The sequence below is a fragment of the Plantibacter flavus genome, from assembly GCF_900177615.1.
Classification (GTDB): Bacteria; Actinomycetota; Actinomycetes; order Actinomycetales; family Microbacteriaceae; genus Plantibacter; species Plantibacter flavus.
This window is the reverse complement of the sequence record NZ_FXAP01000001.1, coordinates 464,454-520,542: the sequence shown is the minus strand read 5'-3', so window position 1 is coordinate 520,542 and position 56,089 is coordinate 464,454. Positions and strand designations below refer to the sequence as shown.

Genomic DNA, 56,089 nt, shown 5'->3' with positions numbered 1-56,089 from the left:
GCGCGTACGCCGGGCTCGCAGCCCTATTGGGCTTGGTCCCCCGCGCCAGACGCTGGTGGTGACGGTCGATCGCCGCCATCCAGAGTGCGCGTTCTGTCTCCTGACCCGCACCCTGCCGACAGAACGCGCACTCTCGGCGTGGAAGCGTGACACTATGCGGCAGCAGGCTTCAACGGTGTGATCGCCGCGATTTGCTGCGAAAGCCGATCCTCGGCGAGGTCGAGCTCGTAGCGCATCTGCAGGTTGAGCCAGAACTGCGCCGAGGTGCCGAAGTACTTCGCAAGCCGGAGCGCGGTGTCTGCCGTGATGGACCGCTTGCCGTGGACGATCTCATTGATGCGACGTGGCGCGACTCCGATGGACACCGCCAGCTTGTTCTGCGTGATGCCGAACCCCTCGATGAAGTCCTCCATCAGGACTTCACCGGGGTGGATCGGTGCGAGCTTGCCGCTCGAGTCAGTGATAGTCAAAGATCTCCACCTCCTCGGGCCCCGTGGCCGTCCACACGAAACAGATTCTCCACTGGTCGTTGATCCTGATGCTGTGCTGCCCGGCACGATCGCCCTTGAGCGGCTCGAGTCGGTTGCCCGGTGGGACCCGAAGATCGTCGAGCATCTCCGCGGCACCCACCTGGCGAAGCTTCCGGAGCGCAACCCGATGGATCCGAGGATCGATCGACCGCACTCGTTCCCGACGCCACAATCGCTCGGTATCTCTGTTGCCGAACAACCTGATCGTCGTAGCAGGGTATAACGCGTCTCGTTAATAACGTGAGTCGTTACATACTCCTTGCGATGAACCGGTTCACGGTAGGTCCGTCCCTACCCGAAGCCCCGGACCTCCGGACCTCCGGACCTCCGGACCTCCGGACCTCCGGGAGAATCGAGGCATGGACATGCGCTACGTCGACCATGAACCAGGAATGTGGTTCCTCGTCGAGCAGGAGGGTTCGCTCTACCTCGACGCGAGGTACAGCTACAGCGCTCTCATCGACGATTCCGCGCTCATCCGGCTGAACGACTCCGAGCTCACCGCATACCTCGCGGGCGACCACGATGTCCTGTCCGACCTCGCCAGACGCGTCCACCACAGTGCGCCCTACCGGAGTGAATCGCCGTTCTTCAGCAGGGATCTGTACCGCACCGCAGACGGCGCACAGTATCGCGAAGCTGTCTCAGCCGCGATCGCCGATCACACGTGGATCGCGGAAGAGCGGCGGAAGCGGTAACCATCACCGAGAGTGCTCATTCCGTCGACTGAGACGCCGGGAGACGACGGAATGTGCGCTCTCGCCGCACTAGACGTTGAATCTAAACTCCACGACGTCGCCGTCCTGCATGACGTAGTCCTTGCCCTCCATGCGGGCCTTGCCCTTGGAGCGGGCCTCGGCGACGGAGCCGGTCTCGACGAGGTCGTCGAACGAGATGACCTCGGCCTTGATGAAGCCCTTCTCGAAGTCCGTGTGGATGACGCCGGCCGCCTGGGGCGCCTTGGCACCCTGCGGGATCGTCCACGCGCGCGACTCCTTCGGACCCGCCGTGAGGTAGGTCTGCAGGCCGAGCGTCGCGAAGCCGATGCGCGCGAGCTGGTCGAGGCCGGACTCGGTCTGGCCGGTCGACTCGAGCATCTCGCGGGCGTCGTCCTCATCGAGGTCGACGAGCTCCGACTCGAGCTTGGCATCGAGGAAGACGGCCTTCGCCGGCGCCACAAGGGCGGCCAGCTCGTCGAGCTTCGCCTGGTCCTGGAGGACGTCCTCGTCGACGTTGAACACGTAGATGAACGGCTTGGCAGTGAGGAGACCGAGCTCCTTGATGGGCGCGAGGTCGATCTTCGTCGCCGAGAGCGGGGTGCCGGCGTTCAGCGCGTCCTGCGCCTCCTTCGCCGCCGTGAGGACGGAGGGGTCGAGCTTCTTGCCCTTGACCTCCTTCTCGAACCGGGTGATCGCCTTCTCGAGCGTCTCGAGGTCGGCGAGGATGAGCTCGGTGTTGATGGTCTCCATGTCAGAGGCCGGGTTCACGTCGCCGTCGACGTGCACGACGTCGGGGTCGGCGAAGCCGCGGACGACCTGCGCGATGGCGTCGGCCTCGCGGATGTTCGCGAGGAACTTGTTGCCGAGCCCCTCCCCCTCGCTCGCGCCCTTGACGATGCCGGCGATGTCGACGAAGGACACCGCGGCGGGCAGGATGCGCTCGCTGCCGAAGATCTCCGCGAGCTTGCCGAGCCGGGCGTCGGGCAGTTCGACCACGCCGACGTTCGGCTCGATCGTCGCGAACGGATAGTTCGCTGCGAGCACGTTGTTGCGCGTGAGCGCGTTGAACAGGGTGGACTTGCCGACGTTGGGCAGGCCGACGATGCCGAGAGTAAGAGCCACGAGGGTCTATCGTACTTGGCCGCGCGTCCCCGTGGGTCGCGCCTCCGCTCCGGGCTCGGATCGGCACCGTCGATCGAGCGGCATGCGGCGTGCCACCCGAGCGGTGTCGGACGCTGGTGCGAGGGTGAGGACGTGCCACTGGATTTCACCGCCATCGACTTCGAGACCGCGAACTCGTCATCCGCCTCCGCCTGCAGCGTGGGCCTCGTCAGGGTCCGCGACGGGATCGTCGTCGACCGCGCGGGCTGGCTCATCCAGCCCCCTGCCGGACACGACGCGTTCCTCGAGTGGAACACCCGCATCCACGGGATCGTCGCGACCGACGTCCTCGGGGCGCCGGGCTGGGCGGACCAGCTCGACACGCTGCTCGACTTCGCCCAGGGTGACGCCCTCGTCGCCCACAACGCCGGCTTCGACATGGGCGTCATCCGCGGTGGCTGCGCCGCCACCGGCCTCGACTGCCCCGACCTCAGCTACCTGTGCAGCCTCAACGTCGCCCGCAAGACGTATCAGCTCGACTCCTACCGGCTCCCCGTGGCGGCTCTCGCCGCCGGGTTCGACGACTTCCAGCACCACGACGCCACCGGCGACGCCGAGGCCTCCGCGCACATCATCATCCACGCCGCCGCCCGCCACGGCGCATCCTCGATCGCCGAACTCGCGCAGCTCACGAGCGTGAAGATCGGCCGGATCGGGACGGCCGTCGCCGCCTGAGCCCGCGGTCACCGCGCGGCCTCCGACCGATGTCGGCGGCCCCCGACACACTGAGGGCATGGACAGCGCACTCGCCCTCGGGATCGGCCTCCTCATCGGACTCGTCATCGGCGCAGCCGTGGCGATCCTCCTGCTGCAGCGGCGCACCGGCGCGGGTTCGGTCGACCCGGCGCTGCTCGAGGCCAGGCACACCGCCCAACTCGCCGACCTCCGCGGCCAGCAGGCGCAACTCCTCGCCGACGCTTCTGCACGGGAGGCGGAACTCCGTGCCGCGCTGCGCGCCGAACTCGCCGCACTCGACGCCACGGCCGACGGTCTCGGACGTGAGCTGAACGCCCAGCGCGAGCAGTATCGCGAGCTCGCCGAGCGCCACCGCGCCGACGCCGAACGACGATCCCGCCAGGAACACGAGGAGAGCCAGGTCCTGCAGGCCCTCGCGCCCGTGCAGCACAGCCTCGAGCACATGCAGGCGAAGGTCGCGGAACTCGAGCAGCAGCGCAGCCGCCAGCACGGCGAGCTCGCCCAACAGCTGAAGACGGCTTCGGAGTCCGAGGAACGCCTGCGGTCGACCACTGAGTCGCTCGCCTCGGCGCTCCGGAACAACGCCACCCGCGGCGTCTGGGGCGAGACTCAACTCCGGAACGTCGTGGAGGCAGCCGGTCTCACGCAGCGCGTCGACTTCGACCTGCAGTCGAGCATCACGTCCGACAATGTCATCGGCCGACCCGACATGGTCGTGCGACTCCCCGGCGGCAAGTCGATCGCGGTCGACGCGAAGGTGCCGTTCGCCCAGTACCTCGAAGCCAGCACCATCCCGGTGACTGCGACGGGCGAGGAGGCCGCACGACGCACCGCCCTCCTCGCGCAGCACGTGAAGGCCGTGCGGTCGCACGTCGACGCCCTCGCCGCGAAGGGCTACTGGCGCGGCCTCGAGTCGAGCCCGGAGTTCGTCATCTGCTTCATCCCGAGCGAGTCGCTCCTCGCCGCAGCACTCGAGGCCGACGCGAGCCTGCTCGACTACGCCTTCGGCAAACGGGTCGCCCTCGCCTCCCCCGTCAACCTGTGGGCGGTCCTCAAGACGGTCGCGTTCACCTGGCAGCAGGACGTCCTCACCGAGGACGCGAAGCGGCTCTTCGACCTCGGTAAGGAGCTCTACCAGCGGCTCTCGACGCTGTCGGACCACGCCGACCGCCTGCGCCGGTCCATCGAGAGCACGGTCACCAACTACAACCAGTTCGCCTCCTCGTTCGAGACCCGCGTGCTCGTCACGGCGCGCAAGCTCGACGCCCTCGACGAGGCGACGGTCATCGGCCAGGTGAGCCAGAGCGACGCCTCACCGAAGCGCCTCACCGCACCGGAGGCGCAGCCCTCACCGGAGCCGTCCGATGGCGAGCCGAGCGAGCTCGAGACGCGACTCGCCCACCGGCTCCAGGACTGACCGGCACGAACACCGCACGACGAAGCGCCCGGCACCACCGTGAGGTGGAACCGGGCGCTTCGCTCTGCTGGAGGAGCGGCTACAGCCACTTCGCAGCGAGGTGGTCTGCCTCGACACGGCGGATGGTGCCGGACCGCGACCGCAGCACGAGGCTCTCGGTGCGGATGATCGGACCCTTGCGCTGCACGCCGTCGACGAGTTCACCGTGGGTGACGCCCGTCGCGACGAAGTACGTGTTGTCGCCACGGACGAGGTCGTTCGCGCCGAGGACGCGGTCGAGGTCGTGACCGGCCGCGAGCGCACGCTCGCGCTCGGCGTCGTCCTTCGGCATGAGCTTGCCCTGGATGAGGCCTCCGAGCGCCTTCACCGCGCACGCGGTGATGATGCCCTCAGGCGTACCGCCGATGCCGACGCACATGTCGATCCGCGAGTCGTAGCGCGCGGCGTTGATGCCACCCGCGACGTCGCCGTCGAGCAGCAGCCGCGTCCCGGCACCGGCCGCGCGGATCTCCTCGATGAGCTGCGCGTGGCGCGGTCGGTCGAGGACGGCGACGCGGATGTCCTCGGGCTGCTTGCCCTTGGCCTTCGCGAGCTCGCGGATGTTGTCGCCGATGGACTGGCTGATGTCGACGACACCGATGCCGTCGGCGCCGGTGACGATCTTGTCCATGTAGAACACCGCGGACGGGTCGAACATGCTGCCGCGGTCGGACACGGCGATGACGGAGAGGGCGTTCTGGCGGCCGGCGGCGGTGAGGCTCGTGCCGTCGATCGGGTCGACGGCGATGTCGCAGGACGGACCGCGGCCGTTGCCGACGTGCTCGCCGTTGAACAGCATGGGCGCTTCGTCCTTCTCGCCCTCGCCGATGACGACCACGCCGTCGAAGTTGACGGTGCCGAGGAAGGCGCGCATGGCGTCGACCGCCGCACCGTCGGCGGCGTTCTTGTCGCCTCGCCCGATGAACGGCGCCGCCCGGATCGCGGCGGCCTCCGTCGCTCTCACGAGCTCCATGGCGAGGTTGCGGTCGGGCTGCAGATAGTGGGAGCCGGTTTCAGGCTGGGTCACTGGATCCTCCATGGATCGCTCGCCTCGTGGGACACGACGCTTCGGTGGATGAGGGTTTCAGCCTATCGAACCGGGCTGGGAAGGCCGGTGGGTGCGTCTCGATCGAGGCACTTCCGTGACCTCGTCAGCGGGCTCCCGGGACCGACGACGACGGACTCGACGATGGCTGAACCGTCGTCCTCCAGACGCACCCCGGCGAGTTCGGCTCCGGCGGCGAGCGCGGTCGACGTGACGGCGCTGAGCAGCAGCCAGGCGTCATCGCGGCAGAGTTCGTCGAGCGGGACCTCGCGGTCGAGATCCGTCCCGGCATCGACGAGCCGCGCACGTTCCTCCGGCGACTGCGGTGCGAAGCGCGCCGTCATCCAGCCGCCGAGGGCCCGGACCGCGGCAGCCGTGAGGATGCCCTCGGGGGCTCCGCCCACGCCGAGGAGCAGATCGAGGTCGCCGTCGGCGGCCGCGGCCCGCAGGGACAGGGCGACGTCGCCGTCCATGAAGCTCACGAGCTCGGCACCGGCGGCGGTCACGGCCTGGGCGGTCGCCGCGTTCCGAGGACGGTCCTGGACCGCGACCCGCAGCTGTTCGACCGGCCGCCCAAGCCGGGCAGCGAGCCGGTCGAGGGTCACCGCGATCGGGTCGGCCAGCGACAACTCGCGTCCCCCACCGGCGGCGACGAGCTTCTCGAGGTAGTACGCCGGGCCGATGTCGAACATCGCACCGCGCGGGGCGATGGCGATCACGGCGACGGAGTCCGGCTTGCCCGTGGCCGCGAGCTTCGTGCCGTCGACGGGGTCGACGGCGAGGTCGATCGCCGGCCCGGCACCCGTGCCGAAACGCTCCCCGACGAACAGCATGGGCGCCTGATCCTTCTCGCCCTCCCCCACGACGACGCGCCCGTCGACCGGGAGCGATTCGAGCGCCCTGCGGAGCGCATCGACGGCGACCCCGTCGATGCGCATGCCGTCACCGCCTCCGACAAGACCCGCGACGGCGGCAGCGGCGGCCCTCGTGGCGTCGAGGAAGCCGTCGAGGAGGTCGGAGTCCGGAGCGCGCTCGATCATGTCCCCATCGTGCCGTATGCCTCGGAGCCCGAGTCACTAGACTTCAAGGCGAATCGTCCCCACGCAAGGAGAAGACATGCCCGTCGCCACCCCGGAACAGTACGCAGCGATGCTCGACAAGGCGAAGTCGAACGGGTTCGCGTACCCGGCGTTCAACGTCTCGAGCAGCCAGACCATCAACTCCGTCCTCCAGGGCCTCACCGAGGCCGGTTCCGACGGCATCATCCAGGTCACGACGGGCGGCGCCGACTACTTCGCCGGCCACACCGTGAAGAACCGTGCCGCCGGCGCGATCGCCTTCGCGAAGTTCGCGACCGAGGTCGCCAAGAACTACCCCGTCACCGTCGCGCTCCACACCGACCACTGCCCGAAGGACGCGCTCGACGGCTTCGTCATGCCGCTCATCGCCGCCTCCGAAGAAGAGGTCAAGGCCGGCCGCAACCCGATCTTCCAGTCCCACATGTGGGACGGCTCGGCGGTCCCGCTCACGGAGAACCTCGAGATCGCGACCGAGATGCTCAAGCGCACCAAGGCCATCAACGCCATCCTCGAGGTCGAGATCGGCGTCGTCGGCGGCGAAGAGGACGGCGTCAGCCACGATATCAACGAGCACCTGTACACCACGCTCGACGACGCCATCGCGACCGTCGAGGCGCTCGGCCTCGGCGAGCAGGGGCGCTACATGGCCGCCCTCACCTTCGGCAACGTGCACGGCGTCTACAAGCCCGGCAACGTCAAGCTCCAGCCCGAGCTGCTGAAGACCATCCAGGACGGCCTCACCGCCAAGTACGGCCACGGCCCCAAGCCCCTCGACCTCGTCTTCCACGGCGGGTCGGGTTCCACCGACGCCGAGATCGCCGAGGCCGTCGCGAACGGTGTCGTCAAGATGAACATCGACACCGACACGCAGTACGCGTTCACCCGCTCGATCGCCGGCTACATGCTGTCGAACTACGAGGGCGTGCTGAAGCTCGACGGCGAGGTCGGCAACAAGAAGGTCTACGACCCGCGCGCGTGGGGCAAGGTCGCCGAGTCGGCGATGGCCGCTCGCGTCCTGGAGTCGACGAAGCAGCTCGGCTCGTACGGCACCAGCACCTCTTAGTCACCTGCACCAACAGAACGGGCCCGGCATCGCTGCCGGGCCCGTTCTTCGTGTGTGGACGATTACGGCTGCTGCGAGCGGACGTACTCCATGAACGCCGGGTCGGCACCCATGGCCACGGCGAGACAGATCACCACGACCAGGTTCGCCGCGACACCGGCGACGAGCGGGATCCAGAAGGTCAGCCGACCCGCGCGGAGCGACCGGCTCGACAGGATGATGGCGCCCACCCACAGGGCGATCTGGAGACCGAGCGCGAGGATGCCCATGGCGCTCGCGAGACCGTCCGAGGAGTAACCCGAGACACCCATCTGCACGAGTGCGGGGCGGATCAGGCCGGGGAGGTCGAGCAGGCCCGGCATGGTCACGATCAGGCCGACGAGGCCGAGTCCGAGCAGGATCGACGTCGCGATCCGGTCTCCGGCGACGGGTCGTCTGGCGGCCACGGTCGGAGCGCCCGGCTGCACCACCCCAGGCTCGTTCGCCTGCTCACGCGTCTGCTCGCGCAGGGTCGGCTCCTGCTGCTGCCGCGGTTGCCGTTCGACGGGGACGACCGGCGCGATGCCGAGCTCCTCCGCCCGCTGCTCGTCGATGGGCTCGGCGATCCGGGCACGCTGCTCCTCGGGGGACGCGTACTCACCGAACTGCGGACGGGGGCGGGATTCGCTCATGGTCGACGCCCTCCCAGGGCGCGCGGATCGGTCGTGCCGGCAAGGTCCTTGCGCAGCTCCTTCGGCAGGGAGAACATGAGGTCCTCCTCGGCCGTCTTGACTTCCTGCACCGCGCCGTAGCCGGCTCCGGAGAGTTCTTCGAGGACCTCGTCGACGAGGACCTCCGGCACGGAGGCGCCGCTGGTGACACCGACGGTCACGACGCCGTCGAGCCAGGCCTGCTGGATCTCGTGCGCGTAGTCGACGCGGTACGCGGCCTTCGCGCCGTACTCGAGGGCGACCTCCACGAGGCGCACCGAGTTGGAGGAGTTCGCCGACCCGACCACGATCACGAGGTCAGCGTCCTGGGCGACCTTCTTGATGGCCACCTGACGGTTCTGGGTCGCGTAGCAGATGTCGTCGCTCGGCGGGTCCTGGAGCTTCGGGAACCGCTCGCGCAGGCGGCGGACCGTCTCCATGGTCTCGTCCACTGACAGCGTGGTCTGCGAGAGCCACACGACCTTGTCGGGGTCGGCGACGACGAGGTCGTCGACGGCTTCCGGGCTCGTGACGAGCGTGACGTGGTCGGGCGCTTCACCGGCCGTCCCCTCGACCTCCTCGTGCCCCTCGTGTCCGATGAGCAGGATCTCGTAGTCGTCACGGGCGAAGCGCACGGCCTCGCGGTGGACCTTGGTGACGAGCGGGCAGGTGGCGTCGATCGCGAGCAGCCCGCGGTCGGCGGCGGCATCGACCACAGCTGGCGAGACACCATGCGCGCTGAAGACGATGTGCGCGCCGGACGGCACCTCGTCGACCTCTTCCACGAACACCGCGCCCTGCGCCTCGAGCTGATCGACGACGTGCACGTTGTGGACGATCTGCTTCCGGACGTACACCGGCGCACCATAGTGCTCGAGGGCCTTCTCGACGGCGACGACCGCACGGTCCACGCCGGCACAGTATCCACGAGGGGCGGCGAGCAGGACGCGCTTCTCACCGGCGACGGGGAGGTCTGCGAGGCGTCCGGCGATGCGTCGGAGCCTCGGCATGCCGAGGCCGATGGCTGGGGCGTCGCGGAGATCGGTCACGTGTGGATTCTACGCGGCAGCGCTCGGGAGTCGGCCGTGAACGGCCGGGTGGTCCGCGACCCCGCACCGTCGGTGCTCGCGGCTAGGCTTGAGGGATGAGCGATGCACCGGCCACCATGGAAGCCCCCTGGCCGGTCGCGCTCCTCGGCACGAAGCTCCGCGACTACATCGACCGCCTCGGCACGGTCTGGGTCGAGGGCGAGATCACGCAGTGGGGCGCCTCGGGCGGCAACGTCTACGGCAAGCTCAAAGACCTCGAGATCGATGCGACGGTCGGGTTCACCATCTGGTCGTCGGTCCGCGCGAAGATCCCCGCCGATCTCAAGCAGGGCGACCACGTGGTCGCGTTGGTCAAGCCGAACTACTGGCTCAAGGGCGGCACGCTCACCATGCAGGTCATGGCGATGAAGCACGTCGGCATCGGCGACCTCCTCGAGCGACTCGAACGACTCCGTCGGCAGCTCGCCGAGGAGGGGCTCTTCGACGCGTCGCGCAAGCGGCCGCTCCCGTTCCTCCCGCAGTGCATCGGGCTGGTCACCGGCAAGGACTCCGACGCCGAGAAGGACGTCCTGCGCAACGCGGAGCTGCGCTGGCCGTCGGTCCGGTTCCGCGTCGTCCACGCCGCCGTCCAGGGCGACCGCACCCCCGGCGACGTCGTGAGCGCTCTGCAGACGCTCGACGCCGACCCCGAGGTCGACGTCATCATCGTCGCTCGTGGCGGTGGCGATTTCCAGAACCTCCTCGGGTTCAGCGACGAACGCGTGGTCCGAGCCGCGGCCGCCTGCACCACGCCCCTCGTGAGCGCCATCGGCCACGAGGCGGACCGCCCGCTGCTCGACGACGTCGCCGACCTCCGCGCCTCCACACCGACCGACGCCGCCAAGCGGGTCGTCCCCGACGTCGCGGAGGAGTTCGCTCGCGTGCAGCAGACCCGCGTCCGGTTGTCCTCCCGGGTGACCTCGTTGCTCGGTCACGAGATCGACCGACTCGCGACCCTCCGCACCCGTCCCGCGCTCGCCGACCCGTCCTGGATCGTCGACTCGCGGGCGGACGAGCTGACCCGCACGGTCGCCAGGGGTGCCGAGCTCATCGACCGCGCCGTCGAGCGCTCCCAGCGCGAGGTGACGGAACTCCGCGCGCACCTCCGCGCCCTGTCGCCGCAGCGCACGCTCGACCGCGGCTACGCCATCGTCCAGCGAGCGGACCCGGAGGCCGGCGTCCCGGGTGGCGCGGTCATCCGTGCGGAGGCCGACGCCCCCGCCGGGACGGAGCTCCTGGTCACCCTCGCCTCCGGCGCGATCGGCGCCTCCAGTACCGGCCCGGCCACGGCTGCCGCCCGGACCGACGACGAATAGGATAGAAGCATGCCAACCCCCTCCGATGTCCAGGAGCTCAGCTATGAGCAGGCACGCGACGAGCTCGTGCGTGTCGTGTCCGAGCTGGAGCAGGGCTCGGCGTCGCTCGAGGACTCCCTCCGACTCTGGGAGCGCGGCGAACAGCTCGCCCAGCGCTGCGAGGAATGGCTGATCGGCGCGAAGGCGCGGCTGGACGCGGCTCGCGCCGCCCAGCTCGGATCCGGTACTCCGGACGCATCGCGGTGAAGGACACCAAGCCGCCGCGCGTCGTGGCCGAGCTCGGCCGCCCCGAGACGCCGCAGGAGACCGCCGACCGCAAGGCGGAGAACTCCCGCCTGTACCGCTCGCGCAAGACCGTCAACAACCTCGTCCTGTCGCTCCTGGCCACGGTCGGCCTCGTGGTCGTGATCGTGCTCGCCGTGCCACGAGGAGAGGCCCCGGAACGCCCGACCGTCGACTACGCGCAGCTCGCCGGTCAGGCGCAGCCCGACCTCCCCGTCCCGCTCCTCACTCCTGAGCTCGGCGACGACTGGGGCAGCAACTACGCCGACGTCCGCACCACAGCCTCACCGGTCGCGGGCACGCCCGACATCCGCTCCTGGAACGTCGGACTCATCTCCCCCGACGACGAGTTCGTCGGCCTCGTCCAAGGCGTGGACGCCAACGACACCTGGCTCCTCGCCGAGCTCGACGAAGCCCGCCCCACCGGAACCGTCACGATCGACGGTGTCGAGTGGGTCGAATACGCGAACGGCAGCGGCTCCGACGACGGCAACGTCGCGTACGCCCTGTCGACCGTCGCCGGGCGGAGCACGATCGCCGTGTTCGGCACGGCGAAGCCCGAGTACGTCCTCGATGTCGCACGTTCCGTGCGCACCGGGGTCACCGCCAACCTCGACGCCCCGTCGGGCGCCCCTGCAGAAACGGACTCCGAATGACCCAGAAGCGCCCCGGTGCCGTCTGGCGCGAGATGCAGCGCGGTAACGCGCGGTTCGTCGCCGGTCAGCCCGCCCACCCCCGCCAGGACGTCGAACGCCGCGCCACGCTCGCGCACTCCCAGGCCCCGGAGGCGGTCATCTTCGGCTGCTCCGACTCCCGCCTCGCGGCCGAGATCATCTTCGACAAGGGACTCGGCGACCTCTTCGTCGTCCGCAACGCCGGCCAGATCGTCTCCGACTCGGTGCTCGGCACCCTGGAGTACGCCGTCGGCGTCCTGCAGGTCCCGCTCATCCTCGTGCTCGCGCACGACGAGTGCGGCGCCGTCCGCGCGGCCATCGACTCGCAGATCGAGGACGCCACCCCGCTCCCCGCGTACATCGACCAGCTGATCCAGCAGATCGTCCCCGCCGTGACTGCGGTCGCCGGCCCTGCACCGATCGACGCCGCATCCGTCGACACCTCCGAGGTCGGGCGACGCCACCTCCGTCGCACCGTCATGGAGGTCGTCTCGCGCTCCGAGCTCATCAGCGACGCCGTGGCGGCAGGGACGGTCGCCATCATCGGCGCGAACTACAAGCTCCTCGAGGGCACCGCCGTCGCCGACATCGTGATCGGCGACGTCACCGTCCCCGAATGACCTCCACCCCGCTCACCGACCGGTCGAGCGCAGCACCACCGCAATCGCACGAAGGAGAACGAACAGCGTGGTAGACAACTCAGCAACCGAGTACCGCATCGAACACGACACCATGGGCGAGGTGCGGGTCCCCGCGAACGCGCTCTACGGTGCGCAGACGCAGCGGGCCGTCGAGAACTTCCCGATCTCGGGCAGCGGGCTCGAGTCGGCGCAGATCGCCTCGCTGGCCCGGATCAAGAAGTCCGCGGCACTCGCCAACGCCAAGCTCGGCGTCCTCGACCAGGGTGTCGCCGACGCGATCGCCGCAGCGGCCGACGAGGTCATCACCGGCGCTCACGACGCGCAGTTCCCGGTCGACACCTACCAGACCGGCAGCGGCACCTCGTCGAACATGAACATGAACGAGGTCCTGGCGACGCTCGCGAGCGCGCGCCTCGGCAGCCCGGTGCACCCCAACGACCACGTCAACGCCTCGCAGTCCTCCAACGACGTCTTCCCGACCTCGGTGCACATCGCGGTCACGAGCGCCCTCATCGACGACCTCATCCCGGCCCTCGACCACCTGGCCGTGTCGCTCGAGCGCAAGGCCGAGCTGTGGAAGACCGCGGTGAAGCCCGGCCGGACGCACCTCATGGACGCCACGCCGGTCACCCTCGGCCAGGAGTTCGGCGGCTACGCCCGGCAGATGCGTCTCGGTATCGAGCGTGTGCGCACGGCGCTCCCCCGCGTCGCAGAGGTCCCGCTCGGCGGAACCGCGACGGGCACCGGCATCAACACGCCGAAGGGCTTCCCCCAGCTCGTCATCGAGCTGCTGGCGCAGGAGACCGAGCTGCCCATCACCGAGGCCCAGGACCACTTCGAGGCCCAGGGCGCACGCGACGGACTCGTCGACGCCTCGGGAGCCCTCCGGGTCATCGCGGTGAGCCTCACGAAGATCTGCAACGACCTCCGCTGGATGGGCTCGGGCCCGAACACCGGTCTCGGCGAGCTGCACATCCCCGACCTCCAGCCGGGATCCTCGATCATGCCCGGCAAGGTGAACCCCGTGATCCCGGAGGCCGTCCTGATGGTCGGCGCCCGGGTCATCGGCAACGACGCGACCATCGCCTGGGCCGGCGCCTCGGGCTCCTTCGAGCTCAACGTCGCGATCCCGGTCATGGGCACGGCGCTCCTCGAGAGCATCCGTCTCCTGTCGAACGCGACCCGGGTCCTCGCCGACAAGACCGTCGACGGTCTCGAGGCCAACCTCGACCGCGCTGCGGCACTCGCCGGCTCCTCGCCCTCGATCGTCACCCCGCTGAACAAGATCATCGGCTACGAGTCGGCGGCGAAGATCGCCAAGCACTCCGTCGCCAAGGGTCTGACCGTCCGCGAGGCCGTCGTCGACCTCGGGTTCGTCGAACGCGGCGAGATCACGGAGGAGCAGCTCGACACGGCGCTCGACGTCCTCTCGATGACGCACCCTGGCTGAGTCGACCCGCTCGTCGAACGACAGAACGGCCCCGGAACCCTCGCGGTTCCGGGGCCGTCTCCATCCGTGTGGTCACGCCGAGGCGGCGATCGCGCTCCAGCAGCCGAAGAGCAGGAACGGGCCGAACGGGATGCGCGTGCGCCAACCGGCGGAGCCACCACGTGAGCGTGCGAGGAACACGACGACCACACCCGCGAGGCCGGCCGAGGAGACCGACACCATCGCGAAGAGCAGTACCGCTGACATCCCGAAGCAGCCGACCGCGAGGCCGAGCAGCGCGCCGAGCTTCACATCCCCCATGCCCAATCCGCCGAAGACGGCGCACACGTACAGGACGGCACCGACCGCGAACCCCATCAGCAGTGGTTGGAGCGGGGCCACCCCGCGCATTGCGGCATCGACCGCTGTGAGCGGCACCGCGATGGCGAGCGCCGGCAGCACGAGACGGTTCGGGAGCCGCCGCTCCGTGACGTCGATGCGCACGAGCGGCGGCGTGATGCAGGCGAGCCACACGAGCACGATGGCGACCGGACGCGGCTCGGGGCCGAGCCTGGCCACGGTGACGGCCACGAGCAGCAGCGTCGAGCCGACCATCGCCGCGGTGGTGACACGCGGGCGGGGTCGCGTGCCGGAGGAGGTCGGTCGCGAGGGCATCCCGTCAGGATAGGAGGATCCTCGTGCAGGCCTTCGGCGTTCTCCACAGGCGGCCGGGGTCGGCGGGGCGGGCCTCGCGAGCCGGCCCCACCGACGGCCGCTAGGCCAGCTCGTTCCCTTCGAGCATCTCGGTCACGAGAGCCGCGATGGCCGAGCGCTCCGAGCGCGTCAGGGTGACGTGCGCGAACAGCGGGTGCCCCTTGAGCGTCTCGATCACCGAGGCGACGCCGTCGTGTCGGCCGACGCGCAGGTTGTCGCGCTGGGCGACGTCGTGCGTGAGGACGACCCGCGAGTTCTGCCCGATCCGGCTGAGGACCGTGAGGAGGACGTTGCGTTCGAGCGACTGCGCCTCGTCGACGATCACGAAGGCGTCGTGGAGCGACCGGCCGCGGATGTGCGTCAGCGGGAGCACCTCGAGGATGCCCCGCTCCACCACCTCGTCGAGCACGTTCTGTGAGACGACCGCGCCGAGCGTGTCGAAGATCGCCTGTCCCCAGGGGTTCATCTTCTCGCCCTGGTCGCCGGGCAGGTACCCGAGCTCCTGGCCGCCGACCGCGTACAGCGGGCGGAACACCATGATCTTCTTGTGCGCCTGTCGCTCGAGGACGGCCTCCAGACCCGCGCAGAGGGCGAGCGCGGACTTCCCCGTCCCTGCTCGACCTCCCAGCGAGAGGATCCCGATCTCGGGGTCGAGCAGGAGGTCGATCGCGAGCCGCTGCTCGGCCGAGCGTCCGTGCAGACCGAAGACGTCGCGGTCGCCGCGGACGAGCTTGTAGCTGCGCTTGCCCGTGACCCGCCCGAGTGCGGATCCCCGGTCGGAGTGGATCACGAGGCCCGTGTTGATCGGCAGGTCCTCGATGATCGGAGTCGTCCCCTCCTCGCGCTCCCACAGCGTGCTCATGTCCTCGGAGCCGAGGGTGATCTCGGACATGCCCGTCCAGCCGGAGTCGACCGCGAGTTCCGCCCGGTACTCCTCCGCCTGCAGACCGATGGAGGCCGCCTTGACCCGCAGCGGCAGGTCCTTGGACACGACCGTGACCGTCAGGCCGTCGTTCGCCAGGTTCAGCGCGACAGCGAGGATGCGCGAGTCGTTGTCGCCGAGCTGGAGACCGGACGGCAGCGAAGCCATGCTCGAATGGTTGAGTTCGACCCGCAGGGATCCGCCGTCACCGACGGGGATCGGGAAGTCGAGGCGTTCGTGCTCGATGCGGAGCTCGTCGAGGATGCGGAGTGCCTGACGTGCGAAGTAGCCGATCTCGGGGTCGTTGCGCTTGCCCTCGAGCTCGCTGATGACGACGACCGGGATGACGACGGCGTGCTCGGCGAACCGGAAGAGCGCCTTGGGGTCCGACAGCAGCACGGAGGTGTCGAGCACGTAGGTGATCTCGGCCTGCGCCTGATCTCCCCCGCTCGCCGTGTGGTCGGCGGGTCGCCGGCTCGGTCTCGTCGACGCGTCCCGCGTCTCGGTCCCGCCTGACGTGTTCTGGATTTCTCGCGAGGCCACAACCACTCCCACCCCGAGCATCTGATGCTCGGATCACTGTGCGAAACGGCCGCCTGCAGGGTTTCGAGCCGAACTTGTGTGGCCGTCTCGACCGGGCTCCATGCCCGATGAGATGAACGTACGTCCGGCCGCCGACATCGACGCGACGACACGCCCCGTGTCCTGTTACGGGGAGGTGAACAGATGGGGGCCGTCTCCTGGCCCGCCGGTGGTCGGACGGCGGCTCAGTAGCTCGCGGCCGTCGCGAACGAGAGTAGCGCACCGCGCAGCTGGTCCAGCGTCTGCCGGCTGGTACCGGCGTGCACGCTGAGCCGCACGGCCCCGGCGCGCATCGTCGCGGTGACGCCGTGGTTCTCGAGCGAGGTCCACAGCGTGTCGAGGACGGACTCCTCCGGCTCCAGGACGACGATGCCCGCGCGTTCGTGCTCGTCTCGCGAGGAGACCACCGCGACGCCGAACTCGTCCGCGAGCTCGATCACCTCGGCCGTGAGCTCGGCGATCGCGGCGTGGACCGTCGCGGTCCCGACGGCGACCGTATCCTCCAGGGACGCCGCGAACCGCGCCGCCGCCAGCGGGTCGGGCCTGGTGATCGAGTACGCGCGCGACGATCGGCTCGGTGCCGGGGTCGCGCTGAACGGCCAGGCCTCGTCGGTGCCGGTCACGCCGGAGAAGACCGGCTCGAGTCGCTCGACGGCGCGGTCGCTCAGGGCGAGGAATCCGGTGCCCCAGCCGGCCCGCATCCACTTCTGCCCGCCCGAGGCGACCACGTCGGCGACGGCGTAGGGGGCGTCGACCACACCGAAGCCCTGGATGGCGTCGACGATCAGGAGGCGGTCGCCGATCACCTCGCGGACGGCTTCGAGGTCGCAGACGTAGCCGGTGCGGTAGTCGACGAGGCTCACGGCCACGGCGGTGACGGTGTCGTCGAGCTGCTCGCGCACGCTCTCCGCCGTCACGTGTCCGCGTCGTGTCTCGAGCCATCTCGGCGTGAGCAGGTGCCGGTGCTCGGCGGCCCGCTCCGCGGCGAGCGGCAGCGTGGGGTATTCCAGACGGGAGAGCAGGACGGTGCCGCTCAGGCCGAACATCGCGTGCATCAAGCCCTGCGAGGTATTGGGCTGGGCGACGACCTGGTCGGCTCGGAACCCGGTGAGCGTCCCGACGGCGGTCCGCATCCGTTCGTCCTGCCCGTCGACCGCGCCGAGCGTGCCGGGTGTCGCGCTCGCGAGCACGTCGTTCCAGCGGGCGGCCTCGAGGACGGCGGATGCGGCCAACGGACCGACACTGCCGTAGTTGAGGTAGCCGGCGACCTCACCGAACCCCGCTCGGAAGGTCTCCAACCCGGACGCCGTCTCCGGCTCGTCCGGCTCCGAGGCGGGCGTGGACCGGCTCATCCGCCGAACCGCCGCTGCCGCCTGGAGAAGTCGCGGAGGGCGCGGAGGAAGTCGACCTCGCGGAGGTCGGGCCCGAGCGCTTCGACGAAGTAGAACTCGCTGTGGGCGCTCTGCCAGAGCATGAAGTCGCTCATCCGCTGTTCGCCGCTGGTGCGGATGACGAGGTCGGGGTCGGGCTGGCCTCCGGTGTAGAGGTGCTCGCCGATGAGGTCGGGGGTGAGCAGCGCCGCGAGGTCTTCCAGGCTCCGACCCTCGAGGTGGTGCTTGGCGACGATCGCGCGCATCGCGTCCACGATCTCGGTGCGACCGCCGTAGCCGACCGCGAGGTTGATGTGCATGCCGGAACGGTCGGCCGTGCGCTCCTCCGCGCTCGTCAAGGCCGTGCGCAACGACTCCGGGAGTCCATCGCTCGAACCGACGTGCTTCACGCGCCAGTCACGGTAGTGCGAGAGCCCCTCGGCGAGGTCGGCGATGATGTCGACGAGGTCGTCCAGCTCGTCCGGTGCGCGGTTCACCAGGTTGTCGCTCGACAGCAGGTACAGGGTGACGACGCCGATACCGAGGTCGTCGCACCAGGTCAGGAACTCGCGCATCTTCGCCGCACCGGCGCGGTGCCCGTGCGCCGCGGTGTCGTACCCGAGCTGCTTGGCCCACCGCCGGTTGCCGTCGATGATCATCGCGACATGGTGCGGCAGCGTCTGCGGAGTGAGCGCCTTCCGGAGGCGCCGTGCGTAGACGCCGTACAGGAAGCCGTCCACCGGTGCGGAATGCCTCGTCATCACCCTGCAACGCTAGTGCAGTTTCCTGCATCGCTCCCAGTACGCGTTCCGTGCCACCCCGTATCCTGGACCCATGACGAGTGGAGATCCCGAGCTGCCGAAGCTGCCGTTGCTCGAGGTCGCCGCCGACGATGCCGCCGCACCGGAGGAGGTCAAGCCGACCTGGCGCGGATGGCTGCACGCCGGGATCTTCCCCATCTCGATCGTCGCCGGGATCGTCCTCGTCGTGCTCGCACAGGGTGCGGCCGCGAAGTGGAGTTCGACGGTGTTCGTGCTGACGTCGATGCTGCTCTTCGGGAACTCGGCGTTGTACCACCGGTTCTCGTGGCGCCCCTCGGTCAAGCTCCTCCTCAAGCGGATCGACCACGCCAACATCTTCCTGTTGATCGCCGGCACCTACACGCCGCTCGCCGTGCTCGCGCTCCCACCGGCGCAGGGCAACCTCCTGCTCGTGCTCGTCTGGGGCGGCGCGCTCCTCGGCATCGGTTTCCGCGTGTTCTGGATCAACGCCCCGCGGTGGCTCTACGTCCCGCTCTACCTGGCGCTCGGGTGGGGTGCGGTCGCCTACCTCGGCGACATCGCCCGCGGCAACTTCGCCACGATGGTGCTCATCGCCGCCGGTGGCCTGTTCTACACGGTCGGCGCGGTCATGTACGCGATGAAGCGGCCGAACCCCTGGCCGGGACGGTTCGGGTTCCACGAACTCTTCCACCTGTGCACGGTGCTCGCGTTCCTCTGCCACTGGACCGGGATCCTGCTGATCGCGATCGACCCGGTCTACAACCGCTGACGACCGGCGGCTTGCCGCGCGACGCGTCGCGGTGCTGGTGTCAGCGGGCCGACTGGTCCGACGGCGGACGAGAGTCGTCCTCGACGCCTGCGGGGCCCGCCTCACCGGTGTCGCTCCCCGCACGGTCCGCAGCTGCCCGCTCGGCGACCTCGGCCTGGAGCCGCTCGTCGATCTCCGCGCGGTAGTTGACCCGGCGCACACGACGCACCATGTCGATGACGAGGAACACGACGACGCCGGCGATGGCGAAGGTGATCACGAAGCCCCACGGTCCCGGCGTCACCTGGTTCTCATCGAACGCCGGCGAGGGCGACGGCGACGGCGTGACCGCCAACAGGACCTCGGTGAACAGGTGGTGCATCATGCGCTTCCTTCGCTGGTGTCGATGCCGTCGAACAGCTCCGACTCTGGGGTGGTCGACGCGACGTGCGACGTGACCAGTTGGTAGTCCTCGAACGGCCATGCGGCACGGAGGACGTCGTTGGGCCAGAAGAAGAACGGTGAGTCTGGCGGCACCTGGCTGCCGTGCGCCCGGAGCGCGGCGTCGCGCGCCTCGAAGAAGTCGCCGACGCGCACGTGCGTCGTCGCGAGATCCGGCCGGCCGGCCATCCACTCGCGCATCTCGGCCAGTCGCTCGACCGCCGGGTCGTCGGGGTGGTGCTCCAGCAGGTAGGCGTACACGGCCTCGAGCCGGGCGGGGCTGAACGAGCGGTCGTAGTACAGCTTGTCGACGCGCCAGGGGTCGCCCGCTTCTGGATAGCGCTTGGGATCGGCTGCCGCTTCGAACGCGGCGACGCTCACCTCGTGGCACCGGATGTGGTCGGGGTGCGGGTAGCCCCCGTTCTCGTCGTAGGTGATGATGACCTGCGGTCGGAAGGAGCGGACGATGCGCACGAGCACACCGGTCGAGACTTCGAGGGGGATGTCGGCGAAGCTCGCGGGTGGGACCGTGCCGTCATCGCGGGCCATCCCGCTGTCCTGGTAGCCGAGCCACCGGTGCTCGATGTCGAGGATCTCCTGCGCCGCGGCCATCTCGAGGCGACGGTAGCCGGGGAGGTCGCGCTCGATCATCGCGACGTCGGCGAGTCCGGGGTTCTGGAGGTCGCCGCGTTCACCACCCGTGCAGCTGACGACCATGACCTCGGCGCCGAGGCTCCGGTAGTGCGCGAGGGTCGCCGCCCCCTTGCTCGACTCGTCGTCGGGGTGCGCGTGCACGGCGAGCAGTCTCATGGTCATGGTGCTCCGCCTTCCGGCTGGTCTGCGCGAGCCGACCGCTTCGCGACTCGTGACGTGACGACGCGGTCGGGACTCCGCATCCAGGAAGAGGCAATACGCTTGAGGTGTCGACCTCGAGGCGTCTCGCACTCCTGGTCCAGCTTAACCGTTCGAACCGGAGCCCGTGACGTGACCTCTCCCCTGCAGGATGCCGGCCCTCAGGACGCCATCGCGGCGCGATACGGACGCACCCCTGGCAACCGTGCCCGCGACCGCCGCCTGATCTGGCTGGCCGCCGCAGCGTTCGCCGTCGTCTTCGTCGCGTGGGTCGTGTGGGCCGGTCTCGACGGCAGTCGGCCGAGCATCGAATCGCGCAACACGGCGCACGAGATCGTCGACGACACGATGGTCAGCGTCTCCTTCGAGGTCACCGGTCCGCAGGACACCCCCATGGCCTGCTCGGTCCAGGCGCTCAACGAGCAGTTCGCGGTCGTCGGATGGAAGGTCGTCGAACTGCCGCCGTCCGAGCTGCGTACCCGCACCTTCACGGAGAGCGTCCGCACCACGGAGCTCAGTAACACCGGCGTCGTCGACACCTGTTGGGTGGTTGAGCGCCGCTCCTGACCCGCGACGGCGTCGGCGCGTGCACCGCACTCCCGCGCCGATCGTGCGATACTCGAAGGCAGTACTTCATACGCCCCGGCATTCCGCCGGGGCGTCTGGCATATGACGGGCGTTTCGGCCGTCGTGTGCGGACCCACCATGCAAAGGAGTTCCATCGTGTCCGAGCAGATCCAGGAGACGTTCCTCACCCAGCAGGCCTTCGACCGGCTGCAGGCGGAACTCGAGCACCTCAGCACGACGGGCCGCGAGGAGATCGCCAAGCGCATCGAAGCGGCTCGCGAAGAAGGCGACCTCAAGGAGAACGGCGGCTACCACGCCGCGAAGGACGAGCAGGGCAAGCAGGAGGCCCGCATCCGGACGCTCACGCAGATGCTGCGTGACGCCAAGGTGAGCGAGGCACCCCAGTCCAGCGGCGTCGTGGAGTCCGGCACCGTCATCACGGCCGTCGTCGCGGGCGGCGAGGAGCGGTTCCTCCTCGGCAGCCGCGAGATCGCCGGTAACACCGACCTCGACGTCTACAGCGAAGGCAGCCCCCTCGGCGCCGCCATCCTCGGTCTGAAGATCGGCGAGAAGACCACCTACGAAGCGCCGAACGGCAAGGAGATCACCGTGTCGATCAGCGCGGTGGAGACCTACACCGGTTCCTGATCCAGTAGGTCGCGTCCATCGCGACCGACCTGACGCACGAAGGGCCCCGCCGACACGGTGGGGCCCTTCGGTGTTCCGTCAGTCGGCTCAGTCGTCGACGATCTGCGGGTCGTACCCCGCTTCGCGGAGCGTCTGCACGACGAGGTCGCGGTGGTCTGGCCCGCGCGTCTCGATGCTGAGCTCGAGTTCGACGTCGCTGATCTGCAAGCCGTGGCCGTGTCTGGTGTGCAGCACCTCGATGACGTTCGCATTGGCCTGCGCGACGAGCTCCGCGGTCCGTGCGAGCTGGCCCGGTCGGTCGGGCAGCGGGATGCGCAGCGTCAGGTAGCGGTCCGACGCCGCGAGGCCGTGGCTGACGACCCGCTGCAGCAGGAGCGGATCGATGTTGCCGCCGGAGAGGATGGTGACCGTCGTGCCGGTCGGCTCGATCTTCCCGGCCAGGATCGCCGCGACACCGGCGGCACCGGCAGGCTCGACGACGAGCTTGGCGCGCTCGAGGAGGACCACGATCGCCCGGGCGAGGTCGTCTTCGCTGACGGTGACGACCTCGTCGACGAGGGCGCTGATCATCTCGAAGTTGAGCTCACCGGGACGGGCAACGGCGATGCCGTCGGCGATGGTCGGCTGCACGGTGATGGTCGTCGGGGTTCCGGCTTCCAGCGACGCCGGGTACGCGGCCGCGTTCGCCGCCTGGACGCCGATCACGCGGATGGTGCGTCCTTCGAGGGCCGCGCGCTGCTTCATGACACCCGCGACACCCGAGATGAGCCCGCCGCCGCCGATCGGCACGATGACCGTCTCGACGTCGGGGACCTCCTCGAGGATCTCGAGCCCGAGCGTGCCCTGCCCGGTGATGACGTCCGGATGGTCGAACGGCGGGATGAGGATGGCACCGGTCTCCGCGGCGAACTCGGCGGCGGCGATCAGCGGTTCCGCCACCGTGTGGCCGCGCAGGATGACGTGCGCTCCGTAGTCGCGCGTGGCGGCGAGCTTCGGGAGCGGGACGCCGACCGGCATGAAGATGGTCGCGGTGATGCCGAGCTCGCGGGCGGCGAAGGCGACACCCTGCGCGTGGTTGCCCGCTGAGGCGGCGACGACGCCGCGCGCCCGCTCCTCAGGGGTCAGGCTGGACATGCGGTTGTACGCGCCGCGGATCTTGTAGGAGCCGGTGCGCTGGAGGTTCTCGCACTTGAGGTGCACGGGCACGCCGAGGACGTCGGCGAGGTAGCGGGAGCTCTCCATCGGCGTGCGCTGGACGGTGCCGACGAGGGTGTCCCTGGCCCGCTCGAACGCGGCGAGCGACGGGCCGGGGAACACGGGTGTGGTGGTCGTTGAATCGGTCATGGTGTGCGGGGTCCTGGACTTTCTGGGGACGAGGTCTCTCGGAGGTCTTCGCTGGGGTGCTGGGGCTCCTGATCGCCTGGGCGATCCTGCGGCTCGTGGGACGAGCGGGAGCCCGGACGGATTCGCCTGGGACTCGGGACGGTCTGCCAGATGGCACCGTCGGCGCCCGGCTCCGGCGGAGCACTGCCGCCGGTCCGCCACGTACCGCTGGCGATGGTGTGGACCATCACGTTGATCACGGCCACCACGGGCACCGCGAACAGGGCGCCGGGGATGCCGGCGACGAGCGTGCCTCCTGCGACGGCGAGGACGACGGCGAGCGGGTGGACCTTGACGGCCGTACCCATGATGAGCGGCTGCAGGACGTGGCCCTCGAGCTGCTGGACGAGGAGCACGACGCCGAGCATGAGCAGCGCGATGACCGGACCGTTGTAGACGAGCGCGAGGAAGACGGCCACGGCGCCGGTCACCACGGCGCCGACGATCGGCACGAACGAGCCAAGGAAGACGAGCACGGCCACCGGGATCGCGAGCGGGACGCCGAGGAAGAACGCGCCGAGTCCGATACCGACCGCGTCGATCGAGGCCACGAGGATCTGCGTGCGGACGTAGTTGCCGAGCGTCCGCCAGCCTGCACGACCGGCGCTGTCGACAGCGGGGCGTGCCCGCTGCGGGAAGACGCGCACCGTCCAACGCCAGATCGTCCGACCGTCGATGAGCATGAACAGCAGACAGAAGAGCGTCAGGAAGACGCCCGTCGCGACATGGCCGAGCGTCGAACCGATCGACAGGGCGCCCGAGAGCAGGACCTGGCTGTCCTGCTGGAGCGAGTCGAACGCCTGGGCGATGAAGTCGTTGAGCTGTGTCTCGGTCACGTGCAACGGGCTGGCGAGCAGGAAGGCCTTGAAGTCGCCGTAGGCGGTCATGGTGCGGGCCTGCACGGAGGCGAACTGCGAGGTGATCTGCGAGATCGCGAGGAAGATGAGTCCGCTCACCACGGAGAGCGTGCCGACCATCGCGAGCGCGATGGCGAGGCCCTTCGGCCAGCGGTGACGCACGAGGACGTCGACGACGGGCTTCAGCAGCGCGGAGACGAGGACGGCGATGAGCAGCGGGATCACGATGAGGCGGAGCTGCACGACGAGGAAGACGAGCAGCGCGACGACCGCGGCCACCAGCAGGATCCGCCAGGACCACGCTGCGGCCACGCGCATGCCGCGCGGGACGCTGCTCGACCCGCTCAGGTCTGGTTCGCGCACGGGCGATGCCGCTTCGGGGAGGAAGCGTCCCCACCAGGTCTTCGGAGTGTCGTCCGCCATTGCTCAAGTGTAGGGCTGGCACATGCCGGTGAGTGCATGCGGATACCAGTGGGCGGCGGTGCTTCCGCCGGTGCGCGGCGGGTGTCCGACCCCGGTGCTAGCGTCGGGCCGTGTCCGCTTCCCTCTCCCCCGCCCTCGCCCGACGGATCGCGCTCGGTGCGCAAGGGTTCGGCGCCCCGCAACGCACGACCCCGGCGGGTACCCGCACCCTGCGCTCGACGATCGATCACCTGGGTCTCCTGCAGATCGACTCCGTCAACGTGTTCGAGCGCAGTCACTACCTGCCGCTGTTCGCGAGGCTCGGCGGGTACGACAAGACGCTGCTCGATCGGCTCACCCTCGGAGCCGACGCGCCCTACCTCGAGTACTGGGCGCACGAGGCGGCCTTCATCCCGCGCGACTCGTGGCCGTTGTTCCGGTGGCGGATGGACGCGCACCGCGCGAAGCATGCCGGCGACGAGACCACCTGGGCGAGCCAGAACACGGAGATGTTGGACTGGGTGCGAGCGCTCCTGCGCGTCGAGGGGCCGCTGAAGGCGAGCGAGATCGAACACGATGCGAACGTCCGCCGCGGACCCTGGTGGGGATGGTCCGATGTGAAGCGGGCGTTGGAGGTCCTGTTCCTCTACGGCGAGGTGGTCACGGCCGGTCGCGACCGGTTCGAACGCCGGTACGCGCTGGCCGAGCACGTGCTGCCGCATGACCTCCTCGACCTCGACGTCGCCCGACCCGACGCGATCCGTGCGCTCGTCGAGCAGGCCGCGGCAGCGCACGGCGTCGCGACCGTCGCCGACCTGGCCGACTACTTCCGGATCAAGCCGCAGACCGCCGTCCGTCGAGCGGTCGACGAGCTCGTGGACGCCGGTGTCCTCGAACCTGTGACCGTGGCCGGCTGGGACCGACGCGGTGGGCCGCACGAAGCGTGGCTGCACCGCGACGCCCGACGGCCGCGGCGGATCGAGGGGGCCGCGCTGCTCAGCCCGTTCGACCCCGTCGTCTGGTTCCGCGAACGCGCCCTCCGCATGTTCGGACTCCACTACCGGATCGAGATCTACACGCCGGAGCCCAAGCGCGTCTACGGCTACTACGTGCTACCGGTCCTCATCGACGGGGAGATCGTCGCGCGCGTCGATCTGAAGAGCGACCGCCAGGCCGGGGTCCTGCGGGTCCAGTCCGCCTGGTTCGAGCGTGGACACCAGGATGCCGTCGCCAGAGGGCTTCGTCCCGTCGCCGACGACGCGATCGCGGGACGCCTGGCGGAGCTCCTCGAGCAGGCGGCCCGCTGGCAGGGACTCGACGCGGTGGTCGTCGTCGGCCGCGGGACACTGGCGGCACCGTTGGCGCACGCCGTCGGCACCCGGCTCCTCCCGCTTCCTCCCGCTCCGGACATGGGCACTACTCCCCATGCTCAGCCAGCACAATCACTCTCAGGAGATACACAACAACTATAGGATTGGTGGGCACCTTCATGGTCCGAAACGAGGGGAACCCGCCCATGAGCAACGACGACACCACACCACAGCAACCAGGCCGACAGAACCCGGGCGAACAGCAGAACCAGCCGTCCCAGGGCGACCAGCCCTCGTACCAGCAGGGTCAGCAGCAGCCCAACCCGTACCAGTCCGGACAGCAGCAGACGCCGAACCCGTACCAGTCCGGACAGCAGCAGACGCCGAACCCGTACCAGTCCGGACAACAGCAGACGCCGAACCAGGCACCGCCGGCTCCCTACGGTCAGCAGCCAGGTCAGCAGCCCGGCGCCCAGAACCCGTACCAGCAGGGCCAGCAGCCCAACGGCCAGTACGCGACGGCGCAGAACCCCTACGCGACCGGCGCTCCGAAGCAGCCGATGGATCCGAAGCAGAAGAAGCGGATCATCCTGTGGTCGTCGATCGCCGGTGGCGCACTCGTGCTCATCGCCGCCGCCGCCATCACCATCGGCGTGCTGAACACCACGGCGTTCGGCCCGCAGGCGAAGGTCGAGGAATACCTCAAGGCCATCGCTGCCGGTGACGCGAAGCTCGCGACGAGCCTCGTCGCGCCGGACCCCTCGATCGTCGGCAGCACGGACGACGAGTCCGCAGAGCCCGAGGCGACCCCGGACCCGTCCGCGTCGGCCGATCCGGATGCGGACGCCGAAGCCGAGGCTCCGGCCGCCGTGAAGCCGACCGCACTGCTCACCAACGAGGTCCTGAAGGGCGCCGACGAGCGCATCAAGAACCCTGAGGTCGGCCGGGTCTACAACCGCAACGGCGAGGCACGCGTGCAGGTCACGTACGAGCTCGGTGGCAAGAAGTACGAGGACTCGGTCACGCTCGAGAGCGAAGGCAAGCAGTTCCTGTTCTTCGACCAGTGGAAGCTCGCCAGCTCCCTCGTCGGCAGCATCAACGTCTACACCGGTCTCGGTGGCACGGCGTTCAGCGTCAACGGCGTCAACTTCGACGGCGCCTCCGACGAGAGCCTGTTCGCCTACCCGGCCATCTACACGGTCGCTCCGCCGGAGAGCAAGTTCCTGCAGGGCGATGCCCAGACCATCACGCTGAGCTCGTACAGCGCCGGCGAGGGTTCGGCCTTCATCGACATCGACGTGACCGCCACCGAGGCGCTCACGACCGAGGTCACGAAGCAGGTCGTCGCGATGATCGAGAAGTGCCTCGACGCCACCACGCTCGACACCACCTGTGGCGTCATGCCGGACTGGCAGCAGAAGCAGTTCACGAGTGTCGGCCCGGTGACCTGGACGCTCACCTCTCCCCCGACCGTCGAGGTCGACGAGAGCGGTTCGTACTTCTACACCTCGGATGGCCGCATCGACGGTTCGTTCGACGCCTCCTGGTACGGCAGCGCCGTGGCGGGTCAGCAGGTGTGGGACACGTACCTGAACTTCCCCGGCAAGATCACGATCGACGCCGACGACAAGGTCACGGTGACGTTCGACTCCGACGAGCAGACCGAGTAACGGCTCTCGCCTGAACGCCGAATGGGGCGGCACCTCCGGGTGCCGCCCCATTCGTGTGTCCGGGACCGGGAGGCCCGCGCCTAGAAGCCGCCGCCGATGGCGCTCAGGCGCTTGATCCGTTCGACGAGCGGCGGGTGGGTGCTGAACAAGCGTGCGACCGCACCGGGCTTCAACGGGTCGGAGATCCAGAGGTGCGCCATGGACGAGTTCTGCTTCGCCATCGGTCGACCGTAGGCGGCGAGCTTCCCCAGGGCGCTCGCGAGCGCTTCCGGGTGACGGGTCGTGAGGGCGCCCGTCGCATCGGCGAGATACTCGCGCTGCCGTGAGATGGAGAGCTGGACGAGCGTCGCGAGCAGCGGTGCCACGAGCATCGCCACGATGCCGATGATCAGCATGACGGGGTTGCCGCCGTTGTTGTTGTTCCGGTTGCCGCCTCCCCAGATCGTCATCCGGAGGAGCATGTCGGAGAGGAACCCGATCGCGACGACGAGGCCGAAGACGACCATGGACACGCGGATGTCGTAGTTGCGGACGTGACCGAGTTCGTGGGCCATGACGCCCTCCAGCTCGGCGTCGTTGAGGATCTCGAGGAGGCCGGTCGTCGCGGCCACCATCGCGTGCTGGGGATCGCGACCCGTCGCGAACGCGTTGGGCGCCGGGTCGGCAATGAGGTAGACCTCGGGCATCGGCGTCCCGGTCGTGATCGCGAGGTTCTCGACGATGCGGTACAGCCTCGGGTTGTCGGCCAGCTCGATGCGCTGCGCGCCCGTCATCGCGATGGCCTGCCGCCCGGCGAAGAAATACTGGATCACCGCGTAGACGACGGCCACGACGAGCACCACGATCGTGATCGTGAGGTTCTGGTAGAGATATCCCGCGAGCCAACCGAGGCCACCGATGATGACGAGGAAGACGACGAAGATCAGGGCCGTGTTGAGCTTGTTCCTGGCGATGGCGCGGTACATGGGACTGCGCTACCGCACGTCAGAACTGGACGCGCGGCGGTTCGGCGATCGCCGCGTTGTCGGTGACCTCGAAGAAGTCGTGCTCCGAGAACCCGAGGCCCTTCGCGAACAGGTTGTTCGGGAACACCTTGACCTTGGTGTTCAGCTCCCGGACACCGCCGTTGTAGAACCGGCGCGAGGCCTGGATCTTGTCCTCGGTGTCGACGATCTCGGACTGGAGCTGGAGGAAGTTCTGGCTCGCCTGGAGCTGCGGGTAGGCCTCCGCGACGGCGAAGATGCTCTTCAGCGCCTGCTGCATGTGGGTCTCGGCCTCACTCACGGCCGCCGGCCCCTGTGCGGTGAGCGTCTCGGCGCGAGCCTTCGTCACGTTCTCGAACACGGCCTTCTCGTGCGCCGCGTACCCCTTGACCGCCTCGATGAGGTTCGGGATGAGGTCGGCGCGCCGCTTCAGCTGGACGGTGATGTCGCTCCATGCTTCCTCGACCCGCACGTTCAGCGTCACGAGCGAGTTGTACGTCACCCAGAAGTAGATGCCGACGATGACGACCAGGGCGACGACGATGAGGACTGGGATCAGCCATTCCATGAGGATGGGCTCCTTCTGAGTCGATGGAGAGCGGGTCCGCTCATTCTACCTGCGACCCGCCGGTGCCCTTGGGGAGTTCGGAGGAAGCACGCAGCAGGTGTGCAGCGCGGACGCACCGGACACCCGGCGGGCCGTCACTCGCCGAGGACGCGGGCGAGGTACCGGTTCCCGAACAGTCGGCCGGGGTCGAGGCGGTCGCGGAGGCTGACGAACTCGTCGAAACGAGGATAGGCGCCTCGCAGGGACGACGCGTCACGGCCGTGCAGTTTGCCCCAGTGGGGCCGACCGCCCAACTCGGTCATGATCGCCTCGACGGCGCGGAAGTACTCTCCCGGGTCCTCACGGAAGAAGCGGTGCACGGCGACGTATCCGGTCGCTCGACCTGATGCCGTGGAGAGCCACAGCTCGTCGGCCGCTGCGACCCGGACCTCGATCGGGAAGGAGATCCGCCACCCCCGCTCCTCGATGAGCGCGCGGATGCGGGCGAACGCGGTCGGGAGGTGCTCGAGCGGCACCGCGTACTCCATCTCCACGAACCGCACCGTGCGGCTCGTGGTGAACACGCGCGTCGACCGATCGGTGAACTCGCGATCGCCGACGAGGCGGTCCGCGAGCCGGTTCACGCGCGGGACGATGGCCGGCGCGACGACGCCCGTGTTGCAGAGGACCCGGTAGACCCCGTTGGCGAGGAGCGTGTCGTCGACCCACTTCGCGACCGGGCGGAGTGGCTGCGTGGGCGCATCACCCGGCAACCGGTGGTTCGTCTTGGTCAGGGCGGTCGCGGTGTGCGGGAACCAGTAGAACTCGAAGTGGTCGACGGCGGCGGCCCGGTCGAGCAGCTCGGGCAGCAGCTCGTCGAGCGGCTCCGGTCGCTCCACCGCGTGCAGCACGAACGCCGGGACGCACTGCAGCGTGACCTCGACGATGATCCCGAGCGCGCCGAGCCCGAGCGCCAGTGCCGGGAGGAGCCCTGGTTCCTGCTCGGCGTCCGACGTCAGCAGCTCGCCCTCCGCCGTCACCATCGTCACCCCGACGACCTGCGTCGCGATGCCGCCGAACGCCATCCCGGTCCCGTGTGTGCCGGTGGAGATCGCGCCGGCGACGGACTGCCGGTCGATGTCGCCGAGGTTCGGCATGGCGAGACCGAACGGTTCGAGGAGACGCGGGATGTCGTGGAGGCGCGTGCCGGCACGGAGGGTCACACGGTTGCGTTCCCGATCGACCCGGACCAGACCGCTCAGGGCGTCGAGTTCGAGCAGCACACCGGGCGCCACGGCGATCCCGGTGAAGCTGTGTCCGGCTCCGACGGCCTTGATCGGGAGGCCCGCTCCCGCCGCTGTGCGCACGAGGCGCTGCACCGCGCCGACCGAGTCGGGCCGCTCGAACCGCACGGGCCACGCCCGCTCGGTCCGCGCCCAGTTCGTCCACGCTGTCGTCTTCCCCATCAGACGAACCCCTGCCCTTCGCCGCGGTACGTCGGCAGGACGGCTTCCACCCCGTCGTCCCCGACCACGTGGAACGCGTCCACCCGTTCGCTGAGCTCCCCGGACTTCGTGTGCCGCAACCAGACGCGGTCACCGAGCCGGAGCGACGCCGCCGCAGCCCCGGAGACCGGCGTCTGCACCTCACCGGCCATCTCACGCGGGAGCATCTCGAGGCCCTCCGGCCACGCGATGAGCGGGAGGCGGTCGAGCCCCGGCGGACCGGAGGCGACCCATCCGCCGCCGAGGATCGTCGCGAGCTCCGGCGACGGCTTCCGGACGACCGACAGACCGAACGCCGCGGCCGGTGCCGGAGTGAACGCCCGGTAGTGGTCGAAGAGGTGTCCGCCGAAGACACCGCTCCCCGCGGCGATCTCGGTCACCGAGTCGTCGGACGCGGTGAGTTCCAGGGATCCCGTCCCGCCGCCGTTGACGAACTCCAGCTCCGCGACCGCTCGGACCTCCGCAACCACGGCCGCACGACGTTCCCGGAGTTCGGCCCACGAGCGCCGCTGGATCGCGCGGAGCGCAGCCGACCACGCCGGTCGACCCGCGAGGTCGTCCCCCTGCCCGGCGATCTGCGCCTCGTAGGCCATGATCCCGACCAGGCTGAAGCCGGGTCGGGTGACGACCGCCTCCGCGAGAGCCCGGACCTCGTCCGGCGTGCGCAGGGGCGAGCGGCGGACACCGACATGGCCGAGGGCGGGCGCGCGGAACGAGGCGTCGAGCTCGATGCACACGCGGATGCGTGCACGTCGCTCGGGAGGAGTCACCGCGTCGACGAGGTCGAGGTGGTCGAGGGAGTCGATCATGAGGGTGATCCGCGAGGCCGCCCGTTCGTCGGATGCCAGCCGCGCGATGGCACCCCGCTCCGCCGTCGGGTAGCCGACCACGACGTCGTCCACCGTCTCGGACAACCAGAGCGCCTCGGACAGGGAGTAGGCCAGCACGCCGGCGTACCCGGGCTGTCTGAGGAGCGCGTCGATCACCGCTCGGACGCGGATGGACTTGCTGGCGACGCGGATCGGTTTCCCCGCGGCCCGTCGGAGCATGTCGTGCGTGTTGTGGCGGAGGGCTCCGAGATGCAGGACGGCGACGGGCGAGTCGACGTCCGAGACGGCCCGCTCGATGCCGCCCCAGTACCGCCTCGGGTCGAGCCAGGGCATCGGTTCGGACACCCGGCCGCCGGCGGTCAGTTCGATGCTCATCAGCGCACTCCTCGTACTCGGGTGACAGCGACCGCCCCTGCGACGGCGCAGGCCGCGGAGACGAGGTAGAGGCCTGCGAATCCGCCGAGCCAGGCGACGAGGCACGCGCCGATGAGCGGAGCGACCGCCTGCGGCACCGCCTGGGCGATGTTCATGATGCCGAGGTCCTTGCCGTGCGACGCCGGGTCGGGAAGGACCTGCGTCGCGAGCGCCTGGTCGACCGACATGAAGCAGCCGTAGCCGAGCCCGATCAGTGCCGCCGACACGAACCCCATCGGCAGCGAGGGCCAGATCGCGAGCAGGAGGGCGGCGAGCGCCTGTGAGGCGGAGGCCGCGACGACGAAGACGCGTCGTCGTCCGATGCGGTCGGACAGTCGGCCGAGCAGGATCGAGGACCCCACGACGAACACCGTGTAGACGACCGTGACCAGCAGGAGGTCGGTCTCGGCGTCGGCGTCCCCCAGCCCGAAGAGCAGGAAGTAGAACAGCAGCGAGGTGCTGAAGGCGTTGCCGAGGTTCACGAGGACGCGGCTGAGCATGGTCCAGGCGAAGTCGGGGTGCCGTCGCGGCGAGATCCAGAGGCTCTCCAGGAGCGCGTGCACGGTGAGTGGCACGGGTCGTTCGCCCGTCGGGAGTGGATCGGGCAGCCGGAGGAAGGGCACGACGAGCACGATCAGGAGGACGGCGAGCGCCAGGTATCCCACGACCATCTGGGTGCCGAGCAGGAGCAGGAGGGCGATGCCGAGGATGACCCCGACGGCCTGCGGAGCGGAGATCCACCCCGAGACGAGGCCGCGTTGCCCCACGGGCACCTGATCGGAGATGGTCGCGGTGAGCGCCGCTCCCAGGATGCAGAAACCGATGATGGCGAGGCACCAGCAGACGCCGATGCCGACGATGCCGGTCTGGAGTCCGAGGAGGACGAGCCCCAGGGCGAAGACGAGCGCACCACCCGCGATCCACGGGCGGCGTCTTCCGAACCGCGACCGTGTGCGGTCGGACAGGGCGCCCGTCAGCGGATACGCGACGATGGAGCAGAGTCCGGCCGCCCCGGCGACGACACCGAAGGCGACGACGCTGTCCACCCAGTGCTCGGGAGCGAGCGTCGCGTCGATCTGCGCGGGCAGGAGGAGCTGCAGCGGGGCGAGCTGGGCCATCCAGACGCCCAGCCAGGCGACCGCGAAGGCGGCGACCCACCGCCCGGTGACCCGTCGGTCGGCCGGGTGGTCGACGGTTGCGGTGCCGAGGCCGCTCATCTCGGCGCCGGTTCGGCGAGGGTTGCGACGAGGTGCGCCACCGTCCCGACGAGTCGCCGGGCTTCGGCGTCGTCGCGTCGCACCAGCCAGCCGAGTGTCAGGCCGTCGGTGAAGGCGATGACGGTCCGCGCGATCTCGTCGACGGGCTGCGTCCAGGTGCTGCCGCTGACCGTCGCGGCGAGCGCGAGCGCCTCACACGCGAGCTCCTCGTACCGTCGATACTGCTCGAGCGCGAGGTGCTCGAGGCCCGGCGTCCGCATCGCGTAGGCGCTGAGCTCCTGCATCGCCGCCTCCCGAGCCGGATCGGCGCGGAGGAGGTCGACGTAGCGTTCGAGGCCGGCATGGACGACGGCCTCGAGGGTGGGCGGATGCTCCTGACCGGCTTCCTCGTCCGTCCGCAGCCCGCCGACGTCGAGGACGACGCGTTCATGCTCGACGACGTGTGCGACCAGTTCGGCGAGGAGCTCGTCGCGGGAGGCGAAGGCGTAGTGGAAGCTGGCGAGCGACATCCCGGCCTCGGCCACGATCGCCCTCGTCGTGGCGGCGGCGACGCCCTCCGCTGCGACGACGCGGAGGGCGGCGCTGATCAGCTCGGCTCGTCGGTCGACAACGGAGATCCTCGGCATCGCAACCCTTCCCGGGGCGCCTGCGGGTCGGGCCGCTCCATCGCGGTCGACTCGACTGGGACGGATGACCCAGTCGCGCCAGTATGGCGGACCGCCGGCCCGAGCGCACCTGTCGAGACGGTTTTCCCGTGCGGATCGACCGAGAATGTGACCCGATCTGGCGCGGGAGGTTGACTTCCTGCGGTGATCTTGGGGGAATGGAGACGGTGACCGGGGAACGCGCGCGCGCAGGAACAGGAGTCCGATCGAATCGCTCGATCGGACGCGTCGCGATCCTCCTCGCCGTCTTCCTCTCGGCCGGACTCTGGACGACGGCCGTCGCGGGCCCTGCATCGGCGACGCCCGAACCGCTCCCCACCCCGAGCGAGAGCGCTGCGGCGCCGACCCCACCGCCACTCGACGGACCGACCATCACGAGCCCCGACTCCGGTTCCTTCATCGGCAGCGGCAGCACCACGGTCACCGGGACGAAGGACGCCGGCACGGGTGTCCAGCTGCAGGTCGGCGACGGTCTCGAGCCGGTCTGCATCCTGCCGCAGGACGACAGCACCGACTGGTCCTGTTCGATCGACCTGCCCGACGGCGGCGGACTGCTCATCACCGCCGTCGAGGTCGGCGGCTCGGAGACGCTCTCAGCGCAGATCTCCGTGTCCGCGCTCGGCCCGCCCACCATCACCGCAGGAACACCGAGCAACGGCGGCGTCCGCGGCACCGCCTACCCCGGAGCGACGGTGACGGTCCGCGCCGACTCCGGTGCCACCTGCAGTTTCGCGGCGGACAGCTCCGGAAGCTGGTTCTGCGTGCTGGGCGAGCCACTGCCGGCCGGCGACCTCTCCGTGACGGCGACGCAGCAGGCGTCGTTCAGCGGCGGCCAGCGCTCCGACGCGTCCTCCCCGGTCGTGCTCACGATCGACCGCGACGCCCCGGCCCCGCCCGTGATGTCCTCACCGACGGCCGGACAGGCGATGCCGATCTCGACTGCGAGCTACGCCGGCACCGGCGAGGACGGCGCGACCGTCACCGTCTTCGCCGACTCGACGTCGGTCTGCACGGCGGTCGTCACCGGTGGCGCTTGGAGTTGCTCGGGCGGGGGCGTGCCGGCGGGTGCGCACGTCGTCCTCGCGATCCAGCAGGATGCCGCGGGCAACACGAGCGGGGCGAGCACGGCGATCACCCTGACGTTCGGCGACGCATCGGCCGCGCCCGCCACGCCGGCACCGTCCGCCTCCCCATCGCCGTCCGACGGCGCCGAGCCCGCGCCCGCGCCGGGGACGACCGCTCCGGGGACGCAACAGCCGACCCCGTCGCCGAGCGGTGAACCGGTGCCCGGCGCCGCTCCACCCACCGGTGGTGGCGGCCTCTGGTCGGGAACGACGCCGTTCACGCAGGCCCTCGCCTCCACGATCGACGGCCGCGGCCAGCCGGTCTGGTGGCTCGCCGCCCTCCTCGCCCTCGCGGCGGTGGCGCTCATCGCGATCCCGGCCCGACTCCTCGCGACCTCCATCGCCCCCTGGCGCGCCACGATGGCCGACCGTCGTCGTGCAGCGGTGACCGGGCGCAACCGACCGAGGGACGAGTTCGAGCGGGTCCCGTCGGTCCCGCTCCCGAGTCGCACGGCGATGGCCGTCGTCACCGCCGTGCTCGCGGCAGGCATCCTCATGTTCGCGCACCCCGTGAGCGGTCAGCCGGCGTACCTCCGGCTGTGGTTCGCCTCGCTCATCGCCGTGGTCGCGATCAACGTCGTGGGCCTCCTCGCGCAGCTCGTCGTCGCCCGGCGAGCCGGGCTGGGCTCGATGCGCGTCAGCGTCCGTGTCGGCGGACTGGTGACGGTCGGTGTCGTCACCGCGCTCTCACGCCTCCTGGCCCTGCAGCCGGCTCTGCTCTTCGCGCTGCTGACCGAACTCCGGCCGACACGGAGATCCGAAACGCATGAAGCCGGCTCGACAGCCTCGGTGGAGATCGATTCCGATGCCATCGCGCCACGCATCGCAGGCCGCCTCGCTCTGGCCCGGATCGCTGCGGCCGCCGGGCTCGGTTCGATCGCCTGGCTCGTGTCGGCGCTGGCCGGCGAGCCGAGCGGCGGCGTGGGCGCGATGCTCGTCGAGGCCGTGAACCTGACCGCGATCGCAGGGATCGGATCCGCGTCGATCGCCCTCCTCCCCCTCGGGCCCCTCGGTGGGCGGGCCATCCTCGCCTGGTCGAGGCCGGTGTGGCTCGGCGGCGCGTTCGTGGGCTTCACGCTGCTGTTCGGACTCCTGGGCCCGACGGCGACGGTCCCGGGTGCGGGTGACACGCTCGTCGGACTCCTGCTGGGGTCACTCGCGTTCGCGGCGGTCGGAGCTGGGACGTGGGCCTGGAACCGTCACCTCCGGCCGCTCATCGACGCACGCTAGGCCGCTCCGGCGACGGCGGTCGGGAACGGCCCTGCCCTACAATCGCGGTGAAGGCCAGACGCCGGGTCGAGAACCCGGTGCCGACGTGCGGAGGGTTCGGGATGTTCGGTTCGAAGAAGAAGCTCGACGATCTCATGGCGCAGCTCAGGCCTGACCTGAGTCGGGAAGCACTGGGCGTCGGGCCCGCATTCCCCGGCGTCGCCCCGAATCCGATCCTCAGCGGAGATGCTCGCAAGCGGAACGCCGAACTGCGCACGGGGACGCTGGCGCTCGGTGTCCTCGTCGACTGGCGGGAGGTCAACAACAATCCACGCCTGGTCCTGATGCTCGACGTGGAGACCGCCGACGGTGTCTCGTTCCGCGGGATCGCCGACGAGAGCGTCACGATCACGGAGCTCACTCGACTGGCCCCCGGACAGACGTTGCCCGTGCGCTACCGCCCGGACGTCATGGACCACTACGTCGCCCTCGCGCGCGACGCGGACCCCGCGCTGGTGCAGCAGCTCTCGGACGAGATCGCGAGACGCAAGCGGCGCTGATCCGATCGCCCGCACCGCCCGGCTCGCGACGATCGCGACCCGCTCGTCGGGAACGGCTCAGCCGGCGTCGGTGGACCGCTCGACCGGCAGGCCGCTGGCCGCCCACTCGGAGATGCCACCGGTGACGTTCACGGCGTCGTAGCCCTGCTGCTCGAGGTAGCCCGTGACGCGGGCGCTGCGACCACCGGAGTGACACATGACGTAGACGGTCTCTTCGCGAGGGACCTCGTCGAGGTGGTCGAGGAAGGTCGACATCGGCAGGTGCCGTGCACCGGGCACGCTGGCGACGGCGACCTCGTCGGCTTCGCGGACATCGATGATGACGGCCTGCTCGAGCTTGCTCAGTTCGTTTGGGGTGATCTCCTGCATCGTTTCAGCCTACCGTCGAGGACGTGCGGCCGGGCCGGAAGATGCGGCGGGCAAGCGTGAGGGCGAGGTAACCCGAATACCTCGCCCTCACTTGAGGCGTCTAGCAACCGATCGACCAAGAAGCTTGCGGCTTCCGGGACCGGCTCACGGGTGACGCCCCCACCTCGAAGGTAGCGGACTGGAGGCACCTTGCGTGACGCAACACCGCCGTGTCGCGTTCGCGTCGCCCGTTTTGTGCACCCCGTTCAGGGGTCAACGCCCGAGGCATCGTTGTCTCAGTGCGCGCTGTCGGGATCGCGAGGGATGTGGAGCTCCCCCGGGTCGACGTCGACGTCGCCGGTGTCGTCCGGACCACCGGTGCCCGGGGCGACGTTGATCATGCCGGAGGCGATGTCGGGATCGCCCACGACGGGCTGCCCGTCGTCCTGCTTGGCCGCCGTCTCCGCCTCGCTGGAGGGGCTGTACGTGCGGTCCTTGCTCGTCTGCTCGTCGTCGTTCAGGGCCTGGTCGTGGTCGCTCGGAGTACTCATGCTGAGCACGCTAGTCGCGCTCCCTCGCCCGGCAGGGACCCTTGCAGGATCGAGGCGAACGTGCAGACCGCTCAGTGCAAGCGGCGGAGCGACGCCGACGCGATGACGGGTCGTGCGGCCTCGACGTACGACGCCAGCGTCTCGCGGAGCGCCGCAGCGTTGTCGTCGGACAGGTCGATCTCGTAGTTCTCGCCGTCGATGCCGAACCGGACCGTCTCCCCCAGCCCGCGGGGGATGTCGGAACCGTCGAGGTCGTCGACGAGCGTCGTGATCGTGCGGGTAGCCATGCGTCCATCCTTCCATGCCAATTGGAGTCGCCGTGGTCGATGAGGGGTAGCGCTGACAGCTCGAGGCGCTGACCGTCACGAATGACGAACAGCCTCCCGCGATCGTCCCAGGGGATGCGCGGAAGGCTGTCCGCCTTCTTCGAGCGGTCGCTCTGCCGGTTAACCGACCTTCATGATCTGTGGCCACTCACCACCCATGTAAACCGCGCTGAACACCGATCCGACGGCCACGTCAAGAGGCTTCTTGGACCAGCCTGCAGTGGTCGCCGACACCTGGAAGAGTTGCCCGCCCTCATTGAGGACGACCTGCGGCCACGTGCCGGAGACCTTCACCGCAGAAACCTGACCTGCGCCGAGGATGCCGGTGTTGGCCTTGTGCCAGCCGGACGTGTCGCCGTAGATCTGCCAGATGTACCCTCCGTCTGCCGACATCACCTGCGGCCACGTGCCACCCAGGTACGCGGCCGAGATGTCAGCGCCGACAGGAATCCCCGTGGAGGCCTTGTGCCAACCGCTCGCGTCCGCCGTGATGTGGAAGAGCGTGCCGCCTTCGGACAGCATGACCTCCCCCCAGACACCGGTTCGGTAGATAGCAGACACGGTGCCGTTCGCACCGATCTCCGTGCTGTTCTTCACCCAGCCGGTCGCTGCGGTGGCAGTGATCTCATACAGGATTCCGCCTTCGGTGGCGTAGATCTTCGGCCATTCCTCGCCGGTATCGACGACCGACATCGACGTGGTGTTCAGCGGTACGCCGGTGTCACGAACGTGCCATCCGGCAGCGTCACCCGTCACTTCAAACAGGCGCCCTTCCTGACTGATGTAGCTTCGGGGCCACTCGCCACCCATGTTGATGGAAGTCAGAGCATCAGGAGCGAGCGTCAGATTGGTGTCGCCACTGCTCCAACCCTGGGCCGTTCCGGCGACCTGGAAGAGCGTACCTGCGCCGTAGTCGCCGGAACCACCGGTCGGACTACCAAGGACGTCACCCGTCGAGGGCAGCGCGACGTGGATGTGATTGCAGAAGTCATCGAAGCGCGAGGTGATCCGTGTCAGCGCGACGTCGCCGCTCCCGCAGAGACTCTGGCCGACGGTGGTGTCCACCGGGACGAACTGGTCGAGGTACTGCAGGAACGGTATCGACTCCGTTCCACCGGAGAGGACCGTTCCGCCGACCGATGTCACATCGACTGCCAGTCCAGGGTCGGCACAGTGGGGCGATTCGTAATCGGTCGGACAGGTCGGATCCTGCTCCACTCCCGGGCACGACCGGTTGAGGTCGCTGATGGTCAGTGAGCCGTAGTCCTGAAGCGTCAGGACCATCACCTGCAGGATGCGCGTGTCCACCCGGCATCCGATCGTAGGATTCTGGCCGGCTGCGACCGGAGCGATGATGTTGTCCACGACTCCGCTCGAGATCGAATCGAATGTGCCCGCCGCCTGTCCATCCATCAGCGCTTGAGCGAGCACTTGACGATCGGACGACACCGTCGCAGCGGACGCGCTCGATATTTGTCCGACCGGATTACCCGCCGCCAACAGCCCCACGAGTGCGGCAAGGGCGACGACGCGCCCCAATTTCAGTTTCTTCATCGTTCCCCCAACGATCTTCGGCCGCGATGCCTCTGTGCACAACCGACCTCCTGCAGCCTAACGAGACCCGGCCTGCGTGTCCTCGGGGCAGCCCCTGCCTGTGATCGACGCCGTATGAATATGAAACACGAAGGATGCCGAGGAGCCGATGCAGCGCGTCATTAGGCCGAGACAGCCGCGGCTGTCGTCGATCCTCACGGGGTCAGTCAACGCAGCAGCGCCGTTCGACACCTGGCAATGACCGTACCCCCGGTGGGGTTCGAACCCACACTGCGGCGATTTTAAGTCGCCTGCCTCTGCCAGTTGGGCTACGGGGGCGTGCACCTCATCGTATCGAGGCGTTGAACGCCGAGAGGCGCATGCCCCGGCGGACCGGATGACATGCGCCTCTCGAGGAACGGAGCTGGGCTCCGGACCGGACTACTTGTTCGCGCTGACTTCCTCAGCGGGCGTCGCGTAGGCCTGCTCGTCGTCGGCACCGGTCGGGGCGCCGGTGCCAGCAGGAGCCTCGGCAGCGGGGGCCTCGGCGGCGGGCGCTGCGGCCTCGGCCGGGGCGGCCTTCGGCTTGCGCTTCACGGGAGCCTTGCGAGCGGGCTTCTCAGCCGCTGCGGGAGCCGCCGGAGCTGCTGCGGGGGCCGCAGCGTCTGCCGGGGGCTTCGGGCGCGACGCGAAGGTCTCGAAGGCCTCACGCGGCGTCTGCACGGCCGACAGGGAGACGATGTCGCGTCCCAGCCAGAAGTTGTTCCACCAGCCACCGAACACGCGGAACTTGCGCTCGAAGCTCGGCATGGCCAGCCCGTGGTACCCGCGGTGAGCGAACCAGGCCGGGAGGCCCTTGATCGCGAGGTTGCCGGACTGGAAGACACCGACACCGATACCGAGACCGGCGACCGCACCCATGTTCTTGTGGAAGTAGTTCTTCGGCTCCTCGCCACGGAGGACCGCGGTGATGTTCTTCGCGAGGAGCTTGCCCTGACGGACGGCGTGCTGAGCGTTCGGCACGCAGAAACCGCCGACGCCACCACCACTGAGGTCGGGGACGGCGGAGACGTCGCCTGCTGCCCAAGCACCCTCGACGATGTCGTCGTCGGTGCCGACGCGGAGGTCGGCGCGGGTCTTGATGCGACCGCGCTCCTCGACGGGCAGGTCGCCACCGCGGACGACGCCCGGGTTCGCCATGACACCGGCGGTCCAGACGATGAGGTCGGACTCGAACGACTCACCGGTCGAGAGCTCGATCTTGCCGTCGACAGCCGACTGCAGCTGGGTGTCGAGGTGCACGAGTGCGCCGCGCTCGGCCAGGTTCTTGAGGACCCAGTGGCTCGTCTCGATCTTGACCTCGGGCATGATGCGACCCATGGCCTCGATGAGGTGGAAGTGCGTGTCCTCGAAGGACAGCTGCGGGTAGAACTTCAGCAACGAGCTCGCGAAGGAACGCAGCTCGGCGAAGACCTCGATACCGGCGAAGCCGCCACCGACGACCGTGAAGGTCAGGAGGCGGTCGCGCTCGGGCCCGGCCGGCAGGTTCGCGGCCTTGTCGAAGTTGGAGAGCACGCGGTCGCGGATCGCGACGGCCTCTTCGATGGTCTTGAGACCGATCGCGGTGTCGGCGACACCGGGGATCGGGAAGGTGCGGGAGACGGCTCCGGCGGTGACGACGATGATGTCGTAGTCGACCTCCCAGGGCTCACCGACCTCAGGCGTGATGGTCGCCTTCTTCTCGGCGTGGTTGATGCCCGTGACCTTGGCGGTGATCACGTTGGTGTGCTTCAGGTGGCGACGCGGCGAGACGACCGCGTGACGCGGCTCGATGGAACCGGCGGCGACCTCCGGCAGGAAGGGCTGGTAGGTCATGTAGGGCAGCGGGTCGACCATGGTGACTTCGGCCTCACCACGACGAAGCTGCTTCTCGAGCTTCCATGCGGTGTAGAACCCGGCGTAACCACCACCGACGATCAGAATTTTGGGCACGGCGAACGATCTCCTACGTCAAGACGATTGGTTCAGATGAGTGTCTGAGAATATCGGAACAGAGTACTACTTCTGCAGCACCCGCTTGAAATGCCTGGTAGCGCCTATGACACCGAGCGTGACCAGGCTACCAGTTCCGAGGAGGAGCGCCAGTGGCAGCGACCCGTAGAGCAGGGTGCTCGGCGTCGGGAGGAACGGGTTGGCGCGCACCTCGACGGCCTCGTTCTCCGGGATCGCCGGGGGTATCGGCTCCGGTGTCGGCGAGGGCTGCTCGGCACCCGGGTCGGGATCGGGGACCTGCGGCGCCCGTCGGTAGAGCGTGATCCAGTCGGACAGCTGCTGCTCCGGCGAGGTCGCCGCCGGACCGACGGTACCGCTCACCGCCTTCGCGGCGTCGATGAGTCCTGCGCCGTAGATGGGGCTCTGCGCGGAGTCGCCCACCTGCTTCGCCGTTGCCGTCACGCGCTTGATGGCGTCGGCGGCACTGAGCTCCGGCCAGGCGGAGCGGACGAGGGCCACGAGGCCGGAGACGATCGGTGCCGCCCCGCTCGTCCCCTGCCACTGCACGTAGGACCCGGCGGGCGTCACCCCGACGAGTTGCTCGCTCGGCGCAGCGACGGCGATCGTGATGCCCTGGCTCGAGGCGTCGAAGCTCGCCGACCCCGTGCGGTCCACACCGGCGACGGTCAGCACACCCGGGATCGTCGCCGGAGCACCGACCTCGACCGTCCCGCTCCCCCGGTTGCCCGCTGCAGCCACCACGACGACGTCGTGCGAGAAGGCGTAGAGGAAGGCGTCGTCCCAGCTCGTCGGCCAGTCGAGACTGTTGCGCGTCAGCGACATGTTGATGACGTCGGCACCGTTGTCCACCGCCCACCGGACGGCGGTCGCGATCTGATCGTCCCAGGGGATGACGGCCGACCCGTCGGAGCCGAACCCGACCGAGACGGAGAGCAGGCGCGCCTCGGGCGCCACGCCGATGACCCCGGCACCGCCCGTGCGACCACGTCCGGCGATCATCGAGGCGACCAGCGTTCCGTGCTCACTCCCCTCGGAACCCACCGGTGTCCGGCCGTCGGGACTCCCGAGCCCGGAGACGTCGACGCCACCCGCGACCGCACCGGTCAACTCCGCCGGCCCGCTCGCGATACCGGTGTCGATCACGGCTACGGTGACACCGGCGCCTTTCGTCTTCTCCCACGCCGTCGTGAAGCCGTAGTCGCCGAGCCAGTACTGCATGTCGCGCACCGTGTCCGCCGACGCCGGGAGCGCCTGCGTCCCCACGAGCAGGAACGCCAGGAGCACCGTGGACAGCGCCGACAGTGCACCTCGGAGGCCGCGCGGACGACGACGGTCTCCGCGTCGCGGTCCGTCACTCCCCCACAGGCGACCCCCGTCGCGTGCGGGGCCTATCCCTGCCCCGCCTGGCCGTCCGCGCATGCGCACACCTCGGGGCTCCAGCTCGCGCGGTCGAGCGCGAGGTCGCCGATGGGGTTGACGCCCGGACCAGCCGCGAGGGCGTGGCCGACGAGCGCGTGGAGGCACTTGACCCGCACCGGCATGCCGCCGGCGGAGATCCCGTCGATCTCGGCGACCTCTGCGATGGAGGTGCGGTCGGCGAGGTAGGACGTGTGCGCGGTTGCGTAGTCGGCACGGACCGCTTCGTCCTCGGCCAGGAGCTCGTTGTACTCGTTCATCACCTGGGTCGCCTCGAGCGAGGACACCGCGGCCGTGGCGGCCGGGTGGGTCAGGTAGTAGAACGTGGGGAACGGCGTGCCGTCGGCCAGGCGAGGAGCGGTGGAGACGACCGTCGGGGCGCCGCAGACACAGCGCGCCGCGATGCCGACGACGTTTCGGGCAGGACGTCCCAGTTGCGCCGACACGATCTCGACGTCGCGCTCGGAGACGGGGCCGAAGGGAGGGGTGCTCATGGTTCCATTATCGCCGGGTTCGCCACTGCGTCCGGACGTCAGCCGCCGGCGGGAGGCGTCGTCTGCGCGGGAGCAGGGGTCTCGGTCGCGACCGGGGCCGGCGAGTAGCCGGTGGCGACGAGCGAGGACAGCAGGCCGTCGAGCCAGTCGGACTGCGAGTCGACGAGCGTGTCGCTCACGGGTGCCTCGGTGGTGGGCAGCGAGGCCGGGTCGACGTCGTTGATGATGATGTAGCTGACCTCGCCGGGCAGGGCGTAGAACAGGCGGTCGCGCGCCTGCGTCATGACGTAGCTCTGATCGTTCCAGCGCTCGCGTTCGGCCTGCTGCGCGTCCACCTTCTTCTGGGTGTCGGCGACACCGGCCTCCAGCGCGGCGATCTGCTGCCGCTGCTCGAGGAAGGTCTTGAGGTTCGGCGCGAGGACGACGACCCCGAGCACGAGGATGCCGAGGAGCAGGACGCTGAACCCGGACAGTCGCAGACTCCGCAACCAGCCGCCGGCGTCCGACTGGCGTGCCGGGGCGGTCCGTGTCGAGCCGGTGCGCGAGCGCGGTGCCGAGGAACCGGCCGACGCGGATCGTGGGGCCTTCGTCGTCGACCGCGGGGCTGTGGCTGCGGAGCGTGCGGGCTTCGCGGTGGCTCCCGCCGGGCGCTTGGACGACGAGGAGGCGCGCTTGGCGGAGGCATCCGCGGAGCTCGACCGGGGCTTCGCCGCCGATCGCTGCTTCGACGACGAGGAGGACGCTGCTCCGCTGCCGGACGGTGTGGGCTTCGACTCGCCGCCGGCCGGCATCGATGGCTTCTTCACAGGCGCCTCCCGCACACGACGAAGGCTCTCAAGGGTGCCGATCGGCACCCCTGAGAGCCTTCAGGTGACGATGCTTAGGCGGTGAACCGGGGGAAGGCGCTGCGGCCGGCGTAGACGGCTGCCTGGCCCAGCTCCTCTTCGATCCTCAGCAACTGATTGTACTTCGCGACCCGCTCGCTGCGCGCAGGCGCACCGGTCTTGATCTGGCCCGCGTTCGTGGCGACCGCGAGGTCGGCGATCGTGGTGTCCTCGGTCTCGCCGGAGCGGTGCGACAGGATCGTCGTGTAGCCGGAGCGCTGTGCGAGGGAGACCGCGTCGAGCGTCTCGGTGAGCGTCCCGATCTGGTTGACCTTGACGAGCAGCGAGTTCGCCGCGCCCTTGGCGATGCCGTCGGCGAGACGCTTCGGGTTCGTGACGAACAGGTCGTCGCCGACGATCTGGACCTTGGAGCCGAGCTCGGGGGTGAGGTGGGCGTAGCCGGCCCAGTCGTCCTCGGCCAGCGGGTCCTCGATGGTGATGAGCGGGTAGTTCGCGACGAGGTCGGCGTAGTACGCGGTCATCTCGGTGCTGTTCAGCGCCTTGCCCTCGAACTGGTACGCGCCCTCCTTGTAGAACTCGCTGGAGGCGACGTCGAGGCCGAGCGCGATGTCGGTGCCGACCGTGAAGCCGGCCTTCTCGATGGCCTCGACGATGAAGTCGAGGGCCGCACGGTTGTGCTCGAAGTCGGGGGCGAAGCCACCCTCGTCGCCGAGGCCGGTCGCGAAGCCCTTCGACTTCAGCAGGCCCTTGAGCGTGTGGTACGTCTCGGTGCCCCAGCGGAGCGCCTCACGGAAGCTCGGAGCGCCGATCGGGAGGATCATGAACTCCTGGATGTCGACGCCGGTGTCGGCGTGCGAGCCACCGTTGATGATGTTCATCATCGGGACCGGGAGGACGTGGGCGTTGGCGCCGCCGACGTAGCGGTAGAGCGACAGGTCTGCGGAGTCCGCAGCGGCACGGGCGACCGCGAGGCTCGCACCGAGGATCGCGTTCGCGCCCAGGCGGCTCTTGTTCTCGGTGCCGTCGAGCTCGATCATGGTGTGGTCGACGAGGCGCTGGTCGTCCGCCTCGATGCCCTCGAGTGCCGGGCCGATCTCGTCGAGGACGGCGTCGACCGCCTTCTCGACACCCTTGCCGAGGTAACGCGCGGCATCGCCGTCACGCAGCTCATACGCTTCGAACGCACCGGTCGATGCGCCGGACGGGACTGCTGCACGGCTGACCGTGCCGTCTTCCAGGAGCACCTCGACCTCGACGGTCGGGTTGCCTCGGGAGTCGAGAATTTCGCGAGCGCCTACTGCCTCGATGAGTGCCACTGATGTTCTCCTTGTGGGGATTGGGACGTGGGACGGGTACGACGGCCGCCCGCGCTCAGTCTAGTGACATCGGCTGAACGGGCGCAGAGCCGCGGATCGTCGCCCGAGGCGCGGTGGTCAGCGGTCGAGCCGGAAGCTCGACACGATGCCGTGGTGGTCGCTGCCCTCGGCGTCGCCGACGGCGTTGTGGGTCGCGGTCATGCCGCGGACGAAGACGTGGTCGAGTCGCATGAGCGGTGTCCCGGCCGGCCAGGTGAGTCCGAAGCCGCCCTCGCTCTGGTTGGGCTCCGACACCTCGCTCTGGAGCGCGGCGAGCGCCCGGTCGGAGGCTGAGGCGTTGAAGTCGCCCATGACGACGATCCGATCGCGGGTGTTCGCCGCGACGGTGTCGGCCAACTCCGCGAGCATCACGTCCCGTTCGGCGTGGGCACCCGGACGCGCGGAGTCGGCGTGGATCACGTAGACGCTCACGGCTCCGGACGGGGTGTCGACGACGGCGTTGATCGCCCGGTACCAGTCGAGGCCGAGCTTCAGCCCGACCGAGTCGGCGATCGGATAGCGGCTCCAGAGACCCACCGTCCCCGTGAGCACGGAGTACGGGTACTGCTCGTCGAGCGTCGCGGCGAGCGGTTCGCGGTCGTGGTCCTCGATCTCCTGGAGCGCGATGAGATCCGCCCCACTGGCCTGGAGGGAAGCCGCGATGACCGCGGGATCGCCCTCCGGCCCGAGGTTCTGGCTGGCGACCGTGAGGGAGGCCTCGGCGGGGACTGCCGAGCGTGCGTCACCCATGGGGACGACGCCGGGGCCGAACAGGAAGGCCCAGACGAGCGTCGGCGCGAGGAGACCGATGACGGCGCCCGGCGTGCGGGCGACGAGGAGGACGAGGAAGAGCACCGGCAGCACGACCCACGTCCACGGCAGGGCGTTGTCCCAGACGAGTCCGAGGCCGAGGATGTCGGGGACGAGGGCGTGGGCGGCCGTCAGCAGGGCGAGCGGGACACCGACGGCCAACGCGAGCGTGGTCGCCCGGCGCCGCACGAGGCTCACCCGGCGGCGCGTCGAGCCGGTCGACTCCGGGGCGCGCTGCGGGCGCGCTGCAGGGGCCATGACGCTCATCGGGGGAACCAGTTCTTCGATCGGGGGCAGAGCAGACGGATCGCTTGAGGGAGGTGATCCGGCCGAATGCTCCATCCTGCACCGACGAGCTGGGCAGCGGCTCGGAAGCGCGCCGAGGAGCGGGAAGCGGGTGCGGGAAACGTCAGTCGAGCGCTTTGAACTCGAGCGACTCGAGGGTCGAGTCGGCCGAGACGAACGCGAAGGCGCCGAAGCCGGCTGCCGACACGCGATCGAGGAGGGCCTTGAGGTTCTTCACGCGGGCTTCGAGGCGCACCCGACGCCCCTGGGCGACGAGCTTGGCTTTCAACGCCACCAGCGTCACCGGAGGCACGTCGCGGTCGTGCACGAGGACGACGGCATCCGCGGCCGCTCCCGCGGGGAGCTCGATGAGGTCGACGATGCGCTCGAAGCCGATCGAGAACCCGACCGCCGGCACGTCCTGCCCGAGGAAGCGTCCGATCATGCCGTCGTAGCGACCACCGCCGCCGAGCGAGTACCCGAGGTCGGGGTGCGCGATCTCGAAGATGGCGCCCGTGTAGTACCCCATACCCCGCACCAGGAACGGGTCGAACACGAGCGGATTCGCGAAGGGGTCGGCCGGCTGACCCTGGAGGGAGGTGGCCGCGGCGACGGCCTTCCCGAGTGCGTCGAGCTCCGCGACGACGGCGTCGTCCGCACCGAGCGGCAGCGCCTTGCGGATCGCCCGCTCGCCGAAGGTGTTGAACTCCATCGTCTGCGGACGGGAGAAGAAGGCCGAGAGCGCGTCGACGGCGGTGGCGTCGACCCCGCGGTCGCGCAGCTCGGCGACCACGCCCTGCTGACCGATCTTGTCGAGCTTGTCGATCGTGATGAGCACCTGCGCGTGCTCGTCGGCCGGGAAGCCCAGCGACTCGAGCATGCCGATGAGGAGTCGGCGGTCGTTGATCCGCACGCTGCAGCCGCTGATGCCGAGCTCGGAGAGGGCCCCGAGGGTCGCGATGATGAGCTCGGTCTCGGCGAGGTTCGAGGACTCTCCGATGATGTCGATGTCGCACTGCACGAACTGGCGGTACCGGCCCTGCTGCGGCCGTTCGCCGCGCCAGACCGGCGCGATCTGGATCGAGCGGAACACCGGCGGGAGCTCGGCCCGGTGCGTCGCATAGAACCGGGCGAGCGGCACGGTGAGGTCGAACCGCAGGCCGAGGTCGGTGAGTTCGGTCTGGTTGTCCGCTGCGGCCACGATGGCCTCCGGGGTGAGCTTGCGCCGGAGGATGTTGAACGCCATCTTCTCGTTGTCGCCGCCGAGCCCGGAGTGCAGTCGGTCGTACTCCTCCACCACGGGCGTCTCGATCTCGTCGAAGCCGTGTGCAGTGAACACGCGACGGATGGTGCCCAGCGCGTGCTCCCGACGGGCCTTGTCGGCGGGGAGGAAATCGCGCATGCCGCGCGGCGGGTTCACTGGAGCTGCCATGCCTCAATTCTGGCATGGCGGGGGAACCCGCTCCGCGAGCTGACGCCTGGCGACCCCTCGCTCAGCCGTCGGTCGGGGACGCCACCGGACGCTCGGCGTCCTGCACTCGCGCGCTCAACCGACGGACGGCACCCCGGAGCGCCCGTTCCGCGTCGAGCCCGTTCGCCCGTGCTGCGGCCACGACGGCGAGGAGCTGCTCCCCCAGGGCGTCCTCGTCGTCCACGACATCGGCGTCGACCGTCGGGCCCACCCCGAGCGGCACGGCCCTGCCCAGCACCTTGTCGGCGAGGGCGAGCGACGGCATCCCCTGCGGGATCCCCTCGAGCGCACTGCTGCGCTTCGCCTTCTCCTCGGCCTTCGCGGCGTTCCAGACGCGCACCACGTCCTCCGGGGTCGGCGCTGCTTCGTCGCCGAACACGTGCGGATGACGGTGGACCATCTTGCGGGTGACGGCCTCCGCGACGTCGTCGAAGTCGAACGGCGCATCGGCGTCATGGGACGCGATCTCCGCATGGAAGACGACCTGCCACAGCACGTCGCCGAGTTCCTCGACGAGTTCGTCGCGCGTCCCGGCCTCGACCGCTTCGACGAGCTCGTAGCTCTCCTCGATGAGGTACGGCACGAGCATGTCGTGGTCGATGCCCTGCGTCCAGACGCAGCGGTCGCGGATCTGCCGCATGGCGTCGACGAGGCGCTCAGTGGAGGTGCTGCCGACGGGTTCGCTGCTCACCGACGGGCTCCCCACGGGCGGCGGTCGCCCGTGCTGCCGGTCCTCGAGATCAGTCGCGCGATCCGGTCGCGTGCTTCGGTGAAGGGCGGGTAGACGAGCGACAGCGTGTCCGGGGACAGCGGCTTGGAGAACACCGCCTTCGCGTGACTGAACGTGTCGAAGGAATGGCGACCGTGATACGCGCCCATTCCACTGGCCCCGACACCGCCGAACGGCAGACCCGGCACGAGGAGGTGCGCGGCCGGCACACCGAACGCCAACGCGCCGGAGGAGGTGTCGCGCGTGAACCGCTTCCGCGTGGCGCGGTCGTCGCTGAAGACGTAGAGCGCGAGCGGCTTCTCCCCCGCCCGGATGTGCGCGATGGCCTGTTCGAGCCCGGACACGTGGAGGATCGGCAGGATCGGACCGAAGATCTCCTCCTGCATGATCGACGCCGAAGCGTCGACGCCGTTCACGACCGTCGGGGCGATGTACCGCTCCGAGGCGTCGACCCCGCCGCCGAGGGCCGGCTCGAGACCGTCGAGCAGACCGCTGACCCGGGCGAAGTGCCTGTCGGAGATGATGCGGCCGTAGTCGGCACTGTCGGCGGGGTCCGGGCCGTAGAGCGCCGCGATCGCGTCGCGCAGGTACGGGACGAGCCGATCGGCGACCGACCGCGTCGCGAGCAGGTAGTCGGGGGCGACGCAGGTCTGGCCGGCGTTCATGAGCTTGCCCCAGACGATCCGGCGGGCCGCGTCCGCGAGGTCCACGGTGTCGTCGACGTACACGGGCGACTTCCCACCGAGTTCCAGGGTGATCGGGGTCAGATGCTCCGCCGCGGCCCGGGCGACGACCTTGCCCACGGCGGCGCCACCCGTGTAGAAGATGTGGTCGAACCGCTCGGCGAGGAGGGCGGTCGCGACCTCCGCATCGCCCTCGACCACCGCGACGGCACGGTCGTCGAGGTACTCCGGGAGGAGTCGTGCGAGCGCGGCGCTCGTTGCAGGGGCGAGCTCGCTGGGCTTCAGCAGGATGGCGTCACCGGCGGCGAGCGCCCCGATGACGGGACCGATGCAGAGCTGGACCGGATAGTTCCACGGGCCGATGACGAGGACGACGCCGACCGGTTCCGCCACCACCGAGGCCGAGGCCGGTGCGAGGGTGAGCGGCACCGCGACGCGTCGGGGCCGCACCCAGCGCTTCAGGTGCTTCAACGTGTGATCGATCTCGCCGACGAGGAGGCCGATCTCGGTGATCTGCGCCTCGGTGCCGCTCTTGCCCAGGTCGGTCGCCAGCGCCCGCTCGAGCTCGCCGCCGCGTTCGAGGAGCAGTTGCTTCAGCGCACGGAGTTGGCGGAGCCGCCAGGCGACGGGCTTCGTGGTGCCGCGGTCGAAGGTCTGTCGGAGCCGGGCCACGGCGTCGGCCACGACCACCTTCGGCTCCTGCTTCGTCCGGATGCTGGTCGCCATGGGTTCCTCCGACTCGACGGGATCGTGGGCACCAGCATACGTCCGTCCGCAGACCGGGGGCCCGGCCCGGTGACCGGCTACCCGACGCCTGGAGTCGTGAGGAAGCGGTCGACGTCCGCCGCGATCTCGCGGGATTTCGTGTGGTGCAGGTAGTGGTCGGCGTCGAGCGGCACGACCTCGCCTCGGTCGACGCTCGCAGCCTGCTGCTCATGGAGCGGCAGCCACCCCTCCACCGTCGGGTTGTCCCGCTGTGCGAAGAGCAACACCGGGAGGTCTGCCGGGAAGGTCTTCCCCTTCGCCGCTCGGAAGTTCGCCGCGATGCGCGACATCTCGTCCGAGGACGTCGCACTCGAGGTGTTGCGCAGCGAGATCATCCCGAGCTGATCACGCGTGTGCTGGTCGTACGGCGGATCCGGGTACGGGTCGCCCGACAGCGCCGTGACGACCCGGGTGATGCCGAGCGCCTTCGCCGCTCGCAGGGCGTCGACCGGCAGCGCTGCGTCCATACCCGGCTGGTCGGGCACGCTGCTGTCGATGCCGACGAACGCCGTCACCTCGTCGCGGAACCGCTCGACGTAGTCCAGCGCATAGATGCCCGCGATGGAGTGCCCCATCAACACGTACCGGTCGATGCCGAGCCCGGCGACCGCCTCGTGGATCTCGGAGACGATGTTCTCGGTCGTTCGCGGCACGTCGGTCTGGTCGCTCAGCCCGTAACCGAAGGGCTCGACCACGACCACCCGGTACGACGACGAGAGCTCCCCGACGAGCGGCGAGAAGTCGAGCACGGGCGAACCGGTGCCGAAGCCGGGCAGGAGGACGATCGTCTGATCGCCCTCACCCGTGACCGCCACGTTCATGCGTTTGCCGTCGACCTCGACCCGCTGACCGTATTCCTCGATGCGCGTGGCCTCGGAAGCCGATGCGGCGGTGTTGACGATGGTGGTCGTGAGGAGCCCGGCGAGCACGAGCGCGACGAGCGCTGCGATCCCGGTGAGGACGATGCGGAGGAACTTCTTCATCCCTCCACGCTAGGGATGGGCGACGACCGTCGGATCGGCCGCGGGTACCGACACTGTCGTCCCGCGGGCCCATCTCCTGCTGCCCGTCAGGACGACGTCGAGCCCTCCGGCAGCGGGTAGATCGCGTTCAGGAACTGCTGCACCCAGGCGATGAGGTCGGTGTCGGCAAGCGGTTCGTCGCCGACGCGTGGCAACGGCACGATGACGGTGTTCGTCTGGGCCAGGTACTTCGCGCCGGGGTACATGCGTCGCAGCCGCGTCTGGATGGAGTCGGGGAGGTCGGCGGGCGTGACCCGCAGGTTCGGTCCGACGGCGATGAGGTCGCTGAGTCCCGAGCGCTGCGCCCGCTGACGGAGCCGCGACACGGCGATGAGCGTGCTCACCTGCGCCGGCGGCTCGCCGTAGCGGTCGGTGAGTTCATCGATCACGAGGTCGATCTGGCCGTCCTTGGCCGCGGGTCCGGACGCGGCCGACAGCTTCTGGTAGGCCTCCAGCCGAAGCCGCTCGCTGTCGACGTACTCCTCGGGGATGTGTGCGTCGACGGGCAGTTCGAGCCGGAGCTCGGTCTGCCCCTCGGCGACGTCTCCACGGAAGGTGGACACGGCCTCGCCGATCATGCGGAGATAGAGGTCGAAGCCGACGCCCGCGATGTGGCCGGCCTGCTCGCCGCCGAGCATGTTGCCGGCGCCGCGGATCTCGAGGTCCTTCAGAGCGACCTGCATGCCGCTGCCGAGCTCGTTGTTCGCCGCGATGGTCGAGAGCCGGTCGTGGGCGGTCTCGGAGAGCGGCTTGTGCTCGTCGTACAGGAAGTACGCGTAGGCGCGCTCGCGACCGCGACCGACACGACCCCGCAGCTGGTGCAGCTGGCTCAAGCCGTACTTGTCGGCGCGGTCGATGATGATCGTGTTCGCGTTCGAGATGTCGAGGCCGGTCTCGATGATCGTCGTGCAGACGAGGACGTCGAAGCGGCGCTCCCAGAAGTCGACCACGACCTGTTCGAGCGCCGCCTCGCCGAGCTGCCCGTGGGCGATGGCGATGCGCGCCTCAGGGACGAGCTCCGCGAGGTCTGCCGCGACGCGGCTGATGGACGAGACCCGGTTGTGCACGAAGAAGATCTGGCCTTCTCGCAGGAGCTCGCGCCGGATCGCAGCACCGACCTGCTTGCCGTTGTACGGACCGACGAAGGACAGGATCGGGTGGCGGTCCTCCGGTGGTGTCGCAAGCGTGGACATCTCCCGGATGCCGGTGACCGCCATCTCGAGCGTTCGCGGGATCGGGGTCGCGCTCATCGCCAGGATGTCGACGTTCGTCTTCAGCTTCTTGAGGGCGTCCTTGTGCTCGACACCGAACCGCTGCTCCTCATCGATGATGACGAGACCGAGGTCCTTGAAGTGCACCTTGTCGGTCAGCAGCCGGTGCGTCCCGATGATGACGTCGACCGTGCCGTCGGCGAGTCCGGCGAGCGCCTCCCGCGCCTCCTTGTCGGACTGGAACCGGCTGAGCGGCCGCAGGTGTACGGGGAACCCGGCGAACCGCTCCTGGAAGGTCTCGAAATGCTGCTTGACGAGCAGGGTGGTCGGCACGAGCATCGCGACCTGCTTGCCGTCCTGGACGGCCTTGAACGCGGCGCGGACGGCGACCTCGGTCTTCCCGAACCCCACGTCGCCGGAGAGGAGGCGGTCCATCGGGATCTCGCGCTCCATGTCGGCCTTGACCTCGTCGATGGTCTGCAGCTGATCGGGGGTCTCCGCGAACGGGAACGCCTCCTCGAGCTCGCGCTGCCACGGGGTGTCGGGACCGAAGGCGTGCCCCTTCGACGCCATGCGCGCCGAGTAGAGCTTGACCAGCTCGACGGCGATGTCGCGGACGGCCTTGCGCGCCTTGCTCTTCGCCTGCGACCAGTCACTGCCACCCATCTTGCTGAGCTGCGGAGCCTCGCCGCCCACGTAGCGGGTGAGGAGGTCGAGCTGGTCCGTGGGGACGAGGAGTTTGTCGCCCGGGTAGCCGCGCTTGGAGGGTGCGTACTCGAGCACGAGGTACTCACGGGTGCTCTTCACCGGGTTGCGTCCACCGCTCGAGACCTCGCGCTGGGTCATCTCGACGAACTTGCCGATGCCGTGGGTCTGGTGCACGACGAAGTCGCCGGACCGGAGCTGCATCGGGTCGACGACGTTCTTGCGCCGGGTGGCGAGCTTCTTGACCAGGCGCGAGTCGTATCCGGCGGTGCGACCGTAGAACTCGGTCTCGCCGAGCAGCATGAGCTTCGACGTCTCGAGCTCGAAGCCGCCCTCGACGTCGGCCTGCAGCAGATAGGCGACCCCGGGCTCCGGGTCGGCCGGCAGCTCGTCGACCATCCGGGCCGCGATCTCGTGCTCGGCCAGGACGTCCGCTGCGCGCTCGACGAGACCGACCCCACGGGCGGCGACGATGACCGTCCACCCCTCGCGGATGCGGTCGGCGACGTGTTCGATGGCGCCCTCGACGTTGCCGTGGAAGCTCGGCACGGTGTCGCCGTCGACCGAGACGGTGAGGAGCTCGTCGAGTTCGAGGTGCTCCGGGAGCGTCTCGACGTCGGGGCCGGCGCGGAATCCGCTGAACGTCCACCACGGGTGGTCGGGTGCCGGCTGACCAGGAGCACTGAAGGTGACGGACTCCTTCAGCGCGCCCAATGAGATGAAGTCGCCGGAGGCGAGGTCGATCGGCGCGTTCGCACCGACGGTCGCGGCGCTCCAAGCGGCGGCGAGGAACTCGCGGTTCGTCTCGGCCAGGCTGATCGACCTCGTGACGACGCGCTCCGGCGAGACGACGGCGATGGCCGCTCCATCCGGCAGGTAGTGGGTGATCGGGACGAGGCGGTCGACGAGGGCCGGGGAGAGCGACTCCATGCCCTCCACCGCGATGCCCTCCGCGATCTTCTCGAGGATCCCGGTGAGGCTCGGGAACTCGTGCTGCATCTCCGCGGCGCGCTGCCGGACGGCCGGGCTGAGGAGCAGTTCCCGGGACGGCGGCAGGCGGATCGCTTCGACCGGCTCGGGCAGCGATCGCTGGTCGGCGACCGAGAACGCCCGGATGCCGTCGACCTCGTCGCCGAAGAACTCGACCCGGTACGGGTGGTCGGCGACCGGCGGGAAGACGTCGAGGATGCCACCGCGCAACGCGAACTCACCACGCCGCGACACCATGTCGACCCGGGTGTACGCGAGTTCGACGAGGCGCAGCGCGATCGCGGCGAGGTCGTGTCCGCGACCGCCCTGGACGAGCTCGATCGGAGCGGTCTCGGTGAGGTTGTCGGCCACGGGCTGCAGCGCTGCGCGCACCGAGGCGACGAGGAGGAACGGCCGCTCCCCCGTCCAGGCGCCGAGGCGCCGCAGCGCCTCCAGGCGTCGGCCGACGATCTCGGCGCTCGGGCTGAGACGCTCGTGCGGCAGGGTCTCCCAGGCCGGGAACTCGACGATCTCGGCCTCGGGCATGAGGTCGCTGAGCGCGGAGCGGAGCCGCTCGGAGTCGCGGCCCGTCGCGGTGACGACGAGGGCCGCCTGGGCGGCGCCCTGCCGACCACGCTCGTCCATGAGCGCCGCGAGGAGCGGAGCACGCAGCCCGTCGATCACGGAGAAGTCCGCGCTCCTGCCCGCGTACGCGAGGGCATCGTCGATCGTTGCGGCGCGCCGAAGCGCGTGAGTCAAACCCTGAAGCGTCACCGGGACAGCCTACGCCGAGCCACCGACACCCATGACCCGATGGCCCGCCGGCCACCGCTGTCAATCGGCTGCGGACGACGCGTCACGCGGCATCCTCGCGCGCCGGACGCGTCATGATTGACCCATGACGAGCACGGAGCCCCGGTCAGACCGACACCCCGAACGGACCGGCGGCTTCCCGCTCCCCCCGATCCGCCAGCCGATCCGTCGGATCGGAGCGCGGACGTTCGACTTCTCGAAGCAGGTCGCGGTCATGGCGATCATCAACCGCACCCCGGACTCCTTCTTCGACCAGGGCGCGACGTTCTCACTCGACCGAGCCGTCGACGCCGCCGTGACCGCCGCAGAACAGGGCGCCGACTGGGTCGACATCGGCGGAGCCAAGTTCGCCCCCGGGCCGGAGATCCCCACCGCCGAGGAGATCGACCGTGTGCTCCCCGTCGTCGAGGCGCTCGCCGCACGGAGCGACGTCGTCATCTCCGTCGACACCTTCCGCCCCGAGGTGGCGGCGGCCTGCATCGCGGCGGGCGCCTCCGTCATCAACGACACCACGGGGATCCACGACCCGGCTCTCGCGGACGTCGTCGCCGCGAGCGAGGCCACCCTCGTCATCACGCACAGTCTGGCCAGGCCGAGGCAGCCGCATCCCCGTCCCCACTACGACGACGTCGCGGGTGAGGTCGCCGCCTTCCTCGCGGCCCGCGTCGACCTGGCGCTCTCGCACGGCATCCCCGAGTCGCGGCTCATCGTGGACCCCGGGCACGACCTCAACAAGAACACCGTCCAGACGCTCGAACTCACCCGACGGTTCGACGAGATCGCCGCGCTCGGGCTGCCGACGCTCGCCGCGGTCTCGAACAAGGACTTCATCGGCGAGTCCCTCGACCGACCGAAGTCGGAACGTCTCGAGGGGTCACTGGTCTCCGCCGCGGCGTGCATCCTCCTCGGCGCCCGCATCGTGCGGATGCACGCCGTACCCGAGTCGATCGCGGCCGTGCGGATGACCGAGGCGATCCTCGGATTCCGCGGACCGGTGGCGCCCGTCCACAACGTCTGATCCTGAACCCTCGAGGAGTCACATGAGCATCCCCAGCATCACGAGCCTGGTCCCCGCGCAGGCGGAGCCGCTGTCGGTCGACGAACTCGTGGCGGCCTACGCCGTCGAGGACCGCTCCGCCACGACCGTCCGCGTGAACTTCGTGACGAGCCTGGACGGTGGGGCGACCGTCGACGGCGTCTCCGGGGGGCTCGGAGGCCCGGCCGACAAGACCGTGTTCGACATCCTGCGCCGGCTCTCGGACGTCGTGCTCGTCGGTGCCGGGACCGTGCGCGACGAGGGCTACGGTGCCATGCGGCTCGACGTCGACGCCGCGGCGTGGCGCGACGACCACGGCCTCCCCCTGCACCCGGTGTTCGCGATCGTGTCGGGCTCGCTCGACCTCGATCTCCGCTCGGAGGTCTTCACCCAGGCACCGGTCCGGCCGCTCGTCGTGACGACCGACCGCGCCGACCCCGCGAAGCGCGCGGCGCTCGAGGCGGTCGCCGACGTGGTGGCGTGCGGCGACGAACACGTCGAACCGGCGCGCGTGGTCCAGACGCTCTCCGACCGCGGC

At 69.6% G+C, this 56,089-nt stretch carries 55 protein-coding genes and 1 tRNA gene (2 of these 56 only partly in view); 19 read left to right on the top strand and 37 right to left on the bottom strand.

Translation table 11 applies throughout. The features are described 5' to 3' along the window. Positions 1-62: the final stretch of a hypothetical protein gene (locus B9Y95_RS02495; RefSeq protein WP_085510497.1), read on the top strand. Its footprint begins 457 nt before the window's first position; the window shows 62 of its 519 coding nt (coding positions 458-519); its start codon lies off the left edge, out of view; its stop codon occupies positions 60-62. Positions 63-152: 90 nt separating this feature from the next. On the opposite strand, the gene B9Y95_RS02490 is transcribed toward B9Y95_RS02495, so the two are convergent. Further along, positions 153-470: a HigA family addiction module antitoxin gene (locus tag B9Y95_RS02490; RefSeq protein WP_079705513.1), complete on the bottom strand. Its 318-nt coding sequence runs from the start codon at positions 468-470 to the stop codon at positions 153-155. After that, positions 457-735: a type II toxin-antitoxin system RelE/ParE family toxin gene (locus B9Y95_RS02485; RefSeq protein WP_085510496.1), complete on the bottom strand. Its 279-nt coding sequence runs from the start codon at positions 733-735 to the stop codon at positions 457-459. The genes B9Y95_RS02490 and B9Y95_RS02485 overlap by 14 nt, the downstream gene beginning before the upstream one ends. A 154-nt stretch (positions 736-889) precedes the next feature. On the opposite strand from B9Y95_RS02485, the gene B9Y95_RS02480 reads away from it, so the two are divergent. Beyond that, positions 890-1,228: a hypothetical protein gene (locus tag B9Y95_RS02480; RefSeq protein WP_085510495.1), complete on the top strand. Its 339-nt coding sequence runs from the start codon at positions 890-892 to the stop codon at positions 1,226-1,228. Between the two features lie 69 nt (positions 1,229-1,297). Here B9Y95_RS02480 and ychF read toward each other — a convergent pair whose 3' ends face one another. Further along, positions 1,298-2,371 carry a redox-regulated ATPase YchF gene (ychF, locus tag B9Y95_RS02475; protein ID WP_085510494.1) on the bottom strand — a complete coding sequence of 358 codons (1,074 nt, stop codon included), beginning with the start codon at positions 2,369-2,371 and terminating at the stop codon, positions 1,298-1,300. 132 nt (positions 2,372-2,503) lie between these two features. Here ychF and B9Y95_RS02470 point away from each other — a divergent pair, with 132 nt between their 5' ends. Further along, a complete protein-coding gene (locus tag B9Y95_RS02470; protein ID WP_064296572.1) occupies positions 2,504-3,085 on the top strand; it encodes an exonuclease domain-containing protein in 582 nt (193 codons plus the stop codon). Between the two features lie 58 nt (positions 3,086-3,143). Further along, a complete protein-coding gene (locus tag B9Y95_RS02465) occupies positions 3,144-4,523 on the top strand; it encodes a DNA recombination protein RmuC (protein ID WP_085510493.1) in 1,380 nt (459 codons plus the stop codon). A gap of 79 nt (positions 4,524-4,602) precedes the next feature. On the opposite strand, the gene glpX is transcribed toward B9Y95_RS02465, so the two are convergent. Both glpX and B9Y95_RS02455 read right to left on the bottom strand, forming a co-directional pair. Further along, positions 4,603-5,601: a class II fructose-bisphosphatase gene (gene glpX / locus B9Y95_RS02460; protein ID WP_064296437.1), complete on the bottom strand. Its 999-nt coding sequence runs from the start codon at positions 5,599-5,601 to the stop codon at positions 4,603-4,605. A 50-nt stretch (positions 5,602-5,651) separates the two neighbouring features. Continuing rightward, a complete protein-coding gene (locus tag B9Y95_RS02455; RefSeq protein ID WP_085510492.1) occupies positions 5,652-6,647 on the bottom strand; it encodes a fructose-bisphosphatase class II in 996 nt (331 codons plus the stop codon). Positions 6,648-6,723: 76 nt separating this feature from the next. On the opposite strand from B9Y95_RS02455, the gene fbaA reads away from it, so the two are divergent. Next, entirely contained in the window at positions 6,724-7,749 is a 1,026-nt protein-coding gene (gene fbaA / locus B9Y95_RS02450; protein WP_085510491.1) for a class II fructose-bisphosphate aldolase, read from the top strand. Positions 7,750-7,811: 62 nt separating this feature from the next. Here the strand turns inward: fbaA and B9Y95_RS02445 are convergent, their stop codons facing one another. Then, complete coding sequence (locus tag B9Y95_RS02445) at positions 7,812-8,420, bottom strand: DUF6264 family protein (RefSeq protein ID WP_085510490.1); 609 nt, start codon at positions 8,418-8,420, stop codon at positions 7,812-7,814. Further along, complete coding sequence (locus B9Y95_RS02440) at positions 8,417-9,448, bottom strand: 4-hydroxy-3-methylbut-2-enyl diphosphate reductase (protein ID WP_071261248.1); 1,032 nt, start codon at positions 9,446-9,448, stop codon at positions 8,417-8,419. The genes B9Y95_RS02445 and B9Y95_RS02440 overlap by 4 nt, the downstream gene beginning before the upstream one ends. Before the next feature lie 134 nt (positions 9,449-9,582). Between B9Y95_RS02440 and xseA the strand changes: the two genes are divergently transcribed. From xseA to B9Y95_RS02415, 5 genes are all read left to right on the top strand, one after another. Further along, positions 9,583-10,842: an exodeoxyribonuclease VII large subunit gene (gene xseA / locus B9Y95_RS02435; RefSeq protein WP_085510489.1), complete on the top strand. Its 1,260-nt coding sequence runs from the start codon at positions 9,583-9,585 to the stop codon at positions 10,840-10,842. A gap of 9 nt (positions 10,843-10,851) precedes the next feature. After that, positions 10,852-11,088: an exodeoxyribonuclease VII small subunit gene (locus B9Y95_RS02430; RefSeq protein WP_064296575.1), complete on the top strand. Its 237-nt coding sequence runs from the start codon at positions 10,852-10,854 to the stop codon at positions 11,086-11,088. Continuing rightward, positions 11,085-11,780 (top strand): DUF4245 domain-containing protein, encoded by a 696-nt coding sequence (locus B9Y95_RS02425; protein WP_159453319.1) that lies wholly within the window; start codon positions 11,085-11,087, stop codon positions 11,778-11,780. The genes B9Y95_RS02430 and B9Y95_RS02425 overlap by 4 nt, the downstream gene beginning before the upstream one ends. Further along, positions 11,777-12,418 carry a carbonic anhydrase gene (locus tag B9Y95_RS02420; protein ID WP_085510488.1) on the top strand — a complete coding sequence of 214 codons (642 nt, stop codon included), beginning with the start codon at positions 11,777-11,779 and terminating at the stop codon, positions 12,416-12,418. Before B9Y95_RS02425 ends, B9Y95_RS02420 begins: the two co-directional genes overlap by 4 nt. A gap of 67 nt (positions 12,419-12,485) precedes the next feature. Next, complete coding sequence (locus B9Y95_RS02415) at positions 12,486-13,889, top strand: class II fumarate hydratase (protein WP_085510487.1); 1,404 nt, start codon at positions 12,486-12,488, stop codon at positions 13,887-13,889. Positions 13,890-13,961: 72 nt separating this feature from the next. On the opposite strand, the gene B9Y95_RS02410 is transcribed toward B9Y95_RS02415, so the two are convergent. The 4 genes from B9Y95_RS02410 to B9Y95_RS02395 form a co-directional block, all read right to left on the bottom strand. Continuing rightward, positions 13,962-14,543 carry a prepilin peptidase gene (locus B9Y95_RS02410; protein ID WP_085510486.1) on the bottom strand — a complete coding sequence of 194 codons (582 nt, stop codon included), beginning with the start codon at positions 14,541-14,543 and terminating at the stop codon, positions 13,962-13,964. Positions 14,544-14,643: 100 nt separating this feature from the next. Beyond that, the gene (locus B9Y95_RS02405) at positions 14,644-15,927 is read right to left on the bottom strand and encodes a PhoH family protein (RefSeq protein WP_370282231.1); all 1,284 of its coding nucleotides are present in this window, start codon (positions 15,925-15,927) and stop codon (positions 14,644-14,646) included. Positions 15,928-16,271: 344 nt separating this feature from the next. Then, entirely contained in the window at positions 16,272-17,438 is a 1,167-nt protein-coding gene (locus B9Y95_RS02400; RefSeq protein ID WP_085510484.1) for an aminotransferase class V-fold PLP-dependent enzyme, read from the bottom strand. Next, positions 17,435-18,217, bottom strand: a complete 783-nt coding sequence (locus tag B9Y95_RS02395) for an isoprenyl transferase (protein WP_085510483.1) — start codon at positions 18,215-18,217, stop codon at positions 17,435-17,437. Before B9Y95_RS02395 ends, B9Y95_RS02400 begins: the two co-directional genes overlap by 4 nt. A 73-nt stretch (positions 18,218-18,290) precedes the next feature. Between B9Y95_RS02395 and trhA the strand changes: the two genes are divergently transcribed. Beyond that, entirely contained in the window at positions 18,291-19,007 is a 717-nt protein-coding gene (trhA, locus tag B9Y95_RS02390; protein WP_085510482.1) for a PAQR family membrane homeostasis protein TrhA, read from the top strand. A 40-nt stretch (positions 19,008-19,047) separates the two neighbouring features. On the opposite strand, the gene B9Y95_RS02385 is transcribed toward trhA, so the two are convergent. Both B9Y95_RS02385 and mca read right to left on the bottom strand, forming a co-directional pair. Further along, positions 19,048-19,371: a hypothetical protein gene (locus B9Y95_RS02385; protein ID WP_085510481.1), complete on the bottom strand. Its 324-nt coding sequence runs from the start codon at positions 19,369-19,371 to the stop codon at positions 19,048-19,050. Further along, the gene (gene mca, locus B9Y95_RS02380; RefSeq protein ID WP_085511030.1) at positions 19,368-20,243 is read right to left on the bottom strand and encodes a mycothiol conjugate amidase Mca; all 876 of its coding nucleotides are present in this window, start codon (positions 20,241-20,243) and stop codon (positions 19,368-19,370) included. Before mca ends, B9Y95_RS02385 begins: the two co-directional genes overlap by 4 nt. A 168-nt stretch (positions 20,244-20,411) precedes the next feature. Here mca and B9Y95_RS20610 point away from each other — a divergent pair, with 168 nt between their 5' ends. Next, a complete protein-coding gene (locus B9Y95_RS20610; protein ID WP_159453318.1) occupies positions 20,412-20,846 on the top strand; it encodes a DUF4307 domain-containing protein in 435 nt (144 codons plus the stop codon). A 156-nt stretch (positions 20,847-21,002) separates the two neighbouring features. Then, the gene (gene greA / locus B9Y95_RS02370; RefSeq protein WP_229938696.1) at positions 21,003-21,494 is read left to right on the top strand and encodes a transcription elongation factor GreA; all 492 of its coding nucleotides are present in this window, start codon (positions 21,003-21,005) and stop codon (positions 21,492-21,494) included. Positions 21,495-21,581: 87 nt separating this feature from the next. Here greA and ilvA read toward each other — a convergent pair whose 3' ends face one another. Both ilvA and B9Y95_RS02360 read right to left on the bottom strand, forming a co-directional pair. After that, positions 21,582-22,838, bottom strand: a complete 1,257-nt coding sequence (gene ilvA, locus B9Y95_RS02365) for a threonine ammonia-lyase (protein WP_079705493.1) — start codon at positions 22,836-22,838, stop codon at positions 21,582-21,584. Then, on the bottom strand, positions 22,835-24,157 hold the full coding sequence (locus B9Y95_RS02360; protein ID WP_085510479.1) for an AI-2E family transporter: 1,323 nt from the start codon (positions 24,155-24,157) through the stop codon (positions 22,835-22,837). Before B9Y95_RS02360 ends, ilvA begins: the two co-directional genes overlap by 4 nt. 110 nt (positions 24,158-24,267) lie before the next feature. Between B9Y95_RS02360 and B9Y95_RS02355 the strand changes: the two genes are divergently transcribed. Then, complete coding sequence (locus tag B9Y95_RS02355; protein WP_085510478.1) at positions 24,268-25,608, top strand: winged helix-turn-helix domain-containing protein; 1,341 nt, start codon at positions 24,268-24,270, stop codon at positions 25,606-25,608. A 44-nt stretch (positions 25,609-25,652) separates the two neighbouring features. Next, positions 25,653-27,116 (top strand): zinc ribbon domain-containing protein, encoded by a 1,464-nt coding sequence (locus B9Y95_RS02350; RefSeq protein ID WP_085510477.1) that lies wholly within the window; start codon positions 25,653-25,655, stop codon positions 27,114-27,116. An 80-nt stretch (positions 27,117-27,196) separates the two neighbouring features. Here the strand turns inward: B9Y95_RS02350 and B9Y95_RS02345 are convergent, their stop codons facing one another. The 6 genes from B9Y95_RS02345 to B9Y95_RS02320 all read right to left on the bottom strand — a co-directional run bounded on the left by B9Y95_RS02345 (position 27,197) and on the right by B9Y95_RS02320 (position 33,238). Further along, positions 27,197-28,081, bottom strand: a complete 885-nt coding sequence (locus B9Y95_RS02345; RefSeq protein WP_085510476.1) for a M48 family metallopeptidase — start codon at positions 28,079-28,081, stop codon at positions 27,197-27,199. Positions 28,082-28,100: 19 nt separating this feature from the next. Beyond that, complete coding sequence (locus B9Y95_RS02340) at positions 28,101-28,667, bottom strand: LemA family protein (RefSeq protein ID WP_064296457.1); 567 nt, start codon at positions 28,665-28,667, stop codon at positions 28,101-28,103. Between the two features lie 134 nt (positions 28,668-28,801). Further along, the gene (locus B9Y95_RS02335; RefSeq protein WP_085510475.1) at positions 28,802-30,112 is read right to left on the bottom strand and encodes a D-arabinono-1,4-lactone oxidase; all 1,311 of its coding nucleotides are present in this window, start codon (positions 30,110-30,112) and stop codon (positions 28,802-28,804) included. Continuing rightward, positions 30,112-31,356, bottom strand: coding sequence for an alanine racemase (locus tag B9Y95_RS02330; RefSeq protein WP_085510474.1), 1,245 nt, complete (start codon positions 31,354-31,356; stop codon positions 30,112-30,114). The genes B9Y95_RS02335 and B9Y95_RS02330 overlap by 1 nt, the downstream gene beginning before the upstream one ends. Then, positions 31,356-32,612, bottom strand: coding sequence for an MFS transporter (locus B9Y95_RS02325; RefSeq protein ID WP_085510473.1), 1,257 nt, complete (start codon positions 32,610-32,612; stop codon positions 31,356-31,358). The genes B9Y95_RS02330 and B9Y95_RS02325 overlap by 1 nt, the downstream gene beginning before the upstream one ends. Further along, positions 32,609-33,238 carry a TetR/AcrR family transcriptional regulator gene (locus tag B9Y95_RS02320; RefSeq protein ID WP_085510472.1) on the bottom strand — a complete coding sequence of 210 codons (630 nt, stop codon included), beginning with the start codon at positions 33,236-33,238 and terminating at the stop codon, positions 32,609-32,611. Before B9Y95_RS02320 ends, B9Y95_RS02325 begins: the two co-directional genes overlap by 4 nt. 197 nt (positions 33,239-33,435) lie before the next feature. Between B9Y95_RS02320 and B9Y95_RS02315 the strand changes: the two genes are divergently transcribed. Further along, positions 33,436-35,631 (top strand): Ig-like domain repeat protein, encoded by a 2,196-nt coding sequence (locus B9Y95_RS02315; RefSeq protein ID WP_085510471.1) that lies wholly within the window; start codon positions 33,436-33,438, stop codon positions 35,629-35,631. Between the two features lie 101 nt (positions 35,632-35,732). Next, a complete protein-coding gene (locus B9Y95_RS02310) occupies positions 35,733-36,170 on the top strand; it encodes a hypothetical protein (protein ID WP_085510470.1) in 438 nt (145 codons plus the stop codon). A 57-nt stretch (positions 36,171-36,227) separates the two neighbouring features. Here B9Y95_RS02310 and B9Y95_RS02305 read toward each other — a convergent pair whose 3' ends face one another. The 16 genes from B9Y95_RS02305 to mfd all read right to left on the bottom strand — a co-directional run bounded on the left by B9Y95_RS02305 (position 36,228) and on the right by mfd (position 54,476). Next, a complete protein-coding gene (locus tag B9Y95_RS02305) occupies positions 36,228-36,539 on the bottom strand; it encodes a rhodanese-like domain-containing protein (protein WP_085510469.1) in 312 nt (103 codons plus the stop codon). Positions 36,540-36,814: 275 nt separating this feature from the next. Next, positions 36,815-37,069 carry a hypothetical protein gene (locus B9Y95_RS02300; protein WP_085511029.1) on the bottom strand — a complete coding sequence of 85 codons (255 nt, stop codon included), beginning with the start codon at positions 37,067-37,069 and terminating at the stop codon, positions 36,815-36,817. Between the two features lie 71 nt (positions 37,070-37,140). Then, positions 37,141-37,356: a histone-like nucleoid-structuring protein Lsr2 gene (locus B9Y95_RS02295; RefSeq protein ID WP_085510468.1), complete on the bottom strand. Its 216-nt coding sequence runs from the start codon at positions 37,354-37,356 to the stop codon at positions 37,141-37,143. Positions 37,357-37,515: 159 nt separating this feature from the next. After that, a complete protein-coding gene (locus tag B9Y95_RS02290) occupies positions 37,516-38,949 on the bottom strand; it encodes a hypothetical protein (protein ID WP_143736315.1) in 1,434 nt (477 codons plus the stop codon). 244 nt (positions 38,950-39,193) lie between these two features. Beyond that, positions 39,194-39,267, bottom strand: a tRNA-Leu gene (locus B9Y95_RS02285). Positions 39,268-39,369: 102 nt separating this feature from the next. Further along, on the bottom strand, positions 39,370-40,920 hold the full coding sequence (locus tag B9Y95_RS02280) for an NAD(P)/FAD-dependent oxidoreductase (protein ID WP_085510466.1): 1,551 nt from the start codon (positions 40,918-40,920) through the stop codon (positions 39,370-39,372). A 66-nt stretch (positions 40,921-40,986) separates the two neighbouring features. Next, a complete protein-coding gene (locus B9Y95_RS02275) occupies positions 40,987-42,360 on the bottom strand; it encodes a S8 family peptidase (protein ID WP_085510465.1) in 1,374 nt (457 codons plus the stop codon). Beyond that, a complete protein-coding gene (locus B9Y95_RS02270) occupies positions 42,330-42,851 on the bottom strand; it encodes a DUF501 domain-containing protein (RefSeq protein WP_085510464.1) in 522 nt (173 codons plus the stop codon). Before B9Y95_RS02270 ends, B9Y95_RS02275 begins: the two co-directional genes overlap by 31 nt. Before the next feature lie 38 nt (positions 42,852-42,889). Then, entirely contained in the window at positions 42,890-43,657 is a 768-nt protein-coding gene (locus tag B9Y95_RS02265) for a septum formation initiator family protein (protein ID WP_085510463.1), read from the bottom strand. Between the two features lie 74 nt (positions 43,658-43,731). Further along, entirely contained in the window at positions 43,732-45,012 is a 1,281-nt protein-coding gene (gene eno, locus B9Y95_RS02260) for a phosphopyruvate hydratase (RefSeq protein ID WP_085510462.1), read from the bottom strand. 117 nt (positions 45,013-45,129) lie between these two features. Then, positions 45,130-46,119 (bottom strand): endonuclease/exonuclease/phosphatase family protein, encoded by a 990-nt coding sequence (locus B9Y95_RS02255; RefSeq protein ID WP_148071495.1) that lies wholly within the window; start codon positions 46,117-46,119, stop codon positions 45,130-45,132. 151 nt (positions 46,120-46,270) lie between these two features. Then, positions 46,271-47,578 (bottom strand): histidine--tRNA ligase, encoded by a 1,308-nt coding sequence (gene hisS / locus B9Y95_RS02250; RefSeq protein WP_085510460.1) that lies wholly within the window; start codon positions 47,576-47,578, stop codon positions 46,271-46,273. A gap of 61 nt (positions 47,579-47,639) precedes the next feature. Then, positions 47,640-48,308, bottom strand: coding sequence for a nucleoside triphosphate pyrophosphohydrolase (locus tag B9Y95_RS02245; protein WP_234993934.1), 669 nt, complete (start codon positions 48,306-48,308; stop codon positions 47,640-47,642). Continuing rightward, the gene (locus tag B9Y95_RS02240; protein ID WP_085510459.1) at positions 48,305-49,756 is read right to left on the bottom strand and encodes an aldehyde dehydrogenase family protein; all 1,452 of its coding nucleotides are present in this window, start codon (positions 49,754-49,756) and stop codon (positions 48,305-48,307) included. The genes B9Y95_RS02245 and B9Y95_RS02240 overlap by 4 nt, the downstream gene beginning before the upstream one ends. A 77-nt stretch (positions 49,757-49,833) precedes the next feature. Beyond that, the gene (locus tag B9Y95_RS02235; RefSeq protein WP_085510458.1) at positions 49,834-50,778 is read right to left on the bottom strand and encodes an alpha/beta fold hydrolase; all 945 of its coding nucleotides are present in this window, start codon (positions 50,776-50,778) and stop codon (positions 49,834-49,836) included. A gap of 86 nt (positions 50,779-50,864) precedes the next feature. Next, a complete protein-coding gene (gene mfd, locus B9Y95_RS02230; protein WP_085510457.1) occupies positions 50,865-54,476 on the bottom strand; it encodes a transcription-repair coupling factor in 3,612 nt (1,203 codons plus the stop codon). A gap of 124 nt (positions 54,477-54,600) precedes the next feature. On the opposite strand from mfd, the gene folP reads away from it, so the two are divergent. Both folP and B9Y95_RS02220 read left to right on the top strand, forming a co-directional pair. Then, positions 54,601-55,533 carry a dihydropteroate synthase gene (gene folP / locus B9Y95_RS02225; protein WP_085510456.1) on the top strand — a complete coding sequence of 311 codons (933 nt, stop codon included), beginning with the start codon at positions 54,601-54,603 and terminating at the stop codon, positions 55,531-55,533. A 22-nt stretch (positions 55,534-55,555) separates the two neighbouring features. Then, positions 55,556-56,089, top strand: partial view of a pyrimidine reductase family protein gene (locus B9Y95_RS02220; RefSeq protein ID WP_085510455.1) — the 5' portion only. The gene runs 219 nt beyond the window's last position; 534 of the gene's 753 nt are visible here — the first part of the coding sequence; the start codon lies at positions 55,556-55,558; its stop codon lies beyond the right edge, outside the window.

What these genes read in the sequence shown, in the direction of transcription:
- hisS (WP_085510460.1), bottom strand. Translation starts at nt 47,578, where the DNA reads ATGGCAGCTCCAGTGAACCCGCCGCGCGGCATGCGCGATTTCCTCCCC.
- B9Y95_RS02340 (WP_064296457.1), bottom strand. Translation starts at nt 28,667, where the DNA reads ATGGAATGGCTGATCCCAGTCCTCATCGTCGTCGCCCTGGTCGTCATC.
- B9Y95_RS02295 (WP_085510468.1), bottom strand. Translation starts at nt 37,356, where the DNA reads ATGGCTACCCGCACGATCACGACGCTCGTCGACGACCTCGACGGTTCC.
- B9Y95_RS02455 (WP_085510492.1), bottom strand. Translation starts at nt 6,647, where the DNA reads ATGATCGAGCGCGCTCCGGACTCCGACCTCCTCGACGGCTTCCTCGAC.
- B9Y95_RS02400 (WP_085510484.1), bottom strand. Translation starts at nt 17,438, where the DNA reads ATGAGCCGGTCCACGCCCGCCTCGGAGCCGGACGAGCCGGAGACGGCG.
- B9Y95_RS02410 (WP_085510486.1), bottom strand. Translation starts at nt 14,543, where the DNA reads ATGCCCTCGCGACCGACCTCCTCCGGCACGCGACCCCGCCCGCGTGTC.
- trhA (WP_085510482.1), top strand. Translation starts at nt 18,291, where the DNA reads ATGACGAGTGGAGATCCCGAGCTGCCGAAGCTGCCGTTGCTCGAGGTC.
- fbaA (WP_085510491.1), top strand. Translation starts at nt 6,724, where the DNA reads ATGCCCGTCGCCACCCCGGAACAGTACGCAGCGATGCTCGACAAGGCG.
- B9Y95_RS02270 (WP_085510464.1), bottom strand. Translation starts at nt 42,851, where the DNA reads ATGAGCACCCCTCCCTTCGGCCCCGTCTCCGAGCGCGACGTCGAGATC.
- B9Y95_RS02360 (WP_085510479.1), bottom strand. Translation starts at nt 24,157, where the DNA reads ATGGCGGACGACACTCCGAAGACCTGGTGGGGACGCTTCCTCCCCGAA.
- xseA (WP_085510489.1), top strand. Translation starts at nt 9,583, where the DNA reads ATGAGCGATGCACCGGCCACCATGGAAGCCCCCTGGCCGGTCGCGCTC.
- B9Y95_RS02310 (WP_085510470.1), top strand. Translation starts at nt 35,733, where the DNA reads ATGTTCGGTTCGAAGAAGAAGCTCGACGATCTCATGGCGCAGCTCAGG.
- B9Y95_RS02395 (WP_085510483.1), bottom strand. Translation starts at nt 18,217, where the DNA reads ATGACGAGGCATTCCGCACCGGTGGACGGCTTCCTGTACGGCGTCTAC.
- B9Y95_RS02345 (WP_085510476.1), bottom strand. Translation starts at nt 28,081, where the DNA reads ATGTACCGCGCCATCGCCAGGAACAAGCTCAACACGGCCCTGATCTTC.
- B9Y95_RS02480 (WP_085510495.1), top strand. Translation starts at nt 890, where the DNA reads ATGGACATGCGCTACGTCGACCATGAACCAGGAATGTGGTTCCTCGTC.
- B9Y95_RS02440 (WP_071261248.1), bottom strand. Translation starts at nt 9,448, where the DNA reads ATGCCGAGGCTCCGACGCATCGCCGGACGCCTCGCAGACCTCCCCGTC.
- B9Y95_RS02320 (WP_085510472.1), bottom strand. Translation starts at nt 33,238, where the DNA reads ATGCCGAGGATCTCCGTTGTCGACCGACGAGCCGAGCTGATCAGCGCC.
- B9Y95_RS02350 (WP_085510477.1), top strand. Translation starts at nt 25,653, where the DNA reads ATGAGCAACGACGACACCACACCACAGCAACCAGGCCGACAGAACCCG.
- B9Y95_RS02275 (WP_085510465.1), bottom strand. Translation starts at nt 42,360, where the DNA reads ATGCGCGGACGGCCAGGCGGGGCAGGGATAGGCCCCGCACGCGACGGG.
- B9Y95_RS02385 (WP_085510481.1), bottom strand. Translation starts at nt 19,371, where the DNA reads ATGATGCACCACCTGTTCACCGAGGTCCTGTTGGCGGTCACGCCGTCG.
- B9Y95_RS02305 (WP_085510469.1), bottom strand. Translation starts at nt 36,539, where the DNA reads ATGCAGGAGATCACCCCAAACGAACTGAGCAAGCTCGAGCAGGCCGTC.
- B9Y95_RS02290 (WP_143736315.1), bottom strand. Translation starts at nt 38,949, where the DNA reads ATGAAGAAACTGAAATTGGGGCGCGTCGTCGCCCTTGCCGCACTCGTG.
- B9Y95_RS02235 (WP_085510458.1), bottom strand. Translation starts at nt 50,778, where the DNA reads ATGAAGAAGTTCCTCCGCATCGTCCTCACCGGGATCGCAGCGCTCGTC.
- B9Y95_RS02240 (WP_085510459.1), bottom strand. Translation starts at nt 49,756, where the DNA reads ATGGCGACCAGCATCCGGACGAAGCAGGAGCCGAAGGTGGTCGTGGCC.
- mca (WP_085511030.1), bottom strand. Translation starts at nt 20,243, where the DNA reads ATGACCATGAGACTGCTCGCCGTGCACGCGCACCCCGACGACGAGTCG.
- B9Y95_RS02300 (WP_085511029.1), bottom strand. Translation starts at nt 37,069, where the DNA reads ATGAGTACTCCGAGCGACCACGACCAGGCCCTGAACGACGACGAGCAG.
- B9Y95_RS02335 (WP_085510475.1), bottom strand. Translation starts at nt 30,112, where the DNA reads ATGGGGAAGACGACAGCGTGGACGAACTGGGCGCGGACCGAGCGGGCG.
- B9Y95_RS02465 (WP_085510493.1), top strand. Translation starts at nt 3,144, where the DNA reads ATGGACAGCGCACTCGCCCTCGGGATCGGCCTCCTCATCGGACTCGTC.
- B9Y95_RS02430 (WP_064296575.1), top strand. Translation starts at nt 10,852, where the DNA reads ATGCCAACCCCCTCCGATGTCCAGGAGCTCAGCTATGAGCAGGCACGC.
- B9Y95_RS02255 (WP_148071495.1), bottom strand. Translation starts at nt 46,119, where the DNA reads ATGGCCCCTGCAGCGCGCCCGCAGCGCGCCCCGGAGTCGACCGGCTCG.
- folP (WP_085510456.1), top strand. Translation starts at nt 54,601, where the DNA reads ATGACGAGCACGGAGCCCCGGTCAGACCGACACCCCGAACGGACCGGC.
- B9Y95_RS02315 (WP_085510471.1), top strand. Translation starts at nt 33,436, where the DNA reads ATGGAGACGGTGACCGGGGAACGCGCGCGCGCAGGAACAGGAGTCCGA.
- ilvA (WP_079705493.1), bottom strand. Translation starts at nt 22,838, where the DNA reads ATGACCGATTCAACGACCACCACACCCGTGTTCCCCGGCCCGTCGCTC.
- B9Y95_RS02445 (WP_085510490.1), bottom strand. Translation starts at nt 8,420, where the DNA reads ATGAGCGAATCCCGCCCCCGTCCGCAGTTCGGTGAGTACGCGTCCCCC.
- B9Y95_RS02330 (WP_085510474.1), bottom strand. Translation starts at nt 31,356, where the DNA reads ATGAGCATCGAACTGACCGCCGGCGGCCGGGTGTCCGAACCGATGCCC.
- B9Y95_RS02325 (WP_085510473.1), bottom strand. Translation starts at nt 32,612, where the DNA reads ATGAGCGGCCTCGGCACCGCAACCGTCGACCACCCGGCCGACCGACGG.
- B9Y95_RS02420 (WP_085510488.1), top strand. Translation starts at nt 11,777, where the DNA reads ATGACCCAGAAGCGCCCCGGTGCCGTCTGGCGCGAGATGCAGCGCGGT.
- glpX (WP_064296437.1), bottom strand. Translation starts at nt 5,601, where the DNA reads ATGGAGGATCCAGTGACCCAGCCTGAAACCGGCTCCCACTATCTGCAG.